Origin of the sequence: Bradyrhizobium tropiciagri (genome assembly GCF_018130545.1) — a bacterium.
Taxonomy (GTDB): Bacteria; Pseudomonadota; Alphaproteobacteria; order Rhizobiales; family Xanthobacteraceae; genus Bradyrhizobium; species Bradyrhizobium tropiciagri_A.
In genome coordinates, this window is the sequence record NZ_JAFCKF010000009.1 from 57,672 (window position 1) to 115,342 (window position 57,671).

Below are 57,671 nucleotides of genomic sequence, written 5' to 3' on the forward strand. Positions count from 1 at the left end.
CCGGGGCCGCGCACCCGCATCGGATGGCGGCGGCCATCCCAGAAATTGAAGTCGCCGACCACGCTGACCCGCCGCGCATTCGGCGCCAGCACTACGAAGCCGATGCCGTCGACGCCGTCGAGCGTCATCGGATGTGCGCCGAGCGTGTCGTAGACGCGCTGATGGGTGCCCTCGCCGAGCAGATAGAGGTCGAAATCGCTCAGGATCGGCGGAAAGCGGTAGGCATCCTCCAGCTCGACGACGTTGTCGCCGAACCGAGCGCGGAGCTGGTAGCGTGTTGAGCCGTTCGGCAAGGGACCTGCGAACAGGCCGGCATCATGGATCCGCGCCAGCGGTGCCGTCTCGCCATGCTCGCCGATCGCCTCGACATTGGTCGCATCAGGCAGGAAGGCGCGCACGACGTTGCGATCTCCCTCGGTGTGAAGCCCGAGATAGTGGAACGGATCGGAGTGGCGGCCCTCGATGATGGCATAGGCCTCGGCGGGCAGTTTGTTCATGCAACCTCATGCGGCTGTTGCGCCAAAATCCTTAACAGGCCGGTCAGCGGCACCCGCAGCCAATCCGGCCGGTTGGCCAGCTCATACTCGATCTCGTAGAAGGCTTTCTCAAGCAGGAAAAAGTTGAGCAGCCGGCCGGCCTCTTTGGCCCCGGCAGGCCACAGCCGCTGCCCGGCCATGGTCTCGCGATAGGCCGCCAGCAGGGCGTCCGCGGCCTGGTCGCGCCATTCGGCCAGAGCGAGGCTCAGCCTGCCGCTCTCGTCGGGGGAAACCTTGAGCGCCCGTTCCAGCGCCGCGGTCGCAGCATAGTCGATCGAGCGGATCAGCCCGGCGAGGTCGCGCGCCGGCGGTGCCTTGCGACGCCGCTCGGCGATGGTGCGGCCCGGTCCGCCGTCGAAATCGATGATGAAGACATCGTCCTTGACCACCAGCAGCTGCCCGAGATGCAGATCGCCGTGGTGACGGATGTTGAGCCCGTCGGTTTCGCGCGGCAGCAGCGCCTTGAGCCGCTCCGGCAGCGTGTCGTGCTGAGCCTGCAGCTGATCGGCCAGCAGCCGGTCGGCCTCTTTCAGCGAGCTGCGGCGTTGTTTCAGCGTGTCGAACACGCGCTCGGCGCGGGCCATGATCTCGTCGGTCCAGCGCTGCAGATCCTCGGGCCTGGTCGGCTCGGGCGCGAAGTCCGGCAGATCGCGATTGCCCGCGAGCGCGATGTGCAGCTCGGCGAGACGCTTTCCGCCGTGCGCCAGGTGGCGCAGATAAGCGGCGTGATCGCCGTTCTCCTCCGGATGCTCGCTCGCCGCCAGCAGGCGTTGCCGTTCGACCAGGCGGTCGAGATGCGAGGCCGCGACGGTCCAGAGGTCGCCCTGGTTGACCACCATCGCATGCAGCACCGCGACGGCGCTGCGCTTGTCGCCTTCGACCAATTCGGAGGTGCCGAGCAAAGCCGGCGTATTCGGAAATGCGACCACTTCGGTGAGGAAGCGACCCATCTCGATCTCCGGGTTGATGCCGACTTCGAGCTTGCGGTAGATCTTGGTGACATATTCGTTGTCGACCAGCGCGGTCGAATGCGGCTGATCGTTCTCGAACACGCGAATCCGCTCCGGCTGCCGCACCGGCCGATCAGAGAAGCGGCTGGTTGGCCGGAATTCGAGCTTCAGGCCCTGCTCGCCTTCATCGACCGTGAGGTTTTCCCGCAAGTTGCGCAGGAACAGGCCGGTGAAGATCTGATCGGTGGCGACGTCGAGCAGGGTGCCCTCGCGCGCACCCTGGCGTACGGCGGCGAACGCGCGCGGATTGTAGCGTTCGCGGTCGAAGCGCACCCACTCGATCTGCATCGGCAGCACATAGCGGCTGGTGGTGCCGCGCTGGGTGGTCTCGAAGAAGATCAGCCACGGCCGGTTGTCGCCGACGTCGCAGAACGGGATCGCCGACACCAGTGTCGGCTGGATCGCCTTGGCGGAATGCTCCGGATACCAGCGCGTGCGGGCGAGATGGCCGGGCAGCACGTCGTGCTCGAACACGCCGCGTTCCCGCGCCAGCGAGGTCCAGGTCGAATTGAGCGGCACCACCAGGGTCTCGAATTCCGGTACCGCCCGCGGCGTCACCGGTTCGGACTTGTCGCGCTCCTGCAACTCGAACCAGTAGAAGCCGTAGGGCGCGAGCGTGATCATATAGGGCAGCTCGCCGATCGCCGGGAAGCGCGTGCGCCCCAGCATCTCGAGCGGGATGCGGTCCTTGAATGCCGAGAGGTCCAGCTCGGTGGCCTGCGCCGAGCGCGACAAATTGGCGACGCACAGGATCACCTCGCCCTGGTACTGCCTGACATAGGCGAGCACCGAGCGGTTCTCGGGGCGAATGAAGGTCATGGTGCCGCGCCCGAACGCCAGCGTCGACTTGCGCACCGCGATCAGCCGTTTGGTCGCCGACAGCAGCGAGGACAGACTGCGCGACTGCGCCTCGACATTGACGGCCTCATAGCCGTAGACCGGGTCCATGATCATCGGCGCATAGAGCCGCGCCGGGTCGGCGCGCGAGAAGCCGCCATTGCGGTCCGGCGACCATTGCATCGGCGTCCGCACGCCGTTGCGGTCGCCGAGATAGATGTTGTCGCCCATGCCGATCTCGTCGCCGTAATAGATGATCGGCGTGCCCGGGAACGACAGCAGCAGCGAGTTCATCAGCTCGATCTTGCGCCGGTCGTTGTCCATCAGCGGCGCAAGCCGGCGGCGGATGCCGACATTGATGCGGGCGCGCGGGTCGTTGGCGTAGGTCGACCACAGATAGTCGCGCTCGACGTCGGTGACCATTTCCAGCGTCAGCTCGTCGTGATTGCGCAGGAACAGCGCCCATTGCGCCGCGGCCGGAATGTCGGGCGTCTGCCGCAGGATGTCGGTGATCGGAAAACGGTCTTCCTGGGCGATCGCCATGTAGATGCGCGGCATCAGCGGGAAGTGATAGGCCATGTGGCATTCGTCGCCATGGCCGAAATATTCCTGCACGTCCTCCGGCCACTGATTGGCCTCGGCCAACAGGATCTTGCCCTTGGCATAGGCATCGAGCTCCTGGCGCAGCCGCTTGATGATGGCATGCGTCTCCGGCAGGTTCTCGTTGTTGGTGCCGTCGCGCTCGCACAGATAGGGAATGGCGTCGAGCCGGAAGCCGTCGACGCCGGTGTCGAGCCAGCGCTTCATCACCTGCACGATGGCGCGCACCACGCGCGGATTGTCGAAATTCAGGTCCGGCTGGTGCGAGAAGAAGCGGTGCCAGTAGAACTGGCCGGCTTCGGGATCCCAGGTCCAGTTCGACTTCTCGGTATCGGTGAAGATGATCCGCGTATCGAGGTATTTCTGGTCGGTGTCGCTCCAGACGTACCAGCTGCGTGCGCTTGAATTCGGTGGGCTGCGGCGGGCGCGCTTGAACCAGGCATGCTGGTCCGAGGTGTGGTTGACGACGAGCTCGGTGATGACGCGCAGGCCGCGCTTCTTGGCCTCCTGGATGAAGCGCTTGAAGTCCTTCATGGTCCCGAAATCGGGATTGATGTCGCCATAGTCGCCGATGTCGTAGCCGTCGTCGCGGCCGGGCGAGGGATAGAACGGCAACAGCCACAGCGCGGTGACGCCGAGTTCCTGGAGATAGCCGAGCTTCTCCGTCAGCCCTGTAAAGTCGCCGATGCCGTCATTGTTGCTGTCGGCGAACGCCTTGACGTGCAGCTGATAGATGATCGCGTCCTTGTACCAGAGTTGGTCCGCGGTCTCGGTCGCGATCTTCACCTCGGTATTGACGGAGGAGAAAACGTTCATGACGGCTCCTTCAGGCGACACAGCGCAGCAGCAACGCGGGATCGCGCGCAGGATTGAGACGCAGGCGGATGCCTCCCCATTCGAGCGCATGACGCTCGCCGGTGACAAGGTCTTCCACTTCCGTGACGGGGCGGCGGGCGTTCCCTTGGCCGACCATGACGTCGCCGAGCGGAAGCCAGACCTCACGCGGCTCGGCCGACAATGCAATCGCAGCCGCGATCACATTGCCCTGATCAACCGCCTCCTTGACGAAACCGATCACGCCGCCGTCATCGACATTGATAAAGCGCAGATTGGCGAATTGTTGCAGGGCCGGATTGCCGCGCCTGATCCGGTTGAGCGCCGCGATGTAAGGCTTGATGTTCCCCGGCTCGTCCCAGTCGCGGACCCTGATCTCGTACTTCTCAGAGTTGAGGTATTTCTCGCGGCCGGGGACCGGCGTGTGCTCGCGCAGCTCGAAGCCGCTGTAAATGCCGTAGCTGCTTGAAAGCGTCGCGGCCAGCGCGACACGCGACTTGAACATCCAGGATTCGCCGCTTTGCAAATGGAAGGACAGGATGTCGGGTGTGTTGACGAAGAAATTCGGCCGAAAGAAGTCACGCTCCGGATAGGACATCAACTCGCCGAGATACTGTTCGAGCTCGACGCGCTGGGTGCGCCAGGTGAAATAGCTGTAGGACTGCGTGAAGCCGAGCTTGGCGAGGCCCTTCATCAGTTTCGGCCGCGCGAACGCCTCCGCGAGGAACAGCACGTCCGCATCGCGGTCCTGCACCTCGCGGATCAGCCATTCCCAGAACGCCAGCGGTTTGGTGTGCGGATTGTCGACCCGGAAGATCCTGACGCCCTGTTCGACCCAGAACAGGACGACATCGCGCAGCGCGCGCCACAGCGCGGCGGCATCGTCGCAGCTGAAGTCGGGATTGACGACATCGTCCCAGCGCTGCGGCGGATGTTCGGCGGTACGCATCGATCCATCCGGGCGTCGCTTGAACCATTGCGGATGCGCGGTCAGCCAGGGATGATCGGGCGAGCACTGCACGGCGAAATCGAGCGCGACCTCGAGGCCGTGGGCCTTGCACGCCGCCACGAAGGCGCGGAAGTCGTCGAGCGTGCCGAGCTCGGGGTGCAGGACGTCGTGGCCGCCCTCGGCCGAACCGATCGCATAGGGGCTGCCCGGGTCGCCGGCCTGTGCGATGGCGGCATTGTTGCGGCCCTTGCGATGCGTCCGCCCGATCGGATGGATCGGCGCCAACAGCACGACGTCAAAGCCCATCGCGGCGATGTCGGGCAGCCGCGCGATGCAATCGTTGAAGGTCGCATGCACGCCCGACGTCTTGCCCTGGCTGCGCGGAAACATCTGATACCAGGCGCCGCTGCGCGCGCGCGGCCGGTCGGCTGTGAGGGGATACAGCGGCGAGCGCATCAAATCGCGGCGAAACTGGCTGCCGGCCATCGCGTCCTGCAATTCCGGCGCCAGCAGCGCGCCCGGCTCGCCGGTCTGCAGATAGATTTCGCACTGCCGGATGATCACAGCGGCTGCGGCAGGTCCCCCGGCCTGCGCCTGGGTCAGCATCCCTGCGCCTTCAACCGCGTCCAGCGTGTGGTCGCCGCCGTCGCGCTGCCTCTGCTCGAAGCGATGCCGCCAGCTGGCGAAGTCGTCGGTCCAGGCCTCGATCGCGAAACTGTAGCGGCCGGGCCGGTCGGGCACGAAGACACCGCCCCAGCGGTCGTCGCTGTGCGGGGTCATCGGCGCAGCCTGCCACTCGCTGTCGCCGTCGTGCCGCCACACCAATGCCGCGGATATCACGTCATGTCCGTCACGGTAGATGTCGGCCCACACCTCGACGGGTTCGCCCGCGATGCGCTTGACCGGAAAGCGGCCGCCATCGACCGACGGATAGACATCGGTGATATGAAAAGTGCCATGGGCACTCTCGACAGGCCGGAGGGTTTTGTTCACGGTGATGCCGCCATTGAATAAGCAAATGACGTCCCGACGCCGGGAAGGAGGCGCGCCAGACCCATATAGAAAGCCGCTCGCCGGACATTGGTTCCCGGTGGGAACGCTTGATAGGGTAGAGCGTTGAACATCAACTATCCCTTTCCCGTATCTATACAATTTAGCAACGATCCCAATACCGTTGCGAGCAGGCAGCGTGCTGAATGGACCTTTACGCCAAAGCCCAGACCCTGGGAATCCAGACCGAGTATATCGATGGTAGCGGTCACCGCCGTGTGACAACCCCGGAGGCGCTGACGGCGATCCTGGCGGCGCTGCCGCCCCAGACGCCGCGGCGGATCGTCACCGATCCGGTGGTCGTCAGAGGCGGCCATGGCGGGCAAACGCAGCTCGCCGAGGCGGCGCGGCTTCCGGTGCAATGGAAAATCACGAATGGCGATGCGGTGCTCGCGCAAGGCGAGGTGCGTGAGCGGAACGTGACGTGGCCGTCCGGCCTGCCGGAGGGCGTGCACCGCTTGCTGCTGTCGGACGCATCGGGCAGCGAGGAGCTGCCGTTCCTGGTGGCACCGGAGGGCGCGTTCGGCGGCACGTTCGATCGCTGCTGGGTGATCGCGGTGCAGCTTTACGGCGTGCGCTCCGCGCGCAACTGGGGCATCGGCGACTTCACCGACCTGCAGTGGCTGCTCACATTCGCCCGGCAGCTCGGCGCTGACGGCATCGGACTCAATCCGCTGCATGCGCTGTTCGACGACCGGCCCGGTGATTGTAGCCCGTATTCGCCGAACAGCCGGCTGTTCCTCAACCCGCTTTATATCGACGTCGCGCAGATTCCCGAATTCCGCTTCGATGCCGAGATGCAGGCCGCGCTGGCGCAGCTCCGTGGCCACGATCTGGTCGACTATGTCGGCGTCGCGGCGCTGAAATGGCCCGCACTGCGCGCGGCCTTCGCCGCCTTCAAGGCCAATCCCGCTCCCGGCCGCCGGCAGGATTTCGAGGCCTATCGCAACGAGCAGGGCGCGCTGCTGTCGCGCTTCGCCTGCTTCGAGACGATGCGGCATAAATTCAATACGCCGTGGTGGGAGTGGCCGGATGAATGGCGGCAACCCAGCGACGCGGCTTGCGCCAAATTGCGCGCGGCGGGCGATAGCGCGGCCGAGGTCGAGTTCGTTGAATTCGTGCAATGGACCGCAGACCGCCAGCTCGGCGCCTGCCAGGCGCTGGCGCACAAGCTCGGCATGCGGGTCGGGCTCTATCTCGACGTCGCCGTCGGCGTGCAGTCGGATGGTTTCGACGCCTGGAACGAGCAGACTGCGATCTCGCGCCATCTCGGCGTCGGCGCGCCACCGGACCCGCTCAACACCGCGGGCCAGGATTGGGGGCTTGCCGGCTTCAACGCCGCGGGCCTCGAACAGCGCTCCTTCGAGCCGTTCAGGCAGATGCTGCGCGCTTCGATGCACCATGCCGGCGCGATCCGGCTCGACCACGCCTTCGGGCTGAAGCGGCTCTATCTGGTGCCGCGCGGCTTCGGGCCGGCCAATGGCGCCTATGTGCTGATGCCGTTCGAGGCGCTGCTGGCGGCGACCGCGCAGGAGAGCGTGGCGAGCAAGTGCGTCGTGATCGGCGAGGACCTCGGCACGGTGCCGCCGGGCTTCCGCGAGCAGATGAACGGCTGGGGCATCTGGTCGTACCTCGTGATGATGTTCGAGACCGACGACCAGGGCGTGTTCCGCAACGCCGACTACTATCTGCCGAACGCGCTGGTCACCTTCAACACCCACGACCTCTCGACCTATGCCGGTTGGCGCTCGTTCAGCGACCTCAAGACCAAGCGCGGGCTCGGGATCGATCCCGGCGAGACCGATGAAGGCCGCTGGCACGCACTCGGCCAGCTCGACGACGTGCTGCGCCGGCACGACATCCACAGCAATGATTTTGCTTCGGTGGTGAGCTTCATGGCCCGGACGCGGTCGCGGATGCTGGCGGTGTCGATGGAGGATCTGCTCGGCATTGTCGAGCAACCCAACATCCCCGGCACCGTCTACGAGCATCCGAACTGGAAACGCCGGCTTCCGGTCCCGCTTGAGCAGCTCGCCTCGGCGATCGATATCGACGCGCTGAAGCGCGCAACCCGCGAGCGGTCGCATGCGGGATAACGCGGAGCACGGCGCGTGGCCTCCCGGATCGAAGATTATGGACTGATTGGCGATTGCGAGACCGCGGCGCTGGTCGGCCGCGATGGCTCGATCGACTGGCTGTGCTGGCCGGCATTCGATTCCGACGCCTGCTTCGCGGCGCTGCTCGGCACGTCGCGGAACGGCCGCTGGCTGCTGGCACCGGCCGATGAGATCAGGCAGGCCTCGCGCCGCTATCGGGACGACACGCTGATCCTGGAGACGCGGTTCGAGACCGCAAGCGGCGTGGTCGATCTGATCGACTTCATGCCGCCGCGCGGCAACGCCTCCGATGTGGTGCGCCTCGTGCGCGGGATCAGCGGCCGCGTCAGGATGCACATGGAGCTCGTGATCCGCTTCGGCTTCGGCGTCGACGTCCCCTGGGTGAAGAAGAACCCGGACGGCGAGGGGCTCCTGGCGATCAGCGGGCAGGACATGACCGTGCTGCGCACGCCGGTCGTGACAACAGGCAAGGACCTGACCACGATCGCCGATTTCGAGGTCGGCGAGGGCGACACCGTGCCGTTCGTCCTGACCTACGGCGCGTCGTTTCAGCCGGTGCCGGAGCCGATCGATCCCGAGACGGCACTGAAGGACACAGAAGACTACTGGAAAGAGTGGTGCGGCCGCTCGACCTATGACGGCGGCGATCTGCGCGGCCTCGTGATGCGCTCGCTGATCACGCTGAAGGCGCTGACCTTCAGGCCGACCGGCGGCATCGTCGCGGCGCCGACCACGTCACTGCCGGAAAAGCTCGGCGGCGCGCGCAACTGGGACTACCGGTTCTGCTGGCTGCGCGACGCCACCTTCACGCTGCTGGCGTTGATGAATTCGGGCTATACCGAGGAAGCGGCGGCCTGGCACAATTGGCTGCTGCGGGCGGCGGCCGGTGCGCCGGCCAACATGCAGATCATGTACGGCATCCTGGGCCAGCGTCGCCTGCTCGAATGGGAAGCCCGATGGCTGCCCGGCTATGAGGGCGCAACGCCGGTCCGCGTCGGCAACGCCGCGCATGCACAGCTGCAACTCGACGTCTATGGCGAGCTGATCGACGCCTTCCATCAGTCCCGCATGGCCAAGCTGAAGCTCGACGAGGAGAACTGGTCGCTGGAATGCACGGTGGTCAATCACCTCGCTGAGGTCTGGGACCAGCCGGACCAGGGTATCTGGGAGCGCCGCGACGCGGCGCGGCACTACGTCTACTCCAAGGTGATGTGTTGGGTCGCCTTCGACCGCGCAATCAAGAGCGCGGAGCGGTTTGGTTTCAAGGCGCCGCTGGTCAAATGGCGGGTGCTGCGTGAGGCGATCCATCGCGACGTCTGCCGACGGGGCTTCGATCCCGATCTCAACAGCTTCGTCGAGAGCTATGGCTCAAAGCTGCTCGACGCCAGCCTGCTGCTGCTGCCGTCGGTCGGCTTCCTGCCGCCGGACGATCCGCGCATCCGCGGCACGATCGCGGCGGTCGAGCGGCATATGATGCGCGACGGCTTCGTGCTGCGGCACGATCCGCGCGAGGTATCGGATGAAATCCAGCCGATCGAGGGCGCGTTCCTGGCCTGTAGCCTGTGGCTCGCCGACGCCCATGTGCTGGCGGGAGATCTCGACAAGGCGCAGACCATGTTCGACCGCGTGGTGGCGGTCGCCAACGATCTCGGACTGCTGGCGGAGGAGTTCGACTCCGGCGCCGGCCGCCAGACCGGCAACTTCCCGCAGGCGCTGACCCATATCGCGCTGATCAACACCGCGCACAATCTCAGCGCCGCGAGGGCCGATGCCGAGAAGCCCGCGGTGCAGCGGTCGACCTGATTTTCCGGAGCGTGCCTTAGCGGCCCGTCGTCAGCACGACGTCCATCGCGCGCGCAAAGCCGTCGTTCTCGTTGGTCTCGGTGACGTGTGTGGCGCGCGCCTTCACGTCATCGCTGGCATTGCCCATCGCGAAGGAGACGCCGCTTCGCGCGAACATCGGCAGGTCGTTCTGCATGTCGCCGATGGTGGCGACATTCTCCAGCGACACGCCGAGGCGTTTCGCGATGCCCTGGACGAAGGTGCCCTTGTCATGACCGGGCGGGGTGACATCGAGATAATAGGTCTGCGAGCGGACCGCGGTTGCATCGTGGCCGACCATCTGCTGCATGTCTGCCTCGCAGCGTTGCAGCAGGGGCGCATCCGAGCTCGCGCCGACGATCTTGCAGGCCTGGTCGAGATAGGGCGCGAAGTCGTCGACGATGGTCGGATCATGCTTGATCGCGCGCTTTTCGTGCCCGTTGTACTCGCCGTCCGGATTTCGGGTCAGCCAGCGGTCGTTGGTGAACAGCCAGATATCGATGCCGCGCTCGCGCAGCAGGTCGATGCAGCGCTTGGCCACGGCCGGCGGGATCAGATGCTGCTCGAGCGGTTTCAATTGCGGATCGACGATCGACGAGCCGTTGAAGGCGCCGATCGGCAGCGTGATCGCAAGCGGCGCGACCAGGAAGCCCATCCCGATGGTCGGCCGGCTGGAGACGATGGTGAAGCCGATACCGGTTTCATGCAGCCTGCGCACCGCCGCCAGGGCGCCGTCGGTCAAGGTCTTGTCCTTGGTGAGCAAGGTGCCGTCGACATCGGACACGACAAGGTCGATACGGGTCGCGATACGGTTCATGGGCGGTCCAGCTTCAGTTGACTGACAATGTCTTCGATGATGGTGTCGACCGAACGGTCGATCGAGACCGTGATCGGGCGTTCGTCCGGCGTCGGCGGCTCCAGCGTCTTGAACTGGCTGGCGAGCAGGCCTGGCGGCATGAAATGGTCCTTGCGCGCGGCCAGCCGGGTCGCGATCAGCTCCTGCGTGCCGTCGAGGAAGACGATGCGGATATCGTCGCGGCCGTGCACCAGGATGTCGCGATAGCTGCGCTTCAGCGCGGAGCAGGCGATCACGGCGCGCTCGCGGACGCCGCAGGTGCGGTCGATCTCATCTGCGATCGCGCGCAGCCAGGGCCAGCGATCCTCGTCGGTCAGCGGCTGGCCGGAATGCATCTTGGCGACATTGCTCGGCGGATGGAAGCTGTCGCCGTCCTCGAAGCGCCAGCCGATCCGGATCGCGAGGCGGTCGGCGATGGTGCTCTTGCCCGAGCCGGAGACGCCCATCACCACCAGTGCGCAGGGGTTTTGCCCGTCACCCAAGAAGTCACCCAAGACAATCACCCAACAAAATCATCCACGAAAATCCTCCGGCAGCGCGGCCTGATCGATCAACCAGACGGTTTCGCCCAGCGATCGCGCGCGGTTTGCCGGCAGGTTCTCGCCTGCGAACAGGCGCGTCAAGATCGCGCGCTTGTTTTCGCCTGATACCTCGAACAGCATCTCGCGGCAGGACGCGAGGGCAGGCAGGGTCAAGGAGACCCGCGGCACGAACGGCTCGACATTGGCCTTGGGCACCCCGACGACCCAGCGCCGGGTTTCCTCGACCGCGGGGTAGCCCGGAAACAGCGAGGCGGTGTGGCCGTCGGGCCCGATGCCCATCAGCACCAGGTCGAACAGCGGTCGCTTCGGATCGAGCTGCTCGGCGCCGTAGAACGCCATCAGCTCGTTCTCGTACAGCGCCGCGCTGACGTCGGGATCCCGGAGATCGGCGGTGTCGGTTGCGATCGGGTGGACATTCGCAGCCGGCGCGCAGCGGTCGAGGAACGCCTGCCGCGCCATGCTCATATTGTGCAGCTTGTCCTTGCGCGGCACCAGGCGCTCGTCGCCGATGAACCAGTCGATGCGGTCCCACGGAATCCGCTGGCGATAGTCCGGCGTCGCCAGCAGCTGGTAGAGTGCCTTCGGGCTGGAGCCGCCGGTGAGGCAGATCGCGATCCGGCCGGGGTTCTCGTCCATCCTTGCGATCACCCGCTCAGCGGCGGTCTTCGCCAGTGCCACCGGATCGGCGACCGTGATGATCTTGCGCTCGCCGCTCGCAGTCATCTTAGCCCAGCTTCCGCCAGCTGCGGCCGTCGCGCGTCAACAGCGCGTTGGCGGCCTCCGGGCCTTCGCTGCCGGCTTTGTAGGGCTGCAGGCCGCGTCCGCCGGCGCTCTTCCAGGCGTCGATGAAGGGCTGCACCGCCGTCCATCCGGCCTCGACGCTGTCGGCGCGCTGGAACAGCAGATTGTCGCCGATCATGCAGTCATAGATCAGCGTCTCGTAGCCGGTCGAAGGCTCGGCCTTGAAGTAGTCCTTGTAGCGGAACTTCATCTCGACGCCGTCGATGTTGATGGCCGGGCCCGGCACCTTGGTGTTGAACTGCAGCTCGATGCCTTCGGTCGGCTCGGTCGAGATCACCAGGTAGTTCTGCGACAGGCGGTCGACCGCGGTATCGCGGAACATCGCAAACGGCGCCTGCTTGAACTTGATCGCGATCTCGGTGCGCTTGGTGGTCAGCGCCTTGCCGGTGCGCAGATAGAACGGCACGCCGGCCCAGCGCCAATTGTCGATGGTCAGTTTCAGCGCGGCATAGGTCTCGGTCGAGCTGTCGGGCCTGACGTCCGGCGTCTTGAGGTAGTCCTCGATCTCGGTGTCGCCGATCCGGCCGGCGCGATACTGGCCGCGCACCGAGTTGGACAGCGCCTCCTGCTCGGTCTGGGTCTGGATCGCGCTCAGCACCTCGGCCTTTTCCGAGCGCACTGCATGGGCGTCGAAGCGCGCCGGCGGCTCCATCGTCACCAGTGACAGCAGCTGGAACAGATGGTTCGGCACCATGTCGCGCAGCGCGCCGGTGGCATCGTAGAAGCTGCCGCGATGGCCGACGCCGATCTTCTCGTCGACGGTGATCTGGATGTGGTCGATGTGGTTGCGATTCCAGATCGGCTCGAACATGCCGTTGGCAAAGCGCAGCACCAAAATGTTCTGCACGGTTTCCTTACCGAGATAATGGTCGATCCGGTAGATTTGGTGCTCGTCCATCAGCTTCAGCAGCGCGGCATTCAGCGCCTTGGCCGAAGGCAGGTCGGTGCCGAACGGCTTTTCGACGATCAGCCGCCGCCAGACGCCGTTCTCCTCCAGCATGCCGGTTCGCCCGAGCTGCTCGCTGATCGGCAGGAAGGCGCTCGGCGGGGTTGCCAGATAGAACAGGCGATTGCCGCCGGTGCCGCGCGCCTTTTCGAGCTTGTCGAGCCGTTCGTTCATCGCATCAAAAGATGCCGGATCGCGCGGATCGGCCTCGATCGCGGTGACGCACTCGAACAGCCGCTTCGCGATCGCCTCGTCCACCGGGCGGGTGGCGAATTTGCGCAGGCCCTGCATCAGGCTGTCGGTCAGCTGCTCGCTCGACATGCCCTTGCGGACAACGCCGACGACGCAGAACTTTTCCGGCAGCAGATTTCCGGCGGCGAGATTGTAGAGCGCCGGGACGACCAGCCGGTGCGTCAGATCACCGGTGGCGCCGAAGATGATGAAGGAGCAAGGGTCGGGTTTCTTCTGCACGTGACCTTCCGCGGTTGTCTTCTAGTGCCACGTTCCGATTGAATCGGACCGTGGCTCCAGATTCTTGTTTTGACGCGTTTTCTTCACGCGAACCGGTCGAAAACGCTCTAAGCCTTCTTCGGCGGCTCCTTGTGGCCGCCAAAGCCTGCGCGCATCGCCGAAAGGATCTTCTCGGCGAAGGTGTGATCCTTGCGCGAGCGGAAGCGCGTGTAGAGCGCGGCCGTCAGCACCTCGGCCGGCACCGCCTCGTCGACCGCGGCGTTGACAGTCCAGCGGCCTTCGCCGGAATCCTCGACAAAGCCGGAGTAATTGTCGAGCGTGTGGTTCTGCGCCAGCGCCGACGCAGTGAGGTCGAGCAGCCAGGACGGGATCACGCTGCCGCGGCGCCAGACTTCGGCGATATCGGCGATGTCGAGATCGAAGCGGTGGTCCTGCGGCAGTGCCTCGATATTGGCGTTCTTCAGGATGTCGAAGCCTTCGGCATAGGCCTGCATCAGGCCGTATTCGATGCCGTTGTGGATCATCTTGACGAAATGCCCGGCGCCGATTGGACCGGCGTGGATGTAGCCCTGTTCGATGCGGGGATCGCGGCCGTCGCGACCCTGCGTGCGCGGGATGTCGCCGATCCCAGGGGCGAGCGTCTTGAAGATCGGGTCGAGCCGGTCGACCACGCCCTTGTCGCCGCCGATCATCATGCAGTAGCCGCGCTCGATACCCCAGATGCCGCCGCTGGTGCCGACATCGACGTAATGCAGCCCGCGCTCCCTGAGCGCCTTGCCGCGGCGGACGTCGTCCTGCCAGAAGGTGTTGCCGCCGTCGATGATGACGTCGCCGGGCTGCATCAGCTTCGAGAGCGCCTCGATGGTGGCTTCGGTGATCTTGCCGGCCGGCAGCATCACCCAGGCGGTGCGCGGCGCTTCCAGCTTGAGCACGAAATCCTCCAGCGACGTGGCGCCGGTGGCATTGTCCGCGACCAGCGTCGCGACCGCCTTCGGGTCCTTGTCGTAGACGACGGTGGTGTGGCCGTTGCTCATCAGGCGGCGGACGATGTTGCCGCCCATCCGCCCGAGGCCGATCATGCCGAGTTGCATCCTGGGCCTCCGTCAGTTCAGTGCAGCCGAGATCGCGGCATCGAGCGCCGCGAGCCCGGAGGTGAGGTCACCCTTGAGGTGCACGCGCAACGCCCGCCGGCCGCGCTCGGTGAGCACGTCGAAATCGCCGCGCGCCTGCGCCGCCTTGATCACGCCGAAGCTCGCCTTCTGGCCGGGCACCGGCAGATCCTGGGCATCGTCGGTCGTGACCTGGAGGAATACGCCGCTGTCGGGCCCACCCTTGTAGGCCTGTCCGGTCGAGTGCAGGAAGCGCGGGCCGAACTCGGCGCAGGTCGCAAGATGCTTGGCGTCGCGGACCTTCAGCCGCATCGCCTGCATGGCGTCGATGGTGTCGCCGTCGCGCTCGATATAAGCGAGCAGGGCGACATAGTCGCCGCGGCCGGACCGCGAGAGGTGCGCCTTGATCCAGGAATTGAGATCGCCATTGGCGCCGGCCTTGCGCAGCTCCTCGGCGTTCTGGGCGTCGGTGTAGAGCTCGACGTCGGCGGCCGACACCACCGGCTGCTCGGCCGGCAGCGACCCGGTCTTCTCGAACGCCGCAGTCAGCTCGCGGGTCTTGATCTTGGCCGCCTCGACATCGGGCTGGTTGAACGGATTGATGCCGAGGATCGAGCCGGCCACCGCGGTTGCGATCTCGAAGCGGAAGAACTCCTGACCGATATGGTCGATTCCCTTCATCACGATCCGGACCACGGGGTGGCCGGCCGCCTCGAGCGCGGCGAGCTTCGCCTCATGCGCGGTGTCGTTCTCGCTTTCGGTGCGGAGGTCGATGAAGAAGCGGTCGTTGCCATAGACGCCGGGATCGCCGACCGTCTCGCCCTCGATCGGGATCAGGCCCTTGCCGTCCTTGCCGGTCGATTCCGCGATCAGCTGCTCGGCCCAGGCGCCGAAATCGGCAACATCAGGCGAGGCGAAGATCGTCACCTTGTCGCGGCCTTCCAGCCCGGCGATGCCCATCGCCAGACCGAGCTGGACGCCCGGGTTCTCCGCCGGCGGCACGTCGGCGCCGCAGGAGCGCACCATCGCGAGCGTGTGGCCGAGCAGGCTGCGGAGGTCGATGCCTGCCGCGGCTGCCGGCACCAGGCCGAACGGCGACAGCACGGAATAGCGGCCGCCGATCGCGGGGTCGCCGTAGAAGATGCGGGCAAAGCCCTGCTTGATCGCGACCTTCTGCAGCGACGAGCCCGGATCGGTCACCGCGATGAAGCGATGGCCTGCCTTGTCCTTGCCGATCGCCTTGGCCACCCGGTCGAAGAAATAGTCCTTCATCACGTTCGGCTCGGTGGTGCCGCCGGACTTGGAGGAGACGATGAACAGCGTCTTGGCGATATCGACATACTCCTCCATCGCGCGCACCTGCGCCGGGTCGGTGGAGTCGAGCACGTGCAGCCGCGGGAAGCCGGACTTGTGCGGGAAGGTCTGGGCCAGCACCTCCGGCCCGAGGCTCGATCCGCCCATCCCGAGCACGACGGCGTCGGTGAAGTTCTGTCCCTTCACGCGCCTGGCGAAATCTTCGTAGTCGGCGACGTCGGCCGAGGCGGCGCTGGTCAGCCAGCCCAGCCATTTGTCCTCGTCATCGCCAGTCCAGACCGACTTGTCCTTGTGCCAGAGCCTTCGGATCTTGGCGGAGGTGCGCCATTCCTCGGTGCTCTTCTCGACCGCCTTCGAGATGCCGGCGCCGAGCGCGAGCTTCTGGTGGTCGATGCCGCCGCCGAGCGAGGTAGCGCGCTTGTGGGCGACCGCGCCGTACAGCTTGTCGGCCGCGTCCGCGAACAGCTTGACGCCGTCCTTGACCAGCTCCTCGGTGATCGCATCGAGCGAGATGCCGGACTTCTCCAGCTCCTCCAGCACGTGGCGGGCGTCCGCGACATTCTCCTCGAGGCTGTCGCGGACCTTGCCGTGGTCGCGGAAGGCATCGAGCGTCGCCGGCGGCACGGTGTTGACGGTATCGGGGCCGATCAGCTCCTCGACATAGAGCACGTCGCTGTAGTCCTTGTTCTTGGTGCCGGTCGACGCCCACAACAGCCGCTGCGGCTTGGCGCCCTTGGCGGTGAGCTTGTCCCAGCGCGGGCCCGAGAACAGGCGCTTGTAGTCCTGGTAGGCAAGCTTGGCATTCGCGATCGCGACCTTGCCCTTCAAGGCCGCAAGCCGCTCCTTTTCGTGCGGATCGTTGGCCTTTGCGATCTTCTCGTCGAGCTGCTTGTCGACGGCAGAGTCGATGCGGCTGACGAAGAAGCTGGCGACGCTCGCGACATGGGAGGGATCGCCGCCCTTGGCGACGTATTTCTCCAGACCCCGGAGATAGGCCTCGGCGACCTGGCGATAGACCTCCTGCGAGAACAGCAGCGTGATGTTGATGCTGATGCCTTCGCCGATCAGATGTTCGATCGCCGGCAATCCTTCCGGCGTCGCCGGCACCTTGACCATCAGGTTCTTGCGGTGGACGTCCTTCCAGAGCCGCTCGGCCTCGGCGATCGTGCCCTTGGTGTCCATGGCCAGATAGGGCGACACTTCGAGGCTGACGAAGCCGTCGCCGCCGTCGCTGTGGTCATAGACCGGGCGCAGCACGTCGGCGGCATGCTGGATATCCACGACGGCAAGATGCTCGAACAGGTCGGCGACCGAGCGGTCGCCCTTCTTGAGGGCCTGGCCGATCGCCCCGTCATACTCGTCCGAACTGCCGATCGCCTTCTCGAAGATCGACGGGTTGGACGTCACGCCTTTGACGCCGTCGGTCTCGATCAGCCGCTTCAGGTCGCCCTTGGCGACGAAGCCGCGGGCGAGGAAGTCCAGCCAGACGGCCTGGCGGTGATTTTCGAGTGCTTTGACGGGGTTCATGGATGCCTGTTCTCGTTCGATCGAGGGTCGATTTTTGGGTTCCCCGGCAGCTTTCGGGGGCGGAGGGGGATTGTCAACATGGCTGGCGGCCCGGGCGGAATATCAGCATTCCCAAGGGATAACGCCACTCACAACAGTTCGATCCCCTCGGACGCGGTCCGAGCAGACCCCGAACTCAGCACATTTTTATGACGCGTTGCGGTGCGCGACCGAACGTCAGGGACGCAGGTAGAGGTAGCCCTGGGATTGCAGCTCGGCGAGGCGGACCACGCCGCCGCGCTCGGCGGAGACGAAGCCCGGGAGCAGGTCGGCGAGGGTGATGTTCTGCGATTTCATGGTGTTGCCGCAGGCGGCGAGCTCGATGCCATCCCGGGTGAACTGTCCGACCCGCTTGGACAGGTCGGGGTTGGCGCCGGACGCATGAAACGCCTTTAGCGCCTGGCCGTGGACCACCAGCGCGATCGTCACGTTGCCGGGGCCGCCGACGCCGTCGAGATGGTTCTGGATATTGCCGATCACGAAGCTGACCTTGTCGAGGTCGACGAGGTGGTAGACCACCTTCAGCTTCTGCGGCGCTGCCTCGGTGGCAGCCTGCGCCCGCGACGCCGCGAAGGCGGCACTGAGCGCTGAGAGCGTGCCCCACAGGATGCTGCGTCGGTGCATGGCGTCCCTCGCGCAATTGTTGTTGATCTGATCAAGTCTATCACTTGTGGCGAAGCGCGGCGAGTTCCTTGCGGTCAGTCACAAGTTCGGCGCATTCGCTCACGTCCGCGCGATCGACGCGAAACATCTTGTCGTCGGCGCCCGCGACCAGCGCTTCTTCCGCGTCATCGTCGGGCTTGTTGCGATTCCACATCCGGATACTGGCGAGGCGTGCGATCGCGGATTTATCGTCCTTCGACAAGGCCACGCTGATACCGCCGCCTTCGCAATCCACGCCGCATTCGAAGTGTATGTCCTGTTCGGATTCGGTCGCGATTGCGTGATTGCAGTAGCCGCTGGAGTCGAAATTGCCGGAGCGGTGGCGGTAGGTGACGCCGAGCCGGAATGAATAGTTGGTGGTCTTGTCCTCCGGTGCATCTTCGGCCGACACCAGAAGCTTCATCGTCCTGACCTTCTGCTTCGGATGCTGGGCGAGATGATTTGCATCGTATCGCCGCACGAAGCAGGCATAGGCTTTCGCGCCGGGCGGGCCTGCGAACATCCTGTTGTCGAAGGCGGCTGCCAGGCCCTTGTCGACCGTCTTGTCGACTCCTTCCTGTGCCTGGACGGCTGACGACGCGCCGGCACAGGCGGCGGCTGCGAGTGCGACAACAAGGAAAGTGGGCTTCATGACCGGCCTCGGGAATAGCCTGCGCCTCCAAGGTGTCATCTCTACAGCGCGGCAATGGTGCCGCGCGGAACTGCGCGGGCTCGTTGCCTTAGTCGCGGCGACAAGGAGGCGCGTTCAAGGGCACATAAACCTTTGTTTGTGGAGTCCGTGAAATGCGCATCTTGACGCCACGGCGAGACAGCCACACCTTTTCAGGGAAGCCCAACGTTCATTTTCGGACGGGGAAGTTGCCCCGCTCGGATGTCCGCTTCGGAAGCCTGTTCGGAGGCTTGGGCCCCGTTAAACCACGGATGTGGCGGAGGGGTTACAACCGTTAAAAACAGGCTACCAACGGGGGATATTGATGAACCATTAAGCTTCCTGCCTGTTGATAAGGCAGAGGCTGCACGCGCCGTGCATTGCCGAAGTGAGTCGGTCGAGTGTCCAATGGACCCAGCGTGCCGACGCTGATTCGATCCTAGGATGCTCTTGTTGCGACTCGTGTCAGTCGTGCGGCGATACATATCGTGGAGAGAGGGATCATGTACAACGATTCTTTGTTCAACGCCTTCGCAAGGTCGTTTGAAGCGCGAAGCCAGACCGACATGTCGATGGCCGAGTATTTGGAGTCGTGTCGAAGTGATCCGATGCGATACGCCAATGCGGCCGAGCGGTTATTAGCGGCAATCGGTGAGCCCCAGATGATCGACACGGCCAAGGACCCACGCCTTGGCCGTATCTTTTTGAACCGTACGATACGGTCGTATCCAGCCTTCGCCGGCTTCTACGGCATGGAAGACACGATCGAGCGCCTCGTCGGCTTCTTCCGCCACGCTGCGCAGGGCCTCGAAGAGCGCAAGCAGATCCTCTATTTGCTCGGACCGGTCGGCGGCGGCAAGTCGTCGCTCGCCGAGCGTATCAAGGCGCTGATGGAGATACACCCGATCTACGTGCTGAAGGCGGGTGACGAGCTGTCGCCGGTGTTCGAGAGCCCGCTCGGGCTGTTCGATCCCGAGCAGCTCGGGCCGATGATCGAGGAGAAGTACGGCATTCCGCGCCGCCGGCTGAGCGGGCTGATGTCGCCCTGGGCCTACAAGCGGCTCGAGGCCTTCGGCGGCGACATCTCGCAATTCCGCGTCGCGCGCATCCAGCCCTCCCGGCTGCGCCAGATCGCGGTCGCCAAGACCGAGCCCGGTGACGAGAACAACCAGGACATCTCCTCGCTGGTCGGCAAGGTCGACATCCGCAAGCTCGAAACCTACGCCCAGAACGATCCCGACGCCTACAGCTACTCCGGCGGCCTCAACCGCGCCAACCAGGGCGTGCTCGAGTTCGTCGAAATGTTCAAGGCGCCGATCAAGATGCTGCACCCGCTGCTGACCGCGACGCAGGAGGGCAACTACATCGGCACCGAGAACATCGGTGCGATCCCGTTCACCGGCATCATCCTCGCGCACTCCAACGAAGCCGAGTGGCAGAGCTTCAAGACCAACAAGAACAACGAGGCCTTCATCGACCGCATCTGCGTCATCAAGGTCCCGTACTGCCTGCGGGTCACCGAGGAGCAGAAGATCTACGAGAAGCTGATCCAGAGCTCCGAGCTTGCCGCCGCGCCGTGCGCGCCGGCCACGCTGGAAACGCTGGCCCGCTTCTCGGTGATGTCGCGGCTGCGCAAGCACGAGAACTCGACGCTGTTCGGCAAGATGCGGGTCTATGACGGCGAGAGCCTGAAGGAATCCGATCCGAAGGCGCGCAGCGTGCAGGAGTACAAGGACGCTGCCGGCGTCGACGAGGGCATGGACGGCGTCTCCACCCGCTTTGCCTTCAAGGTGCTGGCCTCGACCTTCAACCACGACACCACAGAAGTCGGCGCCGACGCGGTGCACCTGATGTATGTGCTGGAGATGGCGATCCGCCGCGAGCAGCTGCCTGACGAGACCGAGAAGCGCTATCTCGAATTCATCAAGGCCGATCTCGCGCCGCGCTATGCCGAGTTCATCGGCAACGAGATCCAGAAGGCCTATCTGGAATCCTACGCCGACTACGGCCAGAACCTGTTCGACCGCTATGTCGACTACGCCGACGCCTGGATCGAGGATCAGGATTTCAAGGATCCCGACACCGGCCAGCTGATGAACCGGGAACTGCTGAACCAGGAGCTGACCAAGATCGAGAAGCCGGCCGGCATCGCCAACCCGAAGGACTTCCGCAACGAGGTTGTCAAGTTCTCGCTGCGTTCGCGGGCGCACAATGGCGGCAAGAATCCGAGCTGGACCTCCTACGAAAAGGTTCGCGACGTGATCGAGAAGCGGATATTCTCGCAGGTCGAGGACCTGCTTCCGGTGATCTCGTTCGGCTCCAAGAAGGACGGCGAGACCGAGAAGAAGCACGGCGAGTTCGTCGAGCGGATGGTGGAGCGCGGCTATACCGAGCGCCAGGTCCGCCGGCTCGTCGAGTGGTATATGCGGGTGAAGCAGGCCGGCTGATGCACGATCCGGGAAAGCCGGTGACAACCGGCTTTCCGTTCCGTCCAAGCAAGAATGCGATGCGACTCTGATCGCATCCGGCGCGAGGCAGATGCAAAGTGGTCATGCACATCGTCGATCGGCGGTTGAATCCGGGTAGCAAGAGCCTGGAGAACCGCCAGCGCTTCCTGCGGCGCGCCAAGGCGCTGGTGCAGGGGGCCGTCAAGAAGTCGTCACAGGATCGGGACATCAAGGATGTCCTGGAGGGCGGCGAGGTGACTATCCCGCTGGACGGCATGGATGAGCCGCGGTTCCGGCGCGAAGGCGGCACCCGTGACATGGTGCTGCCCGGCAACAAGAAGTTCGTCGAGGGCGACTGGCTGCAGCGCCCGAACCAGAGCGGCGCCAAGGGCTCCGGCGCGGGCGAGGGCGACAGCGAGGACGCTTTCCGCTTCGTGCTCAGCCGCGAGGAATTCGTCGACCTTTTCCTCGACGACCTCGAATTGCCCGACCTCGCCAAGCGCAAGCTTGCGGAAACCGAGAGCGAGGGCATCCAGCGCGCCGGTTATGCGACTTCGGGCTCGCCCGCCAACATCTCGATCAGCCGCACGGTGAGCCGGGCGTTGGCGCGCCGCGTGGCGCTGCGCCGGCCGCGCAAGGACGAGATCGAGGCGCTCGAGGCCGAGCTTGCCGAGTGCGAAGACGAGACGCGCCGCCGCGAGCTGCTTACGCTGCTCGAAGCGCTGAAGGCCAAGGCCAAGCGGATTCCGTTCATCGATCCGATCGACATCCGCTACCGCCGTTTCGAGACGGTGCCGAAGCCGGTGGCGCAGGCCGTGATGTTCTGCCTGATGGACGTCTCGGGCTCGATGTCCGAGCACATGAAGGACCTCGCGAAGCGGTTCTACATGCTGCTCTACGTGTTCCTGAAGCGGCGCTACAAGCATGTCGAGATCGTGTTCATCCGGCACACCGACCGCGCCGAGGAGGTGGACGAGGATACGTTCTTCCATGGACCGGCCTCCGGCGGCACGCTGGTGTCGAGCGCGCTGGTCGCGATGAACGACATCGTCCGCACCCGCTTCCGTCCCGCCGACTGGAACATCTACGCGGCGCAGGCCTCGGACGGCGACAACATGACCTCCGACAGCGGGATGACGGGTCATCTCCTGACCGACAAGATCCTGCCGGTCTGCCAGTTCTTTGCCTATCTCGAGGTCGGCGAGGCCGCCAACTACACCTTCGACATGCCGGATTCCTCGCTCTGGACGCTCTACGAGCGTCTGCGCAACGAAGGCGCGCCGCTGTCGATGCGCAAGGTGAGCGAGCGTGGCGAGATCTTCCCGGTGTTTCAGGACCTGTTCAAGCGCCGCACCACCAGTCAGGAAAGGGTTTAGTTGATGGGGTCTTCCGGCGAACGGCTGTTCGAGGGCGCCGACTGGGATTTCCAGACGCTGCAGCGGATTCACGATGCCTGCGAGAAGATCGCGCGCACCGAGCTCGGGCTTGACGTCTATCCGAACCAGATCGAGGTGATCACCGCCGAGCAGATGCTCGACGCCTATTCCTCGGTCGGCATGCCGCTGTTCTACAAGCACTGGTCGTTCGGCAAGCAGTTCGCGTTCCAGGAAGCCTCCTATCGCAAGGGCCTGATGGGTCTCGCCTATGAGATCGTGATCAATTCCTCGCCCTGCATCTCCTATCTGATGGAAGAGAACACGGCGACGATGCAGACGCTGGTGATTGCGCACGCAGCGTTCGGGCACAATCACTTCTTCAAGAACAACTATCTGTTCAAGCAGTGGACCGATGCCGACGGCATCCTCGACTATCTCGAATTCGCCAAGGGCTACATTGCGGCCTGCGAGGACCGCCATGGCCGCGAGACGGTGGAGCGGACGCTCGATGCCGCGCACGCGCTGATGTCGCATGGCGTCGATCGCTATCCCGGCAAGAAGACGCTCGACCTGCGTGCCGAGGAGAAGCGCGCCGGCGAGCGCCGGCAGCACGAGGAAGCCGTGTTCAACGATCTGTGGCGGACGGTGCCGAACACCAAGGCCAAGAGCAAGGCTGCGCTCACCGCCGAGCGGCGCCGCGCGCTGCTCGGCCTGCCGCAGGAGAACATTCTCTATTTCCTCGAGAAGACCGCGCCGCGCCTGCAGGGCTGGCAGCGCGAGCTGATCCGCATCGTGCGCCACATCGCGCAGTACTTCTACCCGCAGGGCCAGACCAAGGTGATGAACGAGGGCACTGCAACCTACACCCACTACCGCATCATGAGCCGGCTGCATCAGCAGGGCCAGATCACCGACGGCAATTTCCTCGAATTCCTGCAGTCGCACACCAATGTGGTGTTCCAGCCCGAGTTCGACGACCGCCGCTATTCCGGCTTCAATCCCTACGCGCTCGGCTTCGCCATGATGCAGGACATCGAGCGGATCGTGAAGAATCCGGAAGACGAGGACCGCGACTGGTTCCCCGACATTGCCGGCAAGGGCGACGTCGAAGGCGTGTTGCGCGAGATCTGGAGCAACTACCGCGACGAGAGCTTCATCAACCAGTTCCTGAGCCCGGCGCTGATCCGGCGCTTCCGCATGTTCCATCTGCACGACGACCCTGCCGAAAGCCAGGGGATCAAGGTCGATGCGATCCATGACGAGCGTGGCTACCGCCGGGTCCGCCGCGAGCTGGCGCGGCAATACGATGTCGGCTTCGTCGACGCCAATATCGAGGTCATCGACGTCGATCTCGACGGTGATCGTCGCCTGATGCTGCGTCACACCACCGTGAAGGGCGCCCAGCTCAACGAGACCGACACGCGTCGCGTGCTGCAACATCTCGCCGATCTCTGGACCTACGACGTCGCGCTGACCGAAGTCGACGGCACCGACAAGGTGCTGAAGGAATATGTCGTCAGCCCGCGTGCGGCGGCGGTCGCGGCTTGAGGAAGTCGCGCTCGCGGAGATGAGCGCGGCGCGGACCGCCGCGCGGAATGCGCGTGTCGTTCGGCGAACCTCTCGGCACATCTGCGAGTTTTGAAGCTGCATCACCGCGGAAACGCGATTGCAGGCATGCGGAAATAGCGCGGAGACTCTCTTGGTGATTGCCTGCGCGGGCACGATGGATAATGTGCGCCGCGTCAAGAAAACCAAGAAAAGGATACGCTCTTGTCAACTCGCTCCCGCCTGGCGGGCCTGCTCGCCTTCACCGCGCTCACGGCCTGGTCGATCTCGCCATCCATCGCAGCCGAAGGCGCGATCAAAATCGGAAACACCGCGCCTTACAGCGGTCCGGCATCGGCCTACGGCACCATCGCGCGCGCCGAAGCCGCGTATTTCCAAATGCTCAACGATCAGGGTGGCATCAACGGCCGCAAGATCGACTTCGAGAGTCTCGACGACGCCTATTCGCCGTCGAAGACCGTCGAGCAGACCCGCAAGCTGGTCGAGCAGGACGAGGTGCTCGCGGTCTTCAGCGCGGTAGGCACCGCGCCCAATATCTCGGTTCAGAAGTATCTCAACATCAAGCACGTGCCGCAGCTGTTCGTGTCGTCAGGCGCGACGCGCTGGAACGATCCGAAGCAGTTCCCGTGGACCGTCGGCTTCAATCCGACCTACGAGCTCGAAGGCCGGCTCTATGCGAAGTACATCCTGAAGACCAAGCCGGACGCGAAGATCGCGGTGATCACGCCGAACGAAGACGCCGGCAAGGACTATCTCAGGGGTTTCAAGGACGGGCTCGGCGAGCACGTCGGCCAGATCGTCGCCGAGACCACGTATCTCACGACTGACCCGACCATCGATTCCCAGATGGTGACGATGCGGGAGTCCGGCGCCGACGTGTTCTTCGCCGAAGCGACACCGAAATTCGCGGCGCAAGCGCTGCGCAAGGCGGCGAGCATGGGCTGGAAGCCGCTGACGATCCTGCCGACCGTCTCCAACTCGGTCTCCGCGGTGCTCGAGCCGGCGGGGCTCGAGAACGTGATCGGCGTCGTGACCGGGCTCTACTTGAAGGATCCGACCGATCCGCGCTGGGCCGACGATCCCGCGCAGAAGGAGTTTGCAGCCTGGATGAAGAAGTATCAGCCGAACGCGAGCGCTGGCGACCTCTTTAACGTGCAGGGTTACACTGTCGCGCAGGTCATGGCGGCGGTGCTGAAGAACTGCAACGGCGACTACAGCCGCGACAACATCATCAAACAGGCGACCAATCTGAAGGCGCTCGAACTGCCGATGTTGCTGCCGGGCATCAAGGTACAGACCGAGCCCGACAATGTGACGCCGATCCGCCAGATCCAGATGGCGCGGTTCGACGGCAAATCCTGGGCGTTATTCGGCGACGTGCTGAGCGACAAGTAGCGGCTTGAATGCGAGGTCCGTAGGGACCGTAGGGTGGGCAAAGCGTTAGCGTGCCCACCATCGCGAGCACGTCACGTGAAGGTGGGCACGTCGCTGCGCGCCTATGCCCACCCTACGGTTGAGCGACACGTGGCGGCCACCAATTCCGCTGTCGTCCCTGCGAAAGCAGGGACCCATACGCCGCGGCTTCTGTTGTGAATGGGACCCGTCGTTCCAGCGTAGCTCGACAATCAGCATCAGTGGTTATGGGTCCCTGCTTTCGCAGGGACGACACCGAGTTTGTTGCTCGTCCTTGTGGACGGCGAGAATTAGTGCTTACCGCAAACTGGCGTTGATCTTGTCCAGCACGGCCGAGCCGGGGCACAGCGCCTGTTCGTCCATCGTGTTGAGCGGCGTCTCGACGGTGTCGAGATGGGTGTGCAGATCCTCGGCATCCGGATCGACGTAAAGCAGACCGGTGACGATCTGGCCCTTGGCCGCGTGCTTCTGCAGGAACGTCTGGGCGCCGAGCCGATCATGCGGATCGTAGTCGGCGTCGAGCTTGCGCAGCGCCAGCCTGGAGCCGTCATGCTGCTCGACCACCTGCACGGTGCCGGGCGCATAGTCGACGCTGATCGGCTCGCGGCCGACCAGCACGTCGAGCCGGTTCACCGCGTCATTGTGCTCGCGGACATAGTCGAAACTCTTGGTCGAGCCGGCGTGGTTGTTGAAGGCGATGCAGGGGCTGATTACGTCGATGAACGACGCGCCCTTGTGGCGGATCGCAGCGGCAATCAAGGGAACCAATTGCGTCTTGTCGCCGGAGAAGCTGCGCGCCACGAAGGTGGCGCCGAGCTGCAAGGCGATCGCGACCAGGTCGATGGCGTTGTCGGTGTTGGTGACGCCCTTCTTCGACTTCGAGCCGCGGTCGGCTGTGGCCGAGAACTGACCTTTGGTCAGGCCGTACACGCCGTTGTTCTCGACGATGTAGGTCATGTTGACGGCGCGCCGGATCGAATGCGCGAACTGGCCGAAGCCGATCGAGGCGCTGTCGCCGTCGCCGGAGACGCCGAGATAGATCAGGTCGCGGTTGGCGAGGTTGGCGCCGGTCAGCACCGACGGCATCCGGCCATGCACCGAGTTGAAGCCGTGCGAATTGCCGAGGAAGTAGTCCGGGGTCTTCGACGAGCAGCCGATGCCGGAAATCTTCGCCACCCGGTGCGGCTCGATCGAGAGCTCGTAGCAGGCCTCGATGATCGATGCGGTGATCGAATCGTGGCCGCAACCGGCGCACAGGGTCGAGATCTTCCCCTCGTAGTCGCGATGGGTATAGCCCAGCTCGTTCTTCTTCAGGCCGGGGTGATGAAACTTCGGCTTTGCAATGTAGGTCATGTCACGGCCTTGCGGAGAGGGGTCACCTTGAGATGATCCTGGTGGTCACCGATCGAATTGGCGATGAAGCGCGCGGTGATCGGCGTGCCGTCATAGTGCAGGATCGGCACCAATCTGACGGGGTCGATGCCGTTCTCGTTGACGATCAGCTGACGCAGCTGGGCGTCGCGGTTCTGTTCGACCACGTAGACGAAGTCGTGGTCGGCGATAAAGCTTGCGACGCTGGAGTGGAACGGGAAGGCGCGGATGCGCATGCGGTCGAGCTGATGGCCGCGCGCCTCCAAAATCCCGATCGCCTCGTCCATCGCGGGCGAGGTCGAGCCGAAATACAGCACGCCATACTTGGTCGGCTTCGCCGCATTGGCCTGCAGCGGCCGCGGCACCATGTCCTGCGCGGTCTCGAACTTGCGCACCAGGCGCTGCATATTGTCGGCGTAGACGGCACCTTCCTCGGAATAGCGCGCGTAGCGGTCGCGTGAGGTCCCGCGGGTGAAGTAGGAGCCTTTGGTCGGATGCGTGCCGGGATAGGTGCGATAGGGGATGCCGTCGCCATCGACGTCGAGATAGCGGCCGAAGTCGCGGCCTTCCTCGAGCATCTCCGCCGTCATCACCTTGCCGCGGTCATATTGCTTGGCATCGTCCCACTTCAGCGGGCGGCACAGCCGGTGGTTCATGCCGATGTCGAGATCGAGCATCAGGAAGATCGTGGTCTGCAGCCGCTCGGCGAGATCGAAGGCGGCGGCGGCGAACTCGAACGCCTCGGCCGGATCTTCCGGGAACAGCAGCACGTGCTTGGTGTCGCCGTGCGAAGCATAGGCACAGGCGATCACGTCGCATTGCTGGGTGCGGGTCGGCATGCCCGTCGAGGGGCCGGCGCGCTGGATGTTCATGATCACGGCCGGGATCTCGGCGAAATAGGACAGGCCGATGAACTCGGTCATCAGCGAGATGCCCGGACCCGAGGTCGCGGTGAAGGCCCGCGCGCCGTTCCAGGAGGCGCCGATCACGATGCCGATCGAGGCGAGCTCGTCCTCGCCCTGCACGATCGCGTACTTCGCTTTGCCGGTCTCGGGATCGTGGCGGTACTTCTTGCAGTGGCTGGTGAAGGCTTCTGCCACCGACGACGACGGAGTGATCGGATACCAGGCGCACACGGTGGCGCCGCCATAGACGGCGCCGAGCGCGGCGGCGCTGTTGCCTTCGATGAAGATGCGGTCGCCGACTTTGTCGGACTTCTTCACCCGCAGCCCGAGCGGGCATTTCAGGTTCTGCAGCGCCCAGTCGCGGCCGAGATGCAGCGCGTGGACGTTGGAGGACAAGAGCTTCTCCTTGCCCTTGTACTGTTCGCCGATCAGCTGCTCGACCAGCTTGGGATCGAGGTCGAGCAGGGCGCAGAGCGCGCCGAGATAGATGATGTTCTTGAACAGCTGGCGCTGTCTGGGATCGGTGTAGGTGGAGTTGGTGATCGCGGTCAGCGGCACGCCGATGACGGTGATGTCCTCGCGGAATTTCGACGACGGCATCGGCTTGGTCGAATCGTAGAACAGATAGCCGCCGGGCTCGATCGAGGCGATGTCCTTGTCCCAGGTCTGCGGGTTCATCGCCACCATCATGTCGACGCCGCCGCGGGCGCCGAGGTGGCCGTCCTCGGTGACGCGCACCTCATACCAGGTCGGCAGGCCCTGGATGTTGGACGGGAAGATGTTGCGCGGCGAGACCGGTACGCCGTGGCGCAGGATCGAACGCGCGAACAGCTCGTTGGCGGAAGCCGAGCCCGAACCGTTGACGTTGGCGAAGCGGACGACGAAGTCGTTTACGCTGCTGATCGGGCTTTGGACTGACATGTTGATCCCGCTTGAACCATATCGATGAGGTACTTCTGCATGTCCCAGGCGCCGGTCGGGCAGCGCTCGGCACACAATCCGCAATGCAGGCAGACGTCTTCGTCTTTCACCATGACGCGGCCGGTCTTCAGGTCGCCGGAGACGTAGAGCGCCTGATCGTGATGCGGCGAGGGCGCCTTCAGGCGCTGCCGCAAATCATCCTCCTCGCCATTCTCGGTGAAGCTGATGCAGTCCATCGGACAGATGTCGACGCAGGCGTCGCATTCGATGCAGAGCGGCGCGGCAAACACAGTCTGCACGTCGCAATTCAGGCAGCGCTGCGCCTCGCCGAGCGCAAGCTTGAGGTCGTAGCCGAGCTCGACCTCGGCGCGGATGTCCTTCAGCGCGACCACCTTGTCGCGATGCGGCACCTTGAAGCGCTTGTCGGCGGAGATGTCGTTGTCGTAGCTCCACTCGTGGATGCCCATCTTCTGCGAAGAGACGTGCACCTCGGGCAGCGGACGCTCGTTGATGTCCTCGCCGGACAGCATCCGGTGAATCGACAGCGCGGCGTCGTGGCCGTGCGCCACTGCCCAGATGATGTTCTTCGGCCCGAACGCCGCGTCGCCGCCGAAGAACACCTTCGGATTGGTCGAGACGAACGTCTTGGGGTCGACTTTCGGCATGTGCCACTTGTCGAATTCGATGCCGCAATCGGCTTCGATCCAGGGGAACGCATTCTCCTGACCGACCGCAACGAGGACATCGTCGCAGGGGATGGTCTCGTCCGGCTCGCCCGAGGGCACCAGATTGCGCCGGCCCTTGGCGTCGTATTCGGCCCGCACCTTCTGGAAGATGACGCCGATCAGCTTGCCGGCCACGTGCTTGAACGCCACCGGCACCATGTAGTTGAGGATCGGGATGTCCTCATGGATGGCGTCTTCCTTCTCCCACGGCGAGGCCTTCATTTCCTCGAAGCCGGAGCGGACCACGACCTTGACGGCCTCACCGCCGAGGCGGCGCGCGGTGCGGCAGCAATCCATCGCGGTGTTGCCGCCGCCGAGCACGATGACGCGGCGGCCGATCTTGTCGACATGGCCGAACGACACGTTGGCCAGCCAATCGATGCCGATATGGATGTTGGCGGCGGCTTCCTTGCGGCCGGGAATGTCGAGTTCGCGGCCGCGCGGCGCGCCGCTTCCGACGAAGACCGCGTCATAGTTCTCCGCGAGCAGCTGCTTCAGGCTGTCGACGCGCTGGCCGCCCTTGAACTCGACGCCGAGGTCGAGGATGTAGTCGGTCTCCTCGTCGATCACGCTGTCGGGCAGGCGGAATTTTGGAATCTGGCTGCGCATCATGCCGCCGGCCTTGGGATCGCCGTCGAACACGGTGCAGTGATAGCCGAGCGGGGCGAGATCGCGCGCCACGGCGAGCGAGGCGGGACCACCACCGACCAGCGCGATGCGCTTGCCGTTCTTCGGACCCGGCTTCGGCAGCCGATCCTTGATGTCGTCCTTGAAGTCGGCGGCGACGCGCTTCAGGCGGCAGATCGCGACCGGATTGTCCTCGACCCGGCCGCGGCGGCACGCGGGCTCGCACGGACGGTCGCAGGTGCGCCCGAGAATGCCGGGGAACACGTTGGACTTCCAATTGATCATGTAGGCGTCGCTGTAACGCCCCTCAGCAATCAACCGGATGTACTCGGGAACAGGGGTGTGTGCGGGACAGGCCCATTGGCAATCGACTACTTTATGAAAGTAATCCGGCGCCGAGATATCAGTCGGTTTCATTCCTACCTTTGACCCGCGCGAAAATGCCTGACCGCGCGGCCTTATCGTTGACGACGAACGCTCATGTGGCGTTGTTCTGGTTTTTGAATTGGATCATAGGCTTATCTTATTAGAGCCGTTCCAGAGAAGGCAAAGGCTAAATTGTCCGATCATCTGCTTTCGCGCGGCTGATGTGCGCTCAGCGTTAATCTCGATTGCGTTATGCGGCGGTGCAGCATGACTGCGCCGCCAAAGCGCGCGTCGAGCAGCGCCGTCAGCTGCGCGGCAGGTCGCTCTTTGCGATATCCCACAATAGCCTGTAGACGCCGCTGATGACCACCAGCGGCTTCAAAGCTGCATTATTGCCGGTGATGGCTGACAAGGCCGCAGGCACCGCGCTGACGTCAGTGGCATCGATCAGCACGAACCAGTCGCCGGCGCCGGGATCGGCCTTGTCGGCGTCCGGTGTCAGCGGCTTCGACAGCACCGGATCGTTCTCCAGCAGGTGCATCGAGATGATGCCGTCGCGCGCGGCGGGATCGAGGTGCTCCCGCAATACAGCGCGGAGTTTGTCGGCGCCCTCTGCCGGCGGGCGCAGGCGGATGATGCCAAGGGCTGCGCCCCGGCCGACGCCGCGGCTGATCGTGATGCGCGCGACGCCGCGGATCATGTTCTTGAAGCGTGCGATGTTGGCCTTCGACCAGTCGGTCTGGTTGGCGAGCGCCTTGCGATAGGCCGGGCTCTCGAGCACGTCGAAGGTCGCAGTCGAATACAGGCTCAGATACTTCGGCTTGCCGTCATGGGCGACGTAGCGACGGGCCTCGAGGAAACCGTCGATCGCGACTCGTTCTTCGAGATGTTCGCGATCGTACCAGCGGTTGAATTCAGCTTCGTGTAAGCTGTCGATATCCATCGAGGTCAGCAGCATGCCTTGTCCGGCGATTGGCATCGAGTGCTCCTTTTTTGCCTGTTTTATCTGCACAATATCGCTGACTGGCGTGGGCCAGGGAAGCCGGTTCCTGCTGCCCGGCAGCGTGCAGACCAAGGATTGCCACAATTGCCGCAATCCTGTTCAGCGCACATTCACGGAAGTAGCATTTCCATCCGACATGCCCGTTTCCGGGAAGAAAAAAGGACAGCCGCCATGGCGCGAATTTTGTGGGCATTGATCGTCGGCCTGGTGTCGCTCGCGTCACTTCCCGTCCATGCGGAGGATCAGGAGAAACGACTTGCGCTCGTGGTCGGCAACGGCGCCTATCAGGCCGGCGCGCTGCAAACCGCGGCGAACGATGCCGGACTGATCGCGCAGACCTTGCAGGCCGCCGGCTTCGACGTGGTCGGGGCGCGCGATCTCGACGCCGAGACGCTCCGCAAGTCGTTCCGCGATTTCATTCAGAAGGTGCAGGACGCCGGGCCCAATGCGGTGGCCTTCGTCTACCTCTCCGGCTACGGCGTGCAGCTTACCGGCGAGAACTACTTCGTGCCGGTCGACGCCAAGATCGCCCGCGACACCGATGTGCCGGTCGAGGCGATTCGCCTCTCGGACTACAGCCATCAGCTCTCGGCGCTGCCGATCAAGGCCGGCGTGATCGTGCTCGATGCGGCGCGCAGCAATCCCTTCGCCAAGGACGGCCAGCCGCTGGCCGGCGGCCTTGCGCTGGTCGATCCCGATCCGAAGATGCTGATCGCGTTCAATTCGGCGCCCGGCACCGTCGCGCCCGACGGTGCGCCGCCTTACGGGCCCTACGCGCAGGCGCTGGCGGAAATGATTCGCGCCGGCGGCCTCACCTTGCCCGAGGTGTTCGACCGCGTTCGCCTCCGCGTCAACGAAATGACCAAGGGCGCCGAGATTCCGTGGAACGCCCAGAAGGTCGACGCGCCCTTCATGTTCTTCGAGCGCAAGCCGGATGCGCCGCCGCAGCAGGTCGATGCCGGACTGCGCACCAAGCCGATCCGCGATTTCCCGGCGCGTGATGCCTATGCCGCGGCGCTGGAGCGCGACACGCTGCAAGGCTACGAGGATTATCTGCAGGCCTATCCGACCGACCCGCTGGCCAAGCGGGTGCGCGCGATCGTCGCGGCGCGGCGCGAGGCCATCACCTGGCGGCGCACCTACAACGCCGACACGCCCGATGCGTATTGGTCGTATCTGCGGCGTTATCCGCGCGGGCCGCATGCCTACGACGCAAGGCGCCGGCTCTCCTATCTGTCGGCCGCGCTGGAGCCGCCGCCGCAATTCACGGCGCTCGATTACGACGTGCCGCCGCCGCCGCCCGACGAGATCGTCTATGTCGATCGTCCGGTGCTCTACTATAGCGATCCGGTGTTCGCCTTCGCGCCGCCGCCACCGCCGCCGCTGTTCTTCCTGCCGCCGCCGCCGCCGGACTTCGTCGTGTTGCCACCGCCACCGCCGCCGATCGGCCTGTTCGTGCTGCCGACGCCGTTCTTCGTGGCGATGCCGGCCTATGTCGCCGCGCCGGCCTACGTAGTGCCGCCGCAGAACAACATCGTGTTCAACAACATCCACAACACGACGGTCATCAACACGGTCATCAACAACCCGAATCCCACGCCGGCGCAGCTCCATGCGGCCGGGGTGACGGCGGCAATGGGCGGTGCGCCGGTCACGGCGGCACCGCAACTGCCGGCGGCGGCGGCGCAGCGCGCCAACCTGGCCCAGCCGGCCGGTCGGCAAGGTGTGACGCCGGCACAAGGCGCGGCGATGGGAGCTCCGGGCGCCGCACCGAACGCAGCCGCCGCGCCGAACGCAATGGGCGCGCCGGCTGCGCACACTTTGCCGGGCGCAAAGAACGGACCGCCGCTGCCGCAGTCGGCGACCGCGCCGGCCAACGCCACGCAGCGGCATGGCGCCGTGCAGCCGGGCACCACGCAACCTGGCACGACCCAACCTGGCACCGCGCAATCTGGCGCAAAGCCGAATGCGCTCACGCCTGCCAAGCCGGCGACAGCGATGGCGCCTGCCAATGCGCAACCGGCTCCCCCGACCAAGCCCGGGACGGCCCCGGCGACAAATACGCCTGCCTCGCCCGCGACCGCCGGCAAGCCGGGAAGGCAACAGCTCAACCGTGCCGCGACCGCGCCGACTGGCAACGTGAAGCCTGCAACGGTCCAGTCGCCTGCGAATCGCGCGACATCGGTGCGGCCGACGCCGGCTGCGCGTTCGGCACCCGCGCATGCCGCGGTGTCGCCGGCGCCGGTCTCTCGGCCCGCGCCACAGCGGGCTGCACCACCGCCGCGCGCCGCACCTCCGCCGCCCCGCGCGGCCGCCGTTGCGCCGCGTCCGGCACCCGCACCGGCTCCGCGCGCTGCGCCGCCGCCACGGCCGGCGATGCAGGCGCAACGCGCAGCTCCGCCGCCGAGACCCGCCCCACGCGCCGCGCCGGCATGTCCTCCCGGCAAGTGTAAACATTGAGGGCATGACACCATGAGCCGAGCAGGTCAGCCTTCATGAGCATCACGGCCATACTCGGATCGCGGACAGTCGCGAAACTGGTGATCGGTGCGATCGCGGGGCTGGTGACGTTGCATCAGCCGGCGCGGGCGGCCGAACTCACGGCGCAGGACATCGCGCTGCTCGATCGCCTGACCTGGGGCGTCAGCGCCTCGAGCGCGGCGCATCTGCGCGAGATCGGCACCGAACGCTGGCTGCAGGAGCAGTTGCATCCGGCCACCTCCGTATTACCGGCTGCCGTGCGTGCGCAGATCGAGGCGATGCCGGACGTGCATCGCTTCCCGTTCGATATCGCGGTCTCGTTCGACCAGCAGGGCAAATCCGCCAACCAGGTCGCCGACCCGGAGCAGCGCAAGGCGGCGCAGCAAGTCTATCAGCAGGCCATGAACGACCGCGCCCGGCAGGCCGCGGCCCGTACCATCCTGCACGCGCTCTATGCGCCGGATCAATTGCGCGAACGGCTGACCTGGTTCTGGTTCAACCACTTCAACGTCCACCAGTACAAATCCAACATCCGCGTGCTGGTCGGCGACTATGAGGATCGCGCGATCCGCGCCAACGCGCTCGGCAAGTTCCGTACCCTGCTGTCGGCGACGCTGCATCATCCGGTGATGCTGCGTTACCTCGACAATGCCGATAATGCCGCCGGTCACCTCAACGAGAACTACGCCCGCGAGATCATGGAGCTGCACACCATGGGCGTCGGCTCCGGCTACACCCAGGCCGACGTCGAGGCGCTGGCGCGGATCCTCACCGGCGTCGGCATCGACTTCAAACCGGAAGATCCCAAGCTGAAGCCGGAGCAGCAATCCCAGCTGGTCCGCGAGGGCGCCTTCGAGTTCAATCCGGCGCGCCACGATTTTGGCGACAAGACCTTCCTCGGCCATCAGATCAAGGGCCGCGGTCTCGCCGAGGTCGACGAGGCCCTCGACATCCTTTGCCATCATCCTGCAACTGCCATGCACGTCTCGAAGCAGCTTGCGACCTATTTCGTGTCGGATAATCCCCCGGATACGCTTGTGCGCCAAATGGCGCAGACCTTCGAGAAGACCGATGGCGATATCGCAGCCGTGATGTCGACGCTGGTCCATGCGCCGGAATTCGCCGCCAGCCTGAAGGGCGGTGCCAAGTTCAAGGACCCGATGCTCTACGTGATGTCGTCGGTGCGGCTCGCCTACGACAACAAGGTCGTCCTCAACACGCTGCCGATCCAGGGCTGGCTCAACCGCCTGTCGGAGGGCCTGTTCAATCACGAGACGCCCGACGGCTATTCGATGCTGTCGGCGGCCTGGAACGGCCCGGGGCAGATGATGTTGCGTTTCGAGATCGCGCGCGCGGTCGGCTCGGGATCGGCCGGGCTGTTCAAGCCGAACGAGCCCAACGCCGTCGACCAGCCGGCGTTTCCGCTGGTCATGAACGGACTCTATTTCAGCAACATCAGGCAGACGCTGAGCCCGACCACGCTCGCCGCGCTCGACCAGGCCGTCTCGCCGCAGGACTGGAACACGCTGTTTCTGTCGTCACCCGAGTTCATGCACTGAAAGGGGAGGTTCGCCAATGAACCGCCGCGAACTGATCAAGGCCTTCGCTGCTTCCGCCTCGCTCACCCTTGCCGGCCGGGTCTGGGCGGCACCCGCGACCGACGCGCGCCTGCTGGTGGTGTTCCTGCGCGGCGCCTATGACGCCGCCAATGTGGTGGTGCCCGTCGGCAGCGAGTTCTACTACGCCTCGCGCCCGACGCTTGCGGTCGCGCGGCCCGACGCCGGCAATCCGAATGCGGCGCTGTCGCTTGACGCCGGATGGGGGTTGCATCCGGCGCTGCGCGATTCGATCTATCCGCTATGGGCCAAGCGTGAGATCGCCTTCGTTCCGTTCGCCGGCACCAGCGATGACCTGTCGCGCAGCCATTTCGAGACCCAGGACACCATCGAGCTCGGGCAGGCGGTCGGCGGCAGCCGCGACTATCGTTCCGGCTTCATGAGCCGGCTGGCGACCGAATTGACCCGGGTGAAGCCGATCTCCTTCACCGACCAGCTGCCGCTGATCTTCCGCGGCCAGAACCAGATTCCGAACATCGGGATCGCCAGCGTCAGCAAGCCCGGCGTCGACGACCGGCAGGCGCGGCTGATCCGGGAGATGTATGCGAAGGGCGATCTCGCCAATTCAGTGTCGGAAGGCTTTCGGGTTCGCGACGACGTCTACAAATCGGTCTCCGAGGAGATGATGGCGGCCAACCGCGGCGCGGTGTCGCCGCGCGGCTTCGAGCTGTCGGCGCGGCGGATCGGTCGCCTGATGCGCGAGCAGTTCAATCTCGGATTCGTCGACGTCGGCGGCTGGGACACCCACGTCAACCAGGGCGCGGCGACGGGTTATCTCGCCGATCGGCTCGGCGAACTGGGCAGGGGACTCGCCGGCTTCTCGGAGGAGATCGGTCCCGCGATGTGGCGCGACACCGTCGTGGTGGTGATCTCCGAATTCGGCCGCACCTTCCGCGAGAACGGCGACCGCGGCACCGATCACGGCCATGGCAGCGTCTATTGGGTGATGGGCGGCGGCATCAATGGCGGACGGATGGCCGGCGAGCAGGTCCAGGTCGCGCAGGCAACCCTGTTCCAGAATCGCGATTTTCCGGTGCTGACCGACTACAAGGCATTCTTCGCCGGCCTGATCCAGCACGTCTACGGCCTGCAGCAGGCGAGTCTCGAGCGCATCTTCACTGGCATCAAGCCGAAGGATCTGAATTTGGTTTGAAGGGCCATTGCAAAAATATTGGAAAACAACCCCATGCAAAGTAGCCGCCGGGTGGCCGATGTTCGACACGGCGACTTGACACGTCGGGCAACTCAGCAGCATACTTCCATTATTCCGAAATCCTGCAATGGTGGCCGTAGTCGTCCGAACCCGGTGGCCGTTCAGCGCGCCGCCGTCTTGCCCGCTTCGAATTTTGCCCGCGCAGTCTCCATCGCTGGACGATGGCGCTTGGCCCACGCCGCGACCGTCTGCAACGGCGCGATCAGCGAGCGTCCGAGCTTGGTCAGCTCATACTCGACCTTGGGCGGGATCGTCGGATAGGCGGTGCGCTTGACGAGCCCGTCGGCCTCGAGCGCCCGCAAGGTCAGCGTTAGCATCCGATGCGACGCGCCGATCAGGCGCAGGATGGCGTTGAAGCGCATCGGTCCGTCCGCCAGCGCGCCGACCACCATTACGGTCCATTTGTCGCCGATGCGGTCGAGCACCTGCAGCACGGCGCGGCAATCCTCGGGATCGTCCCATCCGGGCTTTGCCATTCCCGCTTGGAGCTTGATGCGCTTCATCGCCTGTCTCGTCTTGTGGGGCACGATCAGATTTGTTCGTGGCGCACCTCAATGTGCATTCTTGCGAGGCTATCCGATGCCGGCCATGTAGTAACGAACAATTTGTTCGTAACGATAGACAGGATATCGTAATGAAGATCGGCGTCAGCGGTGCCAGCGGTCATCTCGGCAAGGCCGTGGTGGAGGAATTGAAGGCGCGGGGTGGCGGCGACGCCATCGTCGGCATCTCGCGAACGCCCGAGACGGTTCAGTCCGGCGTCGAGGGCCGGCATGGCGACTACGACCGGCCCGAGACGTTGGCGCAGGCCTATCGCGGCCTCGATCGTCTCCTGATCATCCCGAGCTCCGACACGGAGCCGGGCCTGCGCGACCGACACTTCGTCGCCGCGATCGATGCAGCGGTCGCCGCCGGCGTTGCGCGCATCGTGATGATGTCGTCGGCGGCGACGCGCGCCGTTGACGCAGCCGAGATGTTCGCGTCGTACTTCACCGGCGAGCAGCATCTGATGCGGACGGCGCCCCGATGGAGCATCCTGCGGATGAACTATTACGCCGAGTCCTTCGCCCAGGTGGCGGCGATGTCGCTCGCGTCCGGAGTCCTTGCTGGGCTCGGCGAGAACCGCGTCGCCTTCGTATCGCGGGATGACGTCGCGGCTGCGGCGGCGGGGATCCTGCTTGGCGAAGGGCATGCCGGCGCGATCTACAGCGCGACCGGGCCTGCCGTGGTCTCCGGCACGGAGCGCGCCGCGTTGCTGGCCGACGTCGCAGCAAAGCCGCTGCGTTTTGTCGCGATCGACGAAACCCAGCTGCGCGGCGGGATGGCGCAGGCCGGCGTGCCCCAGCAATACGTCCAGGCCATGATCGATATCGAGAAGCGCTTCGTGGCCGGCGACTTCGAGATCGTCACGGGCGATGTCGCGCGTCTCGCGGGGCGTCCGCCCAGCACGCTGCGCGACGTCCTGGCGAAGCAACTCGCGGCGATCCGGCCCTAGCTTCTCGACGCCAAATCCGCGATCGCCTTCATCACGGCGTTGCGGATGCCGGGATCGTAGAGGATGTGGCCGGCGCCATCGATGATGCGGACCTCGCTGCCCGGCCAGCGCGCGGCGAGCGCGTGCGATGTCGCGGGGGGGCACAACAAATCATAGCGGCCCTGCACCAGGATGCCGGGAATACCGGCGAGCTTGCCGGCTTCCTCCATCAGCTGGTGCGGCCGCATGAAGCAATCGTTGGCGAAGTAGTGCGCCTCCATGAACGGCGTCGAGGGCAGGGCGCCCGATGCCTTGAGATCGAGACGCGTCTGCTTCGGCGTGTGCTCCGACAGCACGCGCTCGGTGTCGTGCCAGGCGCGCGCGGCCGGCGCATGCACGGCGGCATCGGGATCGAGGATGCGGCGATAATAGGCGGCGAGCGGCGCTGTACGCTCGGCCGCGGGCAGGAAGTTGAGGAAGTCTTCGGCGAGCGTGGGATAGAAGCGCGGCAAGGCGCGCAGGAAAACATCCTCCAGCTCTTCGCTGGTGCCGAGGAACGTCGCGCGCAGCACGAGGCCACTGACCCGCTCGGGATGGGCCTGCGCATAGGCCAGTGCCAGTGTCGCGCCCCAAGAGCCGCCGACCACCATCCAGCGCGCGAAGCCGAAGCGTTCGCGGATCTTCTCCATGTCGGCGATCAAATGCTGCGTCGTGTTGTGATCGCGACTGCCCTTTGGCCGGCTGCGGCCGCAGCCGCGCTGGTCGAACAGCACAGCGTGGAAGCGCTCGGGATCGAACAGCCGGCGGTGATCGGGCTGGCAGCCGCTGCCCGGGCCGCCATGCAGATAGACCGCGGGGATGCCGCCCTCGCGCCCGACGCTCTCGACGTGCAAATTATGGCTGTCACCGACATCGAGCCATTCCGACGTCAGCGGCGCAAAGGGATCAGCGCGCCTGGCAGCCTTGCCGGCGTCGGCGTCAGGCGCCATGAGACTTGTCCTCGTCCGTCTCCAGCGTGCCGCCGGCGAAGTTGCGGTAGAGGAAACGGTTCTGCGTGCCGGCGGATTCCTGCTCGGCCTGCTTGAAGATCTCCTCGTGCCGCGGCGACAGCGCGCAGGCCGGGTCTGTGTTCCCGGCATCGCCGGTCAGCGCAAAGGCCTGGCAGCGGCAGCCGCCGTAATCGACCTCGCGGAATTCGCAGGACTTGCACGGCTCCGGCATCCAGCCCGTGCCGCGATAGCGGTTGAAGGCCTCCGAGTTCTGCCAGATCCAGGCGATCGAATGGTTCGAGCGCACCGACTCGAATTCGAGCCCAGTAATGCTCTCGGCGGCGTGGCACGGCAGCACCTTGCCGGCCGGCGAGATGTTGAAGAACTGGCGGCCCCAGCCGCCCATGCATTTCTTCGGCCGCAGCGCGTAATAGTCCGGCACCACATAGTCGATCGCGAGCGTGCCCTTCAGGCGCACCTGGGCTTCCTCGACGATGCGGCTGGTCTCCTCGATCTGCTCGACCGTCGGCATCAGCGCGGCGCGGTTCTTCAGCGCCCAGCCGTAATACTGCACATTGGCGACCTCGAGACGGTCGGCGTCGAGGTCGACCGCCATCTGGATGATGTCGGACAACTGATGCAGGTTCTGCCGGTGCATCACGGCATTCACCGTGAGCGGCATGTCGAGCTCACGGGTCCATTTGGCGACCTCGAGCTTCTTTTTGTGCGCGTCCTTCAGTCCTGCGACGCGATCGGCGACGTTGGGCTCATTACCCTGGAAGCTGATCTGGACATGGCTGAGGCCGGCATCGGCCAGCGCCGACAGCTTGTCCTTGGTCAGCAGCACCGCCGAGGTGATCAGGTTGGAGTAGAGCCCGACATCGCTCGCGTGCTGCACCAGCTCGACGATGTCCTTGCGCGCGGTCGGCTCGCCGCCGGAGAAATGGACCTGGAGCACGCCGAGCTCGGCAAGCTCGCTCAGCACCTTCTTCCATTCTTCAGTGGTGAGCTCGGTCGAGCCGCGGTCGAGCTCGACCGGGTTGGAGCAATACGGACATTGCAGCGGGCAGCGGTGAGTGACTTCGAGCAGCACCGCGAGCGGGATGCCATAGGTCTCAGCCGCCGAGCGGGCGCCTTCCAGCACCGCAAGCCCATCGCTCGGGCCGTTTGATGTGGTCTTGTTGTCGGCGAGCGTGTCACTCATGCGGTATTCTCGCGCGCTTCGGTGAGAAAGCCCTTGTCGGCCAGATCCTGCAACATTGCGACCACGTCGGTTGCGATCGCCTCGCGCGGCGCGGCATACTTTTCAGCGAGCTGGTCCACCATCTCGGCGACGCTGCGCACGCCGTCGCAGAGCTGCAGCACCTCGACCGCGATCTCATCGGGTGCCAGCACGCGCTCCGGCGCCAGGATCACCCAGACCTGCCGCGTCTCGTCGAATTTCAGCTTGGTGTGGCGCGGCAGTTTCGGCCGGCTGGTCTCGCTGACGCTGATGTTGCGGCTGGCCATGATCTAAGTCTCTTTGTCTGAGCATGATCTTTCGGAAAACCGGTTCCCACTTTTCCGGATCATGCTCTAACCCGTCTTCGGCACGAAGGCGCCGGGTGGAATCTGGCCGTCGACATAGGCGTGATAGAGCGCGTCGAGCTGCACCCACAGCACGTTGGTCTTGAAGATCAGCGCGTTGCAGACCGCCTCGCGCTCGGCGGGCGTCTTCGCATGCTGCTTGACGTATTCAAGCGCGAAGCCGGCATCGCGCGGTGCCTGGGTCAGGCGGCGGCTGAAATAGCTCATGATGTCGGGATTGACGAAGTCGTAGTGCTTCAGCATCCCCGAGATGCGTTCCTCATGCAGGTTCGGCGCGAACAATTCGGTGAGCGAGGAGGCGATCGCCTCCAGCGGCGTGCGGTCGCGGCAGAAATGCACATAGGCCTCCACGGCGAAGCGCGTCGCCGGCAGAATGCCTTCGGTGGATTCCACATAGGCGGTATCGAGGCCGAGGCCTTCGGTCAGCTTCAGCCAGCGCTCGATGCCGCCCTCATTGCCGAGATCACCGTCATGATCCTCGATGCGGTGGCGCCATTCGATCCGCGTGTTGCGGTCGCGGAAGCGCGAGATCACCATCGCATCCTTCAGCGGGATCGTGCTCTGGTAGTAATAGCGGTTCAGCGCCCAGGCCTGAACCTGGCCCTTGTTGAGCTTGCCGCCGTGCAGCAGGCGGTGGAACGGGTGCAGGCTGTGATAGCGCGTCGCGCCGATCGTGCGCAGCGTCGCTTCCATCGCCTCGGCGCTGTCGAGCGTGATGCCCTTGCCGATCGAGAGCGCGGTCATTCCAGTGGTAGGCACCATATTCACAGCACGATCTCCGTTCCGTCGGAGGGAATCCGCCAGCCCGCCTGTTCGGCCGCCTTGCGTTCGGCCGAGGTCCCAAGCAGCGCCGGGTTGGAGTTGTTGATATGCAAAAACACTTTTTGCCCGATGTCGAGCCCGGCGAGGCTGGCGATTGCGCCCTGATCGCCGGACATCGCGATATGTCCCATGCCCTGGCCGGTCTTGTTGCCAAGACCCGCCGCGATCAGCTCGTCGTCGCGCCACACCGTGCCGTCGAAGAACACCAGGGGCGCGCCCTTGAGCCGCGCTTTCAGGTCGTCGGTCACCCGGGCGCAGGCGGCCAGGAAGTAGAAATATTTGCCGCTATGCTTGTCCGCAATACGCAGGCCGAGCGTATCGCCGACGCCGTCGGCGCCCGCCGGGTGCGCCTTGCCCTCGAGATACCAGGCGCCCTTGCCGGGAACCTCGAACGGCAGCACCTCGAGCCCGGACGGCGATCCGTCGGGCAGGGTCGGCTCGAAGGCCTGCTCGACCGCAATCGGCAGGCGGGCGACGTTCTTTTCGCTGAGCACGTTGAAGATGCTGTTGGAGCGCAGGATCGCCAGCACCCGCTCATGCGCGTAGATCGCAAACGGCGAGCCCTCGCGCATCGACAGCAGCCCGGCGACGGCATCGATCTCGCTATTGGTGAGGATGACGCCGGCGATCGGGCTATGGCGCAGGGCGCCGTGCTTCGGATGCAGCTGCGGCGTCGCGGTCAATTGCTGGCGCAGATCGGGGGAGGCGTTGATCAGGAACCAGTGCGCGCCGTCGCCACTGACGGCGATCGAGGCTTGCGTGCTCTGCAATTCCGGATGGTCGCTTCGCGCCGTCCTGCACACGGCACAGCCGCAGTTCCACTGCGGAACGCCGCCACCCGCCGCGGCACCCAGGACGACGACACGAAGCATGATCCGTCCCCTGGAGAGTTTTTCTCGAACCCAGAAACGTTACGAGGTGGACCCCGGATTTGAAACACACCCCCTTATGCGGGAGCGCGTTACGCCCGGATGTCCACCTGCGCTAAAACGCTAAACGTGTATAGGGCGCTGCCGCTTACTTGCGGGTGGCGCACATATACATGTTGATTTCCATGCCGACCGACACTTCGACGATCTTCGGTGCTTTCCAGGCCATTTGGCTCTCCTTGTTGCAACCGGACGAACTTTCCGCCCTGAAGACTAAACTACTGCGGTTCGAAAAGTTCGCCACTTAAATTTTTCGCAAGGAGTCCTGGGGAACGGCATGTTGCACTGCGAAGGGCAAATCCGGCCCACTCACAAATTTGTGCGCACCTTTCCCGTCAAAACCCGGTGGCATCAGACCTTTTTACTGTTGTTCGCCACACGGTGAATGGTGATCTTGGATTAACAAACAGGGGCTAGCGGTCCTCCGAAGGTCCTGATGACTAAACTGTGCTCCCGCGCGACGGGAGCGACTAACCGAGCCGAGTTCAGCCGATGCCACGCTATTTCTTCAATACCCGTATCGGCGACGAGCTGATTTCCGATCCCGACGGCGAGATCTTGCGCGACCCGGATCGTGCCTGGGAAATGGCGCGGGCGATGATTCGCGAGCTGCTCAAGACCGAGGGCGCCGACGGCGCGCTGCTCAGCGCGGTGATCGAGGTGACCGACGACGAGGGCGAGATCGTGCTGGAGTTTCCCTTCACCGAGGCGATGCTCGATCGCCCGGATCGTTCGATGACAAGGCACTGACGCAGCCCGACACGCCGGCCGGCTACAACCATGCGTTGGCCGATGTCTGGCATGTTTCCGATTGCAATTGTCCGGACAAATTCGCAAGACTATGAACGGAAAGCCGAACCGCGCCGGTCGACGTCAATGGCGCAAGCAACAACGGCTTCCACCCAGGGGAGATCATCATGAAAAAACACTCGTTCGCACCGCGCAGCCTGCTGCTCGCGGGTGCCATGCTGGGGGCGTTCACGCTCTCTGCTGCGGCGCAACAGCCAGCGGCCGCGCCCGCCGCAGGCACCGCGCCGGCCGCCCAGCCGTTGCCGCCTGGCTCGCCCATGATCGGCCGTCCGGACAATGAAGCCGCCGCCAAGCTCGCGCCGGTGGCGCCGCCGCCGCTGCCGTCCGCGCCCGACAAGCTGCCGCTTGCCAAGCTCAAGGTGCCGGCCGGCTTCAATGTCGAGGTCTATGCCGCAGGGATGGCCAATGCGCGCTCGCTGGCGCTCGGGGACAAGGGCACGGTGTTCGTCGGCAGCCGCCTCGTCGACAAGGTCTATGCGATCGTCAACAAGGACGGCAAACGCTCGGTCAAGGTGATCGCCTCCGGCCTCTACCGCCCGAACGGCGTCGCCTTCAAGGACGGCACGCTCTACATCGCCGAGCTGTCGAAGGTCTCCAAGATCGACAAGATCGAGGACAATCTGGACAATCCGCCGAAGCCTGTCGTGATCTACGACAAGCTGCCGAAGGACGAGGCGCATGGCTGGAAGTTCATCGCCATCGGTCCCGACAACAAGCTCTATGTCCCGGTCGGCCAGCCCGGCAACAACGTGCTGCATGATGCCGATCACGGCCAGATCCGCCGCATGAATCTCGACGGCTCCGGCGCCGAGGTCTACGCGCTCGGCGTGCGCAACTCGGTCGGCTTCGACTGGAATCCCGAGACCAAGCAGATGTACTTCACCGACAACGGCCGCGACTGGCTGTCGGAGTCGGTGCCGGAAGACGAGCTCAACCGCGTCACCAAGGCGGGCGAGGATTTCGGTGCGCCCTACTGCTACCAGGGCAACATCATCGACCAGGAGCTCGGCTGGGGTAAGTCCTGCAAGGACTACACGCCGCCGGTCGGCCTGATGGGCCCGCATACCGCCTCGCTCGGCATGCGCTTCTACACCGGAAGCATGTTCCCGAAGGCCTACAAGAACGTGATCTTCGTCGCGCGTCACGGCTCCTGGAACAAGTCGCAGAAGCAGGGCGGCGACGTCGCCGTGGTCAGGCTGAACAAGGACGGCACCGTGAAGTCGGTCGAGCCGTTCATGACCGGCTTCCTCGAGGACAACAAGTATGTCGGCCGCCCGGTCGACGTGATGCTGCTGAAGGACGGCTCGCTGCTGGTCTCCGACGACTGGAACGGCGCGGTCTATCGTGTCAGCTACGGCAAGCCGAAGGTCGCCAATCAATAAGCTGAAACCGGCGATCGGGGGCAGCGCGTGCTGCCCCCGATTTTCTTTTTTGAAGTGCATGCAAGGATGGACCGATGCGCAAGCTCGCACTCGCCGCGGCGCTCGCCGCGCTCAGCTTCTCCGCCAATGCCGAGACCATCCAGGAGCGCGCTGTGGCGTGCTTTGCCTGCCATGGCGAGCATGGCACGTCGGAAACCGAGAACACGCCGTCGCTCGGCGGCCAGCAGGCGCCCTATGCGCTGATCCAGCTGTTCATGTTCCGCGAGAAGCTCAGGGTGTTCGACCCGATGAACGAGATGGCGAAGCCGATGACCGACGACGATCTGCGCGCCTTCTCCGATTTCATCGCCACCCTGCCGAAGCCTGTGCCGCCTGCGGACGCCGGTGATCCCGCGCGGATGGCGCGTGGCCAGGCCTTGGCGCAGCAGAACCACTGCAACAGCTGCCACAACACCGATTTTTCGGGCAAAGACAACGTCCCCCGCATCGCCAACCAGCGCGAGGACTACCTCGCCAAGACGCTGGCCGAATACAAGGACAACAGCCGCCACGGCTACGACGCCACCATGGCCGACGTGATGCAGACGGTCACCAAGGAGCAAATCGGCGACCTTGCCTATTACATCGCGCATGTCCGCTGAAACATCAGGCGGCGGGAAGCTGGCCTTGCTGTTCGTGTGGGGCTAAAACGCCTGCGTCATACGGAGTGTCTCATGCAGGATATTTGGCGTCTGTCGGCGGCCGAGCTCGCCTCCCTCATCAAATCGAAGAAGGTCTCGGCGAAGGAAGCGGCCGAGGCGGGGCTTTCCCGGCTCGACGCGGTCAACCCGAAGCTCAACGCGGTGGTCGATCACCGGCCGGACGACGTGCTGGCGCAGGCAGCCAAGGTTGATGCGGCAATTGCGCGCGGTGAGGCGGTCGGGCCGCTCGCGGGCGTACCCATCACCATCAAGGTCAATGTCGACCAGGAGGGCTACGCCACCACCAACGGGCTGAAGGCGCAGCGCGACCTGATCGCCAAGGTGGACAATCCGGTGGTCGCCAATCTGCGCAAGGCCGGCGCTGTGCTGCTCGGCCGCACCAATTGTCCGGCGGTATCCTATCGCTGGTTCACCACCAACCTCATTCACGGCGACACCAAGAATCCGCGCGATCCCGGCATCACGCCGGGTGGCTCGTCGGGCGGTGCGGGCTCGGCGGTCGCGGCCGGCATCGGCCATATCGCACATGGCACCGATATCGCCGGCTCGATCCGCTATCCGGCCTATGCCTGCGGCGTGCACGGCCTGCGGCCGAGCCTCGGCCGTATCCCGGCTTTCAATTCGGCGTTGCCGGAGCGGCCGATCGGCCCGCAGATCAGCGCGGTGTCGGGCCCATTGGCGCGCACCGTCAACGATCTGCGCATCTCGCTCGCGGCGATGTCGGCACCCGATTATCGCGACCCCTGGTATGCGCCGGTGCCGCTCGAGGGCCCGCCGCGCGAGAAGCGCGTTGCGATGTGCCTCAATCCCGACGGCCTCAACCCGGTGCCGGAAGTGGTCGCAGCGGTGGCCGATGCCGGCAAGCGCTTGCGAGATGCCGGCTGGATCGTCGAGGAGATCGACGACACGCCGTCGCTGCGTGAGGCGGCCGAGATCCAGACCCGGCTCTGGCTCGGCGACGGCTACGAGGCCCAGCTCGCCTTTGCCGAGCGCGAGGGCGACCCCGGCGCGCTGGCCTGCCTGCGTGGCGTCCGCGCCCGGGTGCATCCGTTCGACCTGTCGCAGGCACTGACCCGCCGCGCCACGCTGACCCGCGACTGGTTCGCCTTCCTCGATAAATATCCGGTACTGCTGATGCCGGTGTCCGGCGAGCTGCCGTTCCCCGATCATCTCGACCGCAAGGACGAGTCATCGTTCGCGCGGGTGTGGCACGCGCAGCTGCCGCAGATCGCGATCCCCTTCATGGGGCTGCCGGGGCTCGTCGTCTCCACGGGCCTGGTGGGACGGATTCCGGTCGGCGTGCAGCTGGTGGCCGCGCGCTACCGCGAGGACCTCTGTCTTGCGGCAGGCGAGGCGATCGAGGCCGGCGGCACGCCGTCGGCGGCGATCGATCCGGCGGTTTAAAATGGCGACGGTTTACGATTTCACCGCAAAGTCGCTCGCCGGCGAGGACATGCCGCTGCGGCAGTTCGAGGGCCAGGTGCTGCTGATCGTCAACACGGCAAGCGCCTGTGGGTTCACGCCGCAATACAAGGGGCTCCAGGAGCTGCACGCAGGACTTGCGCCGCGCGGCTTTGCCGTGCTCGGCTTTCCCTGCAACCAGTTCGGCGCGCAGGAGCCGGGGACGGCCGAACAGATCGCCACGTTCTGCGAGACCAATTACGCGGTAACGTTTCCGATGTTCGCCAAGATCGATGTGAATGGCTCAGGCGCGCATCCATTGTACGAACACCTGAAACGTGAGAAGTCGGGCCTGCTCGGGCCGGCGATCAAGTGGAACTTCACCAAGTTCCTGGTCGATCGCGCCGGCAAGGTCGTGGCGCGGCATGCGCCGACTGCCCGGCCCGAAGGATTGAAGAAGGATATCGAGGCGCTGCTATGAGCGACGACACCACCAACGACCAATTCCCCGACCGCCTCTCGGTCGATCCCAATAGCCCGTACTACAACGCGGACATTCTCTCGCGCGATGTCGGCATCCGCTTCAAGGGAGCCGAGAAGACCAATGTCGAGGAATACTGCATCAGCGAAGGCTGGGTGCGTGTCACCGCGGGCAATGCCAAGGACCGTTACGGCAATCCACTGACCATCAAAGTGCACGGTCCGGTCGAGCCGTATTTCAGGGATAAGAAGTAACCACCGCCATTCCGGGATGGTCCGAAGGACCAGACCACAGATGCGCAATTGCGCATCGGGGAATCTCGAGATTCCGGGTTCGTCCTTCGGACGCCCCGGAATGACGACAAGAGAAAGCACCACCATGTCCGTCCGTATCGTCGACGTTCGCGAGGTCACGAAGCCGATCTCCTCGCCGATCCGCAACGCCTATATCGACTTCACCAAGATGACCTCGAGCCTGGTTGCCGTGGTCACCGATGTGGTGCGTGACGGCAAGCGGGTGGTCGGCTACGGCTTCAATTCCAATGGCCGCTACGGGCAGGGCGGTCTGATCCGCGAGCGCTTTGCGCCGCGGCTCAAGGAAGCCGATCCGAAATCGCTGCTCGACGCTACGGGCGACAATCTCGATCCGGACAAGGTCTGGTCGACGCTGATGTCGAACGAGAAGCCGGGCGGCCATGGCGAGCGCTCGGTTGCGGTCGGCACCATCGACATGGCGGTGTGGGACGCGGTCGCAAAGATCGCGGGCAAGCCGCTGTTCCGGCTGCTCGCCGAGCGCCACGGCGTGAACGCCAATCCGCGCGTCTTCGTCTATGCAGCCGGCGGCTATTACTATCCGGGCAAGGACCTCGGCGCGCTGCGCAAGGAGATGCGCGGCTATCTCGATCGCGGCTACAATGTCGTCAAGATGAAGATCGGCGGCGCGCCGCTCGCCGAGGACCGTGAGCGCATCGAGGCGGTGCTGAAGGAGATCGGCAGTGCCGCGCAGCTTGCCGTCGACGCCAATGGCCGCTTCGATCTCGAGACCGCGATCGCCTACGCCAAGATGCTGCGGGAGTATCCGCTGTTCTGGTACGAGGAGGCCGGCGATCCCCTCGATTACGCGTTGCAGGCCGCGCTCGCCGAATTCTATCCCGGCCCGATGGCCACAGGCGAAAACCTGTTCAGCCATCAGGATGCGCGCAATCTAATCCGTTACGGCGGCATGCGGCCGGATCGCGACTGGCTGCAATTCGACTGCGCGCTGTCCTACGGACTCTGTGAGTATCAGCGCACGCTCGAGGTGCTGAAGACGCACGGCTGGTCGCCGAGCCGCTGCATCCCGCATGGCGGCCACCAGATGTCGCTCAACATCGCGGCCGGCCTCGGCCTCGGCGGCAATGAAAGCTACCCCGATCTGTTCCAGCCCTATGGCGGCTTCCCGGACGGCGTCCGCGTCGAGGGTGGCCACATCGTGATGCCCGAGCTTCCCGGCATCGGCTTCGAGGGCAAGTCGGATCTCTACACGGAGATGAAGGCGCTGGCGGAGTAGGGAGCGCGGTCCTTGCGACGACGCTCCCTGTAATCATGCAGCGAGGTTTGTGATCCTCGCTGAGCCGACCGCATCAGTCGCAGACCCGCAGCGTGCGGATGCGCCAGCCATAACGTGTATGCACGCGGCGCCGGACCAGATAGCAGCCGCCGCCATCGTAGGGATAACCGTAATACGGATAGCCGCCGTAGTAGCCGGGCCCGAAGTAGAAGCCGGGACCGAAGCCCCAGCCATATCCGCGATAAAAGCCACCGCGATAGAAGCCGCCATGGAAGCCACCGCCGCCATGGAAGCCGCGCGCCGAGGCCGCGTTGGCGGCAAGCATTCCGATCGACGCCACGGCAACGACGAGGATCGCCTGGCGCAGCAGTTTCAGTTTCAGCATTCCTTGCAGTCTCCCCTGCAGTCTGTCTTGCGGATCACGCGCTAGTACCCGATGCCGGGCGCGCCGAAGCGGTAGTTGATGCGCGCGGTGACGAGGTCGATGTCCTGGCTGATATCCTCGTTGCGGGTGTTGACGCCGAGATTGGCGGGAGCGACGCCGGTAAAGGCGACATTGCCGGTCCCCATGAAGAGGTGGTCGTATTCGAGCGCCAGCGACCAGTTCGGTGCAAAGCCATATTCGAAGCCGACGCCGATGGCGCCGCCCCAGCGGGTATCGTTGGCCGTGCCGAGTTCGATGCCGGTTGCGTTCGACCAGCCGGAATACTGGTTGTCGGTGACGGCCGCGCCGCCCTTCACATAGAGCAGCGCGTTGTTCCAGGCATAGCCGATCTGGCCGGTGAACAAGCCGAATGCGTCGGTCTTGGTCTGGTTGGTGATGTTGGGAAACACCAGGCTCTGGCTCGACCCTGAGAGATCGGCCCAGTTGCCCTGCGCTTCGACGCCGAACACCCACGATGCGGATTGCCAGCGATAGCCGATCTGACCACCGACCGTGCCGCCCGAATTGCTGGCGCAACCTTCGCCGACGCTTGGGCTGACCTGTGTGCCGAACAGAGCCGTGTTGTTCCAGCAATTCCTGTCCCATCCACCGCCGCCGTTGAGGCCGACATAGAAGCCGCTCCAATCGTAGGCAGGCGAGATCATCGGTGGCGCCTTGGTCGGCATATAAGTGCGCGGAGCGAGATCAGCTGCAAAGGCCGGCGTGCCGATTGCTGCGAGGCCGGCAATGCCGAGCAGAATTTTTTTCATGATGAAGTCCCCTGCGGTTTCACGACCAACCCCGCCGGCGAGCATAAGGAAAGCGCTGTCGATGTATCGTGAAATTGTCGCAAGCTCGATGAATGTCGGATTGTGAAACTGTTTCGCGTCACGCGTGTTCGTGATGTCAGCGCGGTGTCAGGATTCGACAGCGATGCTTGCAATTGCTGTGGAGAATCCTGCACACATCGTCGTTGCGTTGAGCTCAGCCAATCTGATCGTCATCGTCAGCAGCAAAGCGCAATGTTCGAGACAAGCTTCCGACATGCGGAAGATAGCGAAGCACGTTCGCGTTGACCCAAGGCGCATGTCCAAGTCGCATGTCCAAGTCGCATGTCGAAGTCGCACGCCGAGCGATCGACCGTCTTCGCTCTTGAGCAATTCGTTCACCGTCGTGCATCTCTCGCAATGTCGTCGAGGCGATACCGGCAACCGGTGCTGTCAGGTTGATGCCCGGTGAATGACGACCCGGTAATCGGCGGCACCGAGTGCGCCGGTTGGTTGCCGCCCCGATCTCCACGCGAGGGGTGGACCGCATGCCCGAGAAGCCGGTTTGACGAATGAGATCGGTTCACTTGTCAAAATATTTTGAGCGCCGCTCAATAAATTATTGAACGTTGCTCATATTTGCGTATACTCATGTGGGAAGGCGCCCGTTCCGGATCCCCGGGGGAGGCGCGGAACTGGCCGTAAGGGATAGCCGCATGCCGTATTCAGCGAAGGATCTCCGGGACGCCGCCGATGCCGGGGCGATCAGCGCCGCCGACCTGGAGCGCTTGCTGGCGTTCCTGACAAGCAGCGGCAAGGCCGGCGAGGCCAGCCCGACCGCCAAATTCGATGCTGCGCACGTGCTCTGGTACGCCGGCGCGCTGATCGTGATCGGCGCCATGGGGCTGTTCTCGACCCTGGCCTTCACCCAGATGGGCGGCCGGGCGCTCACGGTCTGTGCGATCGCCTATGCGGTCGGCTTCACGGTGGCAGGTCACCACCTCTGGTACGACAAGAATTTGCGGGTTCCCGGCGGGCTGTTGATCGCGATCGCGGTCTCGATGGCGCCGCTCGCGGTCTATGGCATCCAGGACGAGCTCGGCTGGTGGGGCAAGTTCGGCAAGCCCGGAACCGTGCAGGACTTCTACGTCTGGGTGAAGGGCAGCTGGATCTTCATGGAAATCGCGACCGTCGCCGCCGGCGCCGTTGCGCTGCGCTACTACCGCTTCGCCTTCATCGTCGCGATCATGTCGGTTGCGCTGTGGTTCATGTCGATGGACCTGGCGCCGTGGTTCAGCGGCACCGCCTATGCCGATTTCGAGATGCGGCGCCGGGTGTCGATCTGGTTCGGTCTTGCCGTGCTCGCGGTGGCGTGGATCGTCGACTATCGCAGCCGCAACGGCGACTTTGCGTTCTGGCTGCATCTGTTCGGCCTGATGGCGTTCTGGGGCGGCGTCAGCGCCTCCGAAGGCTCGACCGAACTCAGCAAGGCGGTCTATTGCCTGCTCAATGTCGGCCTGATCGTGATCGCGGTGATCCTGATGCGGCGCGCCTATGCGGTGTTCGGCGCATTCGGCATCTGCCTCTATCTCGGCCATCTCGCCGACGTCGTGTTCAAGGACTCGCTGTGGTTTCCGTTCTCGCTGTCGCTGATCGGAATTGCCGTGATCGCCGCAGGCCTGCTCTACCATCGCAACGAGCGTGCGATCACTGCCTGGATCGACACCCATCTGCCGGCGGGGTTGCGGCCGCAATCCGCGACCGCGTGACGCCGGTTGCTCATCGAGAGGCGGCTTTAGAACCGCTACAATCTGGAATTCCTACAAGAAAGGCGGCGCGCGAGCGCCGCTCTTCGTTTCCATACGCAAATCCGGAAGCCGACAGAAACCATTTGTATTCTTGACTTTTCCAACCCTGCGCTCGCTGCGCGCAGCACCTGCGGCTCTTCGTCGCGATTTTATTCCGTCGTCACGCAAAAATTTTCCGGGCCGTGTCGTCTGGACGCACGGCACTTCACGTCTCTAGAGGACGCGCATCGCCTTCGCGCAAGGCGAGAGTTGCTTGGGGACGACGTCATGACATCAAGATCAAAAAACAATCGTCGCATCGCTTCGCTTGCGAAGCTGTCGCTGCTCACGGCGAGCTATTTCGCGCTGAGCGTCCCGCTCGCGGCAAGCGTACAAGCGCAGTCGACACCGTCGCAAGCCGGTGCCTCGTCGTTGCCGCCGGTGACGGTCAGCCCGCCGGCCACGCAACGCCGCCGCAGCGCGCCGTCAACGTCGCGCAATGCTGCCGCCACGCGAGGGCGCCGGACCCAGACCACACGGCGGATCGAGCCCGCGGCCGCGGCAAGGCCGTTTGCGGAGACGCAGGATACCCGCACCGGCACATCGGGCTATTTCGCGAACAGCACATCGGTTGCGACCAGGACCAACACCGCGATCGTCAACATCCCGCAATCGCTCAACGTGATCACGCGGGAGCAGATCCGCGACCAGAACTATCAGGGCGTCACCGACGTCACCCGTTACGTCCCCGGCGTCGCCGTGCATCAGGGCGAAGGCAATCGCGATGAGCTGGTGATCCGAGGCGTCGATTCCAGCGCCAACTTCTTCGTCAACGGGTTTCGCGACGACGTGCAGTATTTCCGCGACATGTATAACGCCCAGAGCATCGAGGTTTTGAAGGGGCCGAGCGCCCTGACTTTCGGCCGCGGCGCCGGCGGCGGGCTGCTCAACCGCACGCTGAAGGAGGCCGACGGCAATCGCGTCTACGAGGCGACGGCGCAGACCGGCTCGTGGGGCGATCGCCGCGTCACGCTCGATGCCGGGCAGGCGATCAACGAGAACGTCGCAGCAAGGCTCAACGTGTTCTACGAGGGCGCCGACGCGTTCCGCGATTTCAACCATCTCGAGCGCTACGGCATCAATCCTACGGTGACGCTGAAGCCCGACGACAACACGAAGATCAAGCTGAGCTACGAGTATTTCCACGACGAGCGCACCGCCGATCGCGGCAATCCCTCGCAGGGGCTGCCCGGTGGCGCGACCCGCTTCAATCCCACGACGCCGTTTGCGCCGAATGGCGACTTCTCGACCTTCTTCGGTAGTCCCGCCCTGAACACCGCGCAGGCGACGGTGCAGACCGGGATGGCAATCATTGAGCACGATTTCGAGAACGGGCTGACGGTGCGCAACGGCACCATCGCCGCCGACTACCAGAAGTTCTATCAGAACGTCTATCCGACCGGCGGCGCGCTCGCCGGTGCGGTCAACCCGGCGGATACCGCGGTCAATCTCGGCGCGTATCAGCACACGACCAACCGCGACAACGTCTTTAACCAGACCGATTTCACCTACAAGACCTGGACCGGCCCGCTGTTCCACACCGTGGGTTTCGGCACCGAGTTCGGCCGCCAGAGCGGGGTCGATATCCGCAACACTGGCGTGTTCCCGAACGGCACGAATACGATCGTGCAAAACCCGTTTGCGCCGACCTATTTCGGTGCGGTGAATTTCATCCACCATTTCACCGGCACCAACACCGACGGCGTCACGACGCCGGACTCCAACAGCCGCTACGCGCTGAACATCCAGTCCGGCTATGTCAGGGATACCATCGAGATCTCGCGTGCCGTGCAGATCATCGCCGGCGCCCGGTTCGACCGCTTCGACATGTCGGCGACCGACATGAACACCAACATCAATCGCGGCCGGGTCGACAATCTGGTGTCGCCGCAGGGCGCGCTGATCATCAAGCCGATCGATTCGATGTCGGTCTATACCGCCTACAGCATCTCCTACCTGCCGGCATCGGGCGACCAGTTCAGCTCGCTGACCGACGGCACGCTGATCCTGCAGCCGCAGCGCTTCGAGAATGTGGAGCTCGGCATGAAGTGGAACATCAATCCGAAGCTGCTGTTCTCGACCGCGGTCTACAATCTGAACCGCACCAACCAGCCGATCCCCGACGGCAACAACCCCGGCTTCTTCTTCCCCTCCGGCAGCACGCTGACCCGCGGCGTCGAGGCGAGCCTGTCCGGTCATGTCACCGAGCAGTGGCAGTCGTCGCTGGCCTATGCCTACACGGATGCGAAGATCACCGGCGCGACTTCTGCAACCGTCGTGCCCGGCAACCGCGTGCAGCTCGTGCCGTACAATCAGTTTGCCTGGTGGAACAAGTATCAGTTCACGCCGATGTGGGCGGCCGCGCTCGGCGTGATCTATTTCGGCGATTCCTTTGCCTCGTCCGACGACACCGTGCGGCTGCCGAGCTTCGTCCGCTTTGATGCTGCGGTCTATGCCAAGATCGACGAGACCTGGAGCGCCCAGCTCAATGTCGAGAACATCTTTGACAAGGGCTATTGGGCGTCCGCCGACGGCAACAACAACATCTCGCCGGGACAGGGCCGGACGGTAAAGCTGATGGCGCGGGCGAGGTTTTAGGCTCTGAGAGCGCCGACTGCCGCGTCGTCATTGCTGTCGACGTTCACCGCCCCGTCATCCCCGCGCAAAGGCTCCGCCTTTGTCGCTGGAGGAGCGCGAAGCGGCGTCCCGAAAGATCGACGGCCACCGGCCGGGCCGTGCATCGTTCGAGGCTCGCTCCGCTCGCACCTCAGGATGACGTAACTGAAGGCGGGACAACGTGTCCGACGTCGTCCCTGCGAAAGCAGGGACCCATAACCACAGGGTTTAATTGTTGAGGAAGGCGGTGGCCCCAGCCCTGCGCAACAATGGCCTTCGGTGGTTATGGGTCCCGGCTTTCGCCGGGACGACACTGAATGTTTGGTGCCGCTCCTCCGCCATACATTCACATCCTCTCAGGATGAGGGTGTTGGAATGCGAACACTCTCCGCTATGACGGGGATGGAGTTGGGTCTCGTCACCCCAGCCGCATATCCAGCAGCCGGCGGCCTTCGCCTTTCAGCAGCTTCTTCACCGCGCTCGAGGCGATCACCTCGCCATTGTTGGCGTAGGCCTCGTGGTTCTTCTCGATGTCGTCGAGGCGGTAGAGGTAGTTGACCATCACGCCGGCGGATTCGCGCAGGCCCTTGGGCGAGAGGTCGCCGAGCCAGTTGATCCGCTCCAGCCGCGCGCCGTTGCCGAGATGGAAGCGCGCGACCGAATCGATCTGCCGGCCCTTCGGCGTGCGGGCCTTCAGGAAGTAGTAGGCGGCGAGCGGCTCGAGCAGCGCGCGCAGCTGCGCGGTGAGCTCGGCGTTCTCGAACCAGTCCGGCTTGCCGAGGCTTTCCAGCAGCTGGCGGTCCTCGTCGGTCAGCGGCACGTCATCGGCCTGCTTGACCCACTGCATGAAGCCCGGCACCGGCGACAGCGTCACGAAGTTGTCGAGCTTGGGCAATTCGCGGCGCAGCTCCTCGACCACCTGCTTGATCAGGAAGCTGCCGAACGAGATGCCGCCCAGGCCGCGCTGGGTGTTGGAGATCGAGTAGAACACCGCGGTGCGGGCCTTCTCGACCGGCACCGGCTCGCGCTCTTCCGCAAGCAGCGGCGCGATCGCGCCCGGAATGGCTTCGGTCAGCGCCACTTCGACGAAGATCAGCGGCTCGTCGGCCAGCGCCGGATGGAAGAACGCGTAGCAGCGGCGATCGATCGGATCGATGCGGCGGCGCAGATCGTCCCAATCGCGGATCTCGTGCACGGCCTCATAGCGGATGATCTTTTCCAGAATATTGGCCGGCGACGACCAGTCTATCCTGCGCAGCACGAGAAATCCCCTGTTGAACCAGGATGAGAGCAGATGCACCACGTCGCGATCGAGCGCGGCGAGATCCTTGTTGCCCTTCATCAGTGAAAGCAGATCGGAGCGGATCGACACCAGCTCGCCGGTGCCGCCCGGCGCGCGGTTAAGCCGGCGGATCAATTCCTGGCGGCGCGGCTCGGAGGCGAAATGCAAGTCGCTGGCGTCGTCGCCATTGGCATTGGCGCGCCAGGTGTCGATCGCCTGTGCGAGCCTGGCGTGATCGGGGCCGAAATCGCGCGCCAGCGTCTGGAAGAACGACAGCCGGCCGGCGGCATCGAGGTGGTGGTAGCGATCGAGCACTTCGCGCGCCATTGCGGTACCGGAAGCCTCGCCGCGGCCGGACAGCAACGCCTCGCACAATTCCAGCAGCTCGGACGCATCCTGCTTGTCATTGTTCGGGCTGGCGCGGCCGAGCAGGACGCGGCCGCGTTCGGAAATCGTCGAGAGCAGGTCGGAGAAGAAGGCGTTGGCCATTTGCGGGTCGTATCCAGCAGGTCGTATCCAGTGAAGCCGGACCTTACACGGGATTTAAGGCCGGGAGGACTGCAATCAAGCGCATGGATCGTACGGAAATATGTCGCAGCTAGATAACTCGTCATGGCCGGGCTTGACCCGGCCATCCATCTCTCTGGAAAGGAATTCTTTGAAGGTTGATGGATACGCGGGTCAAGCCCGCGTATGACGAGCGTCACTGCTTCTCCGCGAACGCGGTCGGCGTCTTGCCGGTGACCTGGCGGAACGCGTGGGAGAATGCCGGCACGCTGGCATAACCGAGGTCGGAAGCGACCTGCTTGACCGAGACATTGGCGTCGGTCGACAGCCGCTCGATCGCCGCCGCGATGCGGGCGCGCTGGCACCAGCTCTTGAAGGAGAGTTGGGTTTCCGCCGCGAACAGGCGCGACAGCGTCCGCGCCGAGGTGCCGACCATGCGCGCCAACGCATCGATCTCGTGATCCCTGGTCGGATCGGCCAGCACGATGTCGGCGGCGCGGCGGCAGCGCGGCTCCTGCGGCAGCGGGATGAAGGTCGCGGAGTCCTCCGCCTGGTGCAGCTCCAGCATCACCAGCCTGATCAGCAGCTCGGTGCGCTCGCGTCCGCAAGAGGCGTCGAACAGCGCGAGGATCGCCTGGTGCACCAGCGGCGACACCCGCACCACGAATTCATGGCCAAGGCTGTCGCTGCGCTTCTCGCGCGCGAGCCAGGCCTGGTCGAAATACAGCGTGCGCATCTCGATGTCGGCGAGGACGTCGATCGCGTGCGGCAGCAGGGCAGGGACCCACACCGCGCGGTCCGGCGGAACCAGCCAGCGCCCCTGCGGCGTGGTCACCTGCATGGTGCCAGAGGCGGCATAGACCAGCTGCGCCTCGCGGTGCATGTGCGGGTCGAGGCGGATGCCCTTCCGGTAGTTGCGCGCCACCATGTGGACGCCGTCGCCGGTGACGCGCCGGTCGTTGTGGAGGGCTCTTATTGGCGGTTCAGCGATAGTCATTGGCGACATCCCGTCAGGACAAGCACCTATAACCTATTTCCGAGCAATTGAAGAATCGCGTGAGAGAACGTGTCCATGAACGGTCCAAGCAACAGTCCGAGCCGGGTGATCAGCTTCGTCAACGCCGGCCATTTCATCGATCACTATGCGATGCTGATTTTCGCCGCCGCGGTCATCATCATGGGCCCAGCGCTCGGCATGGCCTATTCGGAACTGTTGCCCTACGCGACCCCGGGCTTCATCGCCTTCGGCGCCGGCTCGCTGATCACCGGCTGGCTCGGCGATCGCTGGAGCCGCCGCCACATGATGCTGATCTTCTTCGTCGGCATCGGCTTGTCGATGATCTCGGTCGGCTTCGTGCAGACGCCGCTGCAACTCGGCGCCGCGTTGCTTTCGATCGGCGTCT

46 protein-coding genes (2 of these 46 cut by a window edge) are annotated in these 57,671 nt (G+C 64.6%); 20 read left to right on the forward strand and 26 right to left on the reverse strand.

What is annotated here, in order from left to right:
• The 3 genes in view from glgB to JQ616_RS32205 are tightly spaced (at most 10 nt apart) and all read right to left on the reverse strand, a layout consistent with a single transcriptional unit that may run on beyond the window.
• On the reverse strand, positions 1-497 hold the 5' end (the start) of the coding sequence (glgB, locus tag JQ616_RS32195; RefSeq protein ID WP_212021805.1) for a 1,4-alpha-glucan branching protein GlgB. The gene continues 1,651 nt to the left of window position 1, outside the view; only the first 497 of its 2,148 coding nucleotides appear in the window; the start codon lies at positions 495-497; the stop codon falls past the left edge of the window.
• Entirely contained in the window at positions 494-3,799 is a 3,306-nt protein-coding gene (gene treS, locus JQ616_RS32200; protein ID WP_212021807.1) for a maltose alpha-D-glucosyltransferase, read from the reverse strand. The genes glgB and treS overlap by 4 nt, the downstream gene beginning before the upstream one ends.
• 10 nt (positions 3,800-3,809) lie before the next feature.
• The gene (locus tag JQ616_RS32205; protein ID WP_212021814.1) at positions 3,810-5,759 is read right to left on the reverse strand and encodes an alpha-1,4-glucan--maltose-1-phosphate maltosyltransferase; all 1,950 of its coding nucleotides are present in this window, start codon (positions 5,757-5,759) and stop codon (positions 3,810-3,812) included.
• Between the two features lie 203 nt (positions 5,760-5,962).
• Here JQ616_RS32205 and malQ point away from each other — a divergent pair, with 203 nt between their 5' ends.
• Both malQ and JQ616_RS32215 read left to right on the forward strand, forming a co-directional pair.
• Complete coding sequence (gene malQ, locus JQ616_RS32210; protein ID WP_212021816.1) at positions 5,963-7,912, forward strand: 4-alpha-glucanotransferase; 1,950 nt, start codon at positions 5,963-5,965, stop codon at positions 7,910-7,912.
• Positions 7,913-7,927: 15 nt separating this feature from the next.
• Positions 7,928-9,736, forward strand: coding sequence for a glycoside hydrolase family 15 protein (locus JQ616_RS32215; RefSeq protein WP_212021818.1), 1,809 nt, complete (start codon positions 7,928-7,930; stop codon positions 9,734-9,736).
• A 16-nt stretch (positions 9,737-9,752) separates the two neighbouring features.
• Here the strand turns inward: JQ616_RS32215 and JQ616_RS32220 are convergent, their stop codons facing one another.
• The 8 genes from JQ616_RS32220 to JQ616_RS32250 form a co-directional block, all read right to left on the reverse strand.
• Positions 9,753-10,571, reverse strand: a complete 819-nt coding sequence (locus JQ616_RS32220) for an HAD family hydrolase (protein ID WP_212021820.1) — start codon at positions 10,569-10,571, stop codon at positions 9,753-9,755.
• Positions 10,568-11,056 carry a gluconokinase gene (locus JQ616_RS39500; RefSeq protein ID WP_249137597.1) on the reverse strand — a complete coding sequence of 163 codons (489 nt, stop codon included), beginning with the start codon at positions 11,054-11,056 and terminating at the stop codon, positions 10,568-10,570. Before JQ616_RS39500 ends, JQ616_RS32220 begins: the two co-directional genes overlap by 4 nt.
• Positions 11,057-11,122: 66 nt before the next feature.
• Complete coding sequence (pgl, locus tag JQ616_RS39505) at positions 11,123-11,875, reverse strand: 6-phosphogluconolactonase (RefSeq protein ID WP_249137547.1); 753 nt, start codon at positions 11,873-11,875, stop codon at positions 11,123-11,125.
• A 1-nt stretch (position 11,876) separates the two neighbouring features.
• The gene (zwf, locus tag JQ616_RS32230; protein ID WP_212021822.1) at positions 11,877-13,370 is read right to left on the reverse strand and encodes a glucose-6-phosphate dehydrogenase; all 1,494 of its coding nucleotides are present in this window, start codon (positions 13,368-13,370) and stop codon (positions 11,877-11,879) included.
• 107 nt (positions 13,371-13,477) lie between these two features.
• Positions 13,478-14,461 (reverse strand): phosphogluconate dehydrogenase (NAD(+)-dependent, decarboxylating), encoded by a 984-nt coding sequence (gene gnd / locus JQ616_RS32235; protein ID WP_212021824.1) that lies wholly within the window; start codon positions 14,459-14,461, stop codon positions 13,478-13,480.
• Between the two features lie 12 nt (positions 14,462-14,473).
• Positions 14,474-17,320 (reverse strand): bifunctional transaldolase/phosoglucose isomerase, encoded by a 2,847-nt coding sequence (locus JQ616_RS32240; RefSeq protein WP_212021826.1) that lies wholly within the window; start codon positions 17,318-17,320, stop codon positions 14,474-14,476.
• A 216-nt stretch (positions 17,321-17,536) separates the two neighbouring features.
• Positions 17,537-17,983: a DsrE family protein gene (locus JQ616_RS32245; RefSeq protein ID WP_212021828.1), complete on the reverse strand. Its 447-nt coding sequence runs from the start codon at positions 17,981-17,983 to the stop codon at positions 17,537-17,539.
• Positions 17,984-18,023: 40 nt separating this feature from the next.
• Positions 18,024-18,653, reverse strand: a complete 630-nt coding sequence (locus JQ616_RS32250; protein ID WP_212021830.1) for a hypothetical protein — start codon at positions 18,651-18,653, stop codon at positions 18,024-18,026.
• Between the two features lie 521 nt (positions 18,654-19,174).
• Here JQ616_RS32250 and JQ616_RS32255 point away from each other — a divergent pair.
• From JQ616_RS32255 to JQ616_RS32270, 4 genes are all read left to right on the forward strand, one after another.
• Positions 19,175-21,118 carry a PrkA family serine protein kinase gene (locus JQ616_RS32255; RefSeq protein ID WP_016844047.1) on the forward strand — a complete coding sequence of 648 codons (1,944 nt, stop codon included), beginning with the start codon at positions 19,175-19,177 and terminating at the stop codon, positions 21,116-21,118.
• A 104-nt stretch (positions 21,119-21,222) separates the two neighbouring features.
• A complete protein-coding gene (locus JQ616_RS32260) occupies positions 21,223-22,494 on the forward strand; it encodes a YeaH/YhbH family protein (RefSeq protein WP_212021832.1) in 1,272 nt (423 codons plus the stop codon).
• A gap of 3 nt (positions 22,495-22,497) precedes the next feature.
• Positions 22,498-24,042, forward strand: coding sequence for a SpoVR family protein (locus tag JQ616_RS32265; protein WP_212022377.1), 1,545 nt, complete (start codon positions 22,498-22,500; stop codon positions 24,040-24,042).
• A gap of 222 nt (positions 24,043-24,264) precedes the next feature.
• Positions 24,265-25,455, forward strand: coding sequence for an ABC transporter substrate-binding protein (locus JQ616_RS32270; RefSeq protein ID WP_212021833.1), 1,191 nt, complete (start codon positions 24,265-24,267; stop codon positions 25,453-25,455).
• A 315-nt stretch (positions 25,456-25,770) separates the two neighbouring features.
• Here the strand turns inward: JQ616_RS32270 and JQ616_RS32275 are convergent, their stop codons facing one another.
• The 4 genes from JQ616_RS32275 to JQ616_RS32290 all read right to left on the reverse strand — a co-directional run bounded on the left by JQ616_RS32275 (position 25,771) and on the right by JQ616_RS32290 (position 31,367).
• A complete protein-coding gene (locus tag JQ616_RS32275) occupies positions 25,771-26,826 on the reverse strand; it encodes a 2-oxoacid:ferredoxin oxidoreductase subunit beta (protein ID WP_100955583.1) in 1,056 nt (351 codons plus the stop codon).
• Positions 26,823-28,670: a 2-oxoacid:acceptor oxidoreductase subunit alpha gene (locus tag JQ616_RS32280; protein WP_212021835.1), complete on the reverse strand. Its 1,848-nt coding sequence runs from the start codon at positions 28,668-28,670 to the stop codon at positions 26,823-26,825. The genes JQ616_RS32275 and JQ616_RS32280 overlap by 4 nt, the downstream gene beginning before the upstream one ends.
• Entirely contained in the window at positions 28,640-30,439 is a 1,800-nt protein-coding gene (locus tag JQ616_RS32285) for an FAD-dependent oxidoreductase (RefSeq protein ID WP_212021837.1), read from the reverse strand. Before JQ616_RS32285 ends, JQ616_RS32280 begins: the two co-directional genes overlap by 31 nt.
• A gap of 253 nt (positions 30,440-30,692) precedes the next feature.
• Positions 30,693-31,367: a DUF4286 family protein gene (locus JQ616_RS32290; protein ID WP_212021839.1), complete on the reverse strand. Its 675-nt coding sequence runs from the start codon at positions 31,365-31,367 to the stop codon at positions 30,693-30,695.
• 195 nt (positions 31,368-31,562) lie between these two features.
• Between JQ616_RS32290 and JQ616_RS32295 the strand changes: the two genes are divergently transcribed.
• The 3 genes from JQ616_RS32295 to JQ616_RS32305 are packed head-to-tail and all read left to right on the forward strand — an operon-like array spanning position 31,563 to position 36,641.
• On the forward strand, positions 31,563-33,851 hold the full coding sequence (locus JQ616_RS32295; protein WP_212021841.1) for a caspase family protein: 2,289 nt from the start codon (positions 31,563-31,565) through the stop codon (positions 33,849-33,851).
• A 35-nt stretch (positions 33,852-33,886) separates the two neighbouring features.
• Complete coding sequence (locus JQ616_RS32300) at positions 33,887-35,431, forward strand: DUF1800 domain-containing protein (RefSeq protein WP_212021843.1); 1,545 nt, start codon at positions 33,887-33,889, stop codon at positions 35,429-35,431.
• A gap of 16 nt (positions 35,432-35,447) precedes the next feature.
• Positions 35,448-36,641: a DUF1501 domain-containing protein gene (locus JQ616_RS32305; protein WP_212021847.1), complete on the forward strand. Its 1,194-nt coding sequence runs from the start codon at positions 35,448-35,450 to the stop codon at positions 36,639-36,641.
• 161 nt (positions 36,642-36,802) lie between these two features.
• Here the strand turns inward: JQ616_RS32305 and JQ616_RS32310 are convergent, their stop codons facing one another.
• On the reverse strand, positions 36,803-37,204 hold the full coding sequence (locus JQ616_RS32310) for a winged helix-turn-helix transcriptional regulator (RefSeq protein ID WP_212021848.1): 402 nt from the start codon (positions 37,202-37,204) through the stop codon (positions 36,803-36,805).
• 131 nt (positions 37,205-37,335) lie between these two features.
• On the opposite strand from JQ616_RS32310, the gene JQ616_RS32315 reads away from it, so the two are divergent.
• Positions 37,336-38,196 (forward strand): NAD(P)H-binding protein, encoded by an 861-nt coding sequence (locus JQ616_RS32315; protein WP_212021850.1) that lies wholly within the window; start codon positions 37,336-37,338, stop codon positions 38,194-38,196.
• Here the strand turns inward: JQ616_RS32315 and pip are convergent.
• From pip to pqqA, 6 genes are all read right to left on the reverse strand, one after another.
• On the reverse strand, positions 38,193-39,164 hold the full coding sequence (pip, locus tag JQ616_RS32320) for a prolyl aminopeptidase (RefSeq protein ID WP_212021852.1): 972 nt from the start codon (positions 39,162-39,164) through the stop codon (positions 38,193-38,195). The genes JQ616_RS32315 and pip overlap by 4 nt on opposite strands.
• The gene (pqqE, locus tag JQ616_RS32325; RefSeq protein ID WP_212021854.1) at positions 39,154-40,368 is read right to left on the reverse strand and encodes a pyrroloquinoline quinone biosynthesis protein PqqE; all 1,215 of its coding nucleotides are present in this window, start codon (positions 40,366-40,368) and stop codon (positions 39,154-39,156) included. The genes pip and pqqE overlap by 11 nt, the downstream gene beginning before the upstream one ends.
• A complete protein-coding gene (gene pqqD / locus JQ616_RS32330; protein ID WP_212021856.1) occupies positions 40,365-40,673 on the reverse strand; it encodes a pyrroloquinoline quinone biosynthesis peptide chaperone PqqD in 309 nt (102 codons plus the stop codon). Before pqqD ends, pqqE begins: the two co-directional genes overlap by 4 nt.
• 66 nt (positions 40,674-40,739) lie before the next feature.
• Positions 40,740-41,495: a pyrroloquinoline-quinone synthase PqqC gene (pqqC, locus tag JQ616_RS32335; protein WP_212022379.1), complete on the reverse strand. Its 756-nt coding sequence runs from the start codon at positions 41,493-41,495 to the stop codon at positions 40,740-40,742.
• A 20-nt stretch (positions 41,496-41,515) separates the two neighbouring features.
• Entirely contained in the window at positions 41,516-42,445 is a 930-nt protein-coding gene (gene pqqB / locus JQ616_RS32340; RefSeq protein WP_212021859.1) for a pyrroloquinoline quinone biosynthesis protein PqqB, read from the reverse strand.
• 145 nt (positions 42,446-42,590) lie between these two features.
• Positions 42,591-42,671 carry a pyrroloquinoline quinone precursor peptide PqqA gene (gene pqqA / locus JQ616_RS32345; protein ID WP_035635412.1) on the reverse strand — a complete coding sequence of 27 codons (81 nt, stop codon included), beginning with the start codon at positions 42,669-42,671 and terminating at the stop codon, positions 42,591-42,593.
• A 323-nt stretch (positions 42,672-42,994) separates the two neighbouring features.
• Here pqqA and JQ616_RS32350 point away from each other — a divergent pair, with 323 nt between their 5' ends.
• From JQ616_RS32350 to JQ616_RS32380, 7 genes are all read left to right on the forward strand, one after another.
• On the forward strand, positions 42,995-43,252 hold the full coding sequence (locus JQ616_RS32350; RefSeq protein ID WP_212021861.1) for a DUF6894 family protein: 258 nt from the start codon (positions 42,995-42,997) through the stop codon (positions 43,250-43,252).
• Between the two features lie 167 nt (positions 43,253-43,419).
• Positions 43,420-44,694 (forward strand): PQQ-dependent sugar dehydrogenase, encoded by a 1,275-nt coding sequence (locus JQ616_RS32355; protein ID WP_212021863.1) that lies wholly within the window; start codon positions 43,420-43,422, stop codon positions 44,692-44,694.
• Positions 44,695-44,768: 74 nt separating this feature from the next.
• A complete protein-coding gene (locus JQ616_RS32360; protein ID WP_212021865.1) occupies positions 44,769-45,335 on the forward strand; it encodes a c-type cytochrome in 567 nt (188 codons plus the stop codon).
• Positions 45,336-45,407: 72 nt separating this feature from the next.
• On the forward strand, positions 45,408-46,799 hold the full coding sequence (locus JQ616_RS32365; protein ID WP_212021867.1) for an amidase family protein: 1,392 nt from the start codon (positions 45,408-45,410) through the stop codon (positions 46,797-46,799).
• 1 nt (position 46,800) lies between these two features.
• Positions 46,801-47,277 (forward strand): glutathione peroxidase, encoded by a 477-nt coding sequence (locus JQ616_RS32370; protein ID WP_212021869.1) that lies wholly within the window; start codon positions 46,801-46,803, stop codon positions 47,275-47,277.
• Positions 47,274-47,531, forward strand: coding sequence for a DUF3297 family protein (locus JQ616_RS32375; RefSeq protein WP_212021871.1), 258 nt, complete (start codon positions 47,274-47,276; stop codon positions 47,529-47,531). The genes JQ616_RS32370 and JQ616_RS32375 overlap by 4 nt, the downstream gene beginning before the upstream one ends.
• A gap of 124 nt (positions 47,532-47,655) precedes the next feature.
• Positions 47,656-48,825, forward strand: a complete 1,170-nt coding sequence (locus tag JQ616_RS32380) for a mandelate racemase/muconate lactonizing enzyme family protein (RefSeq protein WP_212021873.1) — start codon at positions 47,656-47,658, stop codon at positions 48,823-48,825.
• Positions 48,826-48,898: 73 nt separating this feature from the next.
• On the opposite strand, the gene JQ616_RS32385 is transcribed toward JQ616_RS32380, so the two are convergent.
• Together JQ616_RS32385 and JQ616_RS32390 are read right to left on the reverse strand one after the other, a co-directional pair.
• Positions 48,899-49,210: a hypothetical protein gene (locus JQ616_RS32385; RefSeq protein WP_249137548.1), complete on the reverse strand. Its 312-nt coding sequence runs from the start codon at positions 49,208-49,210 to the stop codon at positions 48,899-48,901.
• A 41-nt stretch (positions 49,211-49,251) separates the two neighbouring features.
• Complete coding sequence (locus tag JQ616_RS32390; RefSeq protein ID WP_212021881.1) at positions 49,252-50,019, reverse strand: outer membrane protein; 768 nt, start codon at positions 50,017-50,019, stop codon at positions 49,252-49,254.
• Positions 50,020-50,732: 713 nt separating this feature from the next.
• Here JQ616_RS32390 and JQ616_RS32395 point away from each other — a divergent pair.
• Positions 50,733-51,785 (forward strand): hypothetical protein, encoded by a 1,053-nt coding sequence (locus JQ616_RS32395; protein ID WP_212021884.1) that lies wholly within the window; start codon positions 50,733-50,735, stop codon positions 51,783-51,785.
• A 306-nt stretch (positions 51,786-52,091) separates the two neighbouring features.
• A complete protein-coding gene (locus tag JQ616_RS32400; RefSeq protein ID WP_212021886.1) occupies positions 52,092-54,461 on the forward strand; it encodes a TonB-dependent receptor in 2,370 nt (789 codons plus the stop codon).
• A gap of 436 nt (positions 54,462-54,897) precedes the next feature.
• On the opposite strand, the gene JQ616_RS32405 is transcribed toward JQ616_RS32400, so the two are convergent.
• The gene (locus JQ616_RS32405; RefSeq protein WP_212021888.1) at positions 54,898-56,250 is read right to left on the reverse strand and encodes a malonyl-CoA decarboxylase; all 1,353 of its coding nucleotides are present in this window, start codon (positions 56,248-56,250) and stop codon (positions 54,898-54,900) included.
• Positions 56,251-56,464: 214 nt separating this feature from the next.
• Positions 56,465-57,265 (reverse strand): AraC family transcriptional regulator, encoded by an 801-nt coding sequence (locus JQ616_RS32410; protein ID WP_212021890.1) that lies wholly within the window; start codon positions 57,263-57,265, stop codon positions 56,465-56,467.
• A 75-nt stretch (positions 57,266-57,340) separates the two neighbouring features.
• Between JQ616_RS32410 and JQ616_RS32415 the strand changes: the two genes are divergently transcribed.
• Positions 57,341-57,671, forward strand: the 5' portion of a protein-coding gene (locus JQ616_RS32415; protein ID WP_212021891.1) for an MFS transporter. 860 nt of this gene lie beyond the right edge of the window; only the first 331 of its 1,191 coding nucleotides appear in the window; the start codon lies at positions 57,341-57,343; its stop codon lies beyond the right edge, outside the window.

Coding starts and splice junctions, on each gene's coding strand:
- JQ616_RS32380 (WP_212021873.1), top strand. CDS start 47,656: ATGTCCGTCCGTATCGTCGACGTTCGCGAGGTCACGAAGCCGATCTCC.
- JQ616_RS32410 (WP_212021890.1), bottom strand. CDS start 57,265: ATGACTATCGCTGAACCGCCAATAAGAGCCCTCCACAACGACCGGCGC.
- JQ616_RS32350 (WP_212021861.1), top strand. CDS start 42,995: ATGCCACGCTATTTCTTCAATACCCGTATCGGCGACGAGCTGATTTCC.
- JQ616_RS32280 (WP_212021835.1), bottom strand. CDS start 28,670: ATGTCAGTCCAAAGCCCGATCAGCAGCGTAAACGACTTCGTCGTCCGC.
- JQ616_RS32365 (WP_212021867.1), top strand. CDS start 45,408: ATGCAGGATATTTGGCGTCTGTCGGCGGCCGAGCTCGCCTCCCTCATC.
- JQ616_RS32390 (WP_212021881.1), bottom strand. CDS start 50,019: ATGAAAAAAATTCTGCTCGGCATTGCCGGCCTCGCAGCAATCGGCACG.
- treS (WP_212021807.1), bottom strand. CDS start 3,799: ATGAACGTTTTCTCCTCCGTCAATACCGAGGTGAAGATCGCGACCGAG.
- JQ616_RS32295 (WP_212021841.1), top strand. CDS start 31,563: ATGGCGCGAATTTTGTGGGCATTGATCGTCGGCCTGGTGTCGCTCGCG.
- JQ616_RS32300 (WP_212021843.1), top strand. CDS start 33,887: ATGAGCATCACGGCCATACTCGGATCGCGGACAGTCGCGAAACTGGTG.
- JQ616_RS39500 (WP_249137597.1), bottom strand. CDS start 11,056: ATGGGCGTCTCCGGCTCGGGCAAGAGCACCATCGCCGACCGCCTCGCG.
- JQ616_RS32400 (WP_212021886.1), top strand. CDS start 52,092: ATGACATCAAGATCAAAAAACAATCGTCGCATCGCTTCGCTTGCGAAG.
- JQ616_RS32305 (WP_212021847.1), top strand. CDS start 35,448: ATGAACCGCCGCGAACTGATCAAGGCCTTCGCTGCTTCCGCCTCGCTC.
- pqqA (WP_035635412.1), bottom strand. CDS start 42,671: ATGGCCTGGAAAGCACCGAAGATCGTCGAAGTGTCGGTCGGCATGGAA.
- pgl (WP_249137547.1), bottom strand. CDS start 11,875: ATGACTGCGAGCGGCGAGCGCAAGATCATCACGGTCGCCGATCCGGTG.
- malQ (WP_212021816.1), top strand. CDS start 5,963: ATGGACCTTTACGCCAAAGCCCAGACCCTGGGAATCCAGACCGAGTAT.
- JQ616_RS32370 (WP_212021869.1), top strand. CDS start 46,801: ATGGCGACGGTTTACGATTTCACCGCAAAGTCGCTCGCCGGCGAGGAC.
- pip (WP_212021852.1), bottom strand. CDS start 39,164: ATGGCGCCTGACGCCGACGCCGGCAAGGCTGCCAGGCGCGCTGATCCC.
- JQ616_RS32245 (WP_212021828.1), bottom strand. CDS start 17,983: ATGCACCGACGCAGCATCCTGTGGGGCACGCTCTCAGCGCTCAGTGCC.
- JQ616_RS32240 (WP_212021826.1), bottom strand. CDS start 17,320: ATGAACCCCGTCAAAGCACTCGAAAATCACCGCCAGGCCGTCTGGCTG.
- JQ616_RS32250 (WP_212021830.1), bottom strand. CDS start 18,653: ATGAAGCCCACTTTCCTTGTTGTCGCACTCGCAGCCGCCGCCTGTGCC.
- JQ616_RS32360 (WP_212021865.1), top strand. CDS start 44,769: ATGCGCAAGCTCGCACTCGCCGCGGCGCTCGCCGCGCTCAGCTTCTCC.
- JQ616_RS32290 (WP_212021839.1), bottom strand. CDS start 31,367: ATGCCAATCGCCGGACAAGGCATGCTGCTGACCTCGATGGATATCGAC.
- JQ616_RS32385 (WP_249137548.1), bottom strand. CDS start 49,210: ATGCTGAAACTGAAACTGCTGCGCCAGGCGATCCTCGTCGTTGCCGTG.
- JQ616_RS32395 (WP_212021884.1), top strand. CDS start 50,733: ATGCCGTATTCAGCGAAGGATCTCCGGGACGCCGCCGATGCCGGGGCG.
- JQ616_RS32310 (WP_212021848.1), bottom strand. CDS start 37,204: ATGAAGCGCATCAAGCTCCAAGCGGGAATGGCAAAGCCCGGATGGGAC.
- pqqD (WP_212021856.1), bottom strand. CDS start 40,673: ATGGCCAGCCGCAACATCAGCGTCAGCGAGACCAGCCGGCCGAAACTG.
- JQ616_RS32285 (WP_212021837.1), bottom strand. CDS start 30,439: ATGAAACCGACTGATATCTCGGCGCCGGATTACTTTCATAAAGTAGTC.
- pqqC (WP_212022379.1), bottom strand. CDS start 41,495: ATGACCGCGCTCTCGATCGGCAAGGGCATCACGCTCGACAGCGCCGAG.
- pqqB (WP_212021859.1), bottom strand. CDS start 42,445: ATGCTTCGTGTCGTCGTCCTGGGTGCCGCGGCGGGTGGCGGCGTTCCG.
- JQ616_RS32265 (WP_212022377.1), top strand. CDS start 22,498: ATGGGGTCTTCCGGCGAACGGCTGTTCGAGGGCGCCGACTGGGATTTC.
- JQ616_RS32405 (WP_212021888.1), bottom strand. CDS start 56,250: ATGGCCAACGCCTTCTTCTCCGACCTGCTCTCGACGATTTCCGAACGC.
- JQ616_RS32220 (WP_212021820.1), bottom strand. CDS start 10,571: ATGAACCGTATCGCGACCCGTATCGACCTTGTCGTGTCCGATGTCGAC.
- pqqE (WP_212021854.1), bottom strand. CDS start 40,368: ATGAGTGACACGCTCGCCGACAACAAGACCACATCAAACGGCCCGAGC.
- JQ616_RS32275 (WP_100955583.1), bottom strand. CDS start 26,826: ATGACCTACATTGCAAAGCCGAAGTTTCATCACCCCGGCCTGAAGAAG.
- JQ616_RS32255 (WP_016844047.1), top strand. CDS start 19,175: ATGTACAACGATTCTTTGTTCAACGCCTTCGCAAGGTCGTTTGAAGCG.
- JQ616_RS32355 (WP_212021863.1), top strand. CDS start 43,420: ATGAAAAAACACTCGTTCGCACCGCGCAGCCTGCTGCTCGCGGGTGCC.
- gnd (WP_212021824.1), bottom strand. CDS start 14,461: ATGCAACTCGGCATGATCGGCCTCGGGCGGATGGGCGGCAACATCGTC.
- JQ616_RS32315 (WP_212021850.1), top strand. CDS start 37,336: ATGAAGATCGGCGTCAGCGGTGCCAGCGGTCATCTCGGCAAGGCCGTG.
- JQ616_RS32375 (WP_212021871.1), top strand. CDS start 47,274: ATGAGCGACGACACCACCAACGACCAATTCCCCGACCGCCTCTCGGTC.
- JQ616_RS32260 (WP_212021832.1), top strand. CDS start 21,223: ATGCACATCGTCGATCGGCGGTTGAATCCGGGTAGCAAGAGCCTGGAG.